Raw genomic sequence first — 57671 nt, forward strand, 5'->3', positions numbered from 1 at the left:
CATTTATTTGAAATATTCCAGGCGAAGGCTGTTTTGAGGCCGCGAAGTGTTCGCCACAGCACCTTCAGCGCCTGTGAGATCGAGCGCCGCGGGTGTACGCCACAACATTTCCAGCGCCTGCGAGATCGAGCGCCGCCCGCGCGGCGCTTCGCGGCTAAAGCCGCTCCTACATTTGTTTCGGGCCAATTATGCCTGCGGGATTTGCGCGCGAACGCCTCGGCGTATGTCTCGATATCGCGTCGTACCAACAGGGCGGTCGCGTGCGCCTGGCACAGGATGGACTGGCCCGAAACAAACGTAGGAGCGGCTTTAGCCGCGAAGCGCCGCGCGGGCGGCGCTCGATCTCACAGGCACTGAATGTGTTGTGGCGGACACCTCCCAACCCCACCAGTATCTATAAACAGGCCCATTGCCCAACCTGAACCCAACTACCCCCCTACCGCCTAACCAACCCAGCCAACCTCCGCGAAACCGCCGGAATCCTCAACCCCATCAACACAACCCCAATAAACGCATAAACCGCCCACTCCCGCAGATCCGAACGCACGATCCACAAGAAATGCAGCAACCCCAACCCCAACACCGCGTACACCACCCTGTGCAGCTTCTTCCACCGCGCGCCAAGCCGCCGCTGGCTATACCGGTTCGAGGTAACCGCCAACGCCAACAACCCAAGAAACCCCAGCGCCCCGACAATAATGTAAGGCCGCTTGCGCAGCTCCACCGCCAACTGTCCCCAATCCAGCCCGAGAATAAAGAACAGGTAACAGAGAATGTGCAGCACGATATACGCAAACACCCATAACCCCAGCTGCCGCCGCACCACGATCCAACCCGACCACCCCGTCAGCTTCTGCAGCGGTGTCATGCTCAAGGTCACCAGCAGGAAGTTCAGCGCGCCAAGCCCCAACCGGTCCATCATGATCTTGCCCGGGTCAGGCCCCAGCAACCCCGTTGCCGCTTCGTACAACCACCAGGCAGGAAACAGGCAGCCCACGATAAAGATCGCCAGACGAAACCAGGGATAGCGCATCAGTAGTTCTTCCGCAGGTCGAGCCCGGCATAGAGCGAGGCTACTTCGTCGGCATAGCCATTGAACATTTGCGTCTCCCGCACATTGGGACTGAATAGCCCGCTAGGCAGCCGCCGCTCCCGCGCCTGGCTCCAGCGCGGGTGATCGACAGTGGGGTTCACATTGGCGTAGAACCCATATTCATCGGGTGCCAGGCCCTGCCAGGTAGTCCCGGGCTGCTCGGCCACCAGGCTGATGCGCACGATCGACTTGATGCTCTTGAAGCCATACTTCCACGGCACCACCAGCCGCAGCGGTGCACCGTTCTGGTTGGGCAACTCGCGGCCATACATGCCTACCGCAAGCATCGCCAAGGGGTGCATCGCTTCGTCCAGCCGCAGCCCTTCTCTATAAGGCCAGTCGATCAGCGCAAAGCCCGAGCGTTGGCCAGGCATATGCTCCGGGTCTTTCAGCGTTTCAAAACGCACGTAACGGGCCTTCGAAGTTGGCTCGACCTGCTTCAGCACCTGAGCCAATGGGAACCCCAGCCACGGGATGACCATCGACCAGGCCTCTACACAACGCAGCCGGTATATGCGCTCTTCAAGCTGGTAGGGTTTGACGAAGTCTTCCAGGGCATAGCGCCCAGGCTTGCCGACTTCACCATCCACCACAACCGACCAAGGTTCGGTTTTCAGGCTGTCGCCATTGGCCGCCGGGTCACCCTTGTCGGGGCCGAACTCATAGAAGTTGTTGTAGAGGGTAGCGTCCTTGAACGGCGTGATCGCCTCCCCTTTGGCGGTGACTGCCTGCCACTGCGTGGCGCCGAGCTTTTCCGTGAACCAGCCAGGCGCCTTGCCCGGCTCGACATCGGCATAACGGCTGGCCTCGGCCGCGCGACCAACACTGGGCAATGCGCCCAGGGCCAGACCGGCCAACGAGCCACCCAACAACGTACGACGGGACAGGTAAATGCCTTCGGGGGTGATCTCCGATGCCTTGCACTCGGACGACCTGGGAAGCTTGATGAGCATGAGCGGCTCCATAGCACTGGGTAACGGACGTACCAGTAAGACTATGGAGCCGGCAGGTTATTCCAGCATTAAGCGTTTTTTACGCTTTACGGCGGCGCGACTTGAGCAGGAACTGGATAGGCCCCGAAGCCGCGTAGGCGAGGAAGATCAGCAGCAGGATACGCGGCGGGTCGCTGAACACCACGGCAAACACCAGCACCACGGCAAGAATGGCCACAAATGGCACACGGCCCTTGAGGTCCAGCTCCTTGAAGCTGTTGTACTTGATGTTACTGACCATCAGCATGCCTGCAGCCGCCACCAACAGCGCCACCAGGAACGACAGCTTGGAGCCCTGAATACCGTAGTCGCTGAACGCCCACACGGTGCCAGCCACAACACCCGCGGCAGCCGGGCTGGCCAGGCCGATGAAGTAGCGCTTGTCGGCGGTGCCGACCTGGGTATTGAAGCGTGCCAGGCGCAGCGCAGCGCCGGCAACATAGATGAAGGCGACCATCCAGCCAACCTTGCCCATGTCACCCAACGCCCAGCCGAAGGCCAGCAACGCCGGGGCCACACCGAAGGCGACCATGTCCGACAGCGAGTCGTACTCGGCGCCGAACGCGCTCTGGGTGTTGGTCATGCGCGCGACACGGCCGTCGAGGCCGTCAAGCACCATGGCCACGAAGATGGCAATGGCGGCAAACGCGAAATACTTGCTCGCTTCACGCGGGTCACCAGCGCTCAGGGCGCTCTGTGCGCTCATCGAGCTGATAATGGAATAAAAGCCGGCAAACAGGTTGGCGGTAGTAAACAGGTTGGGCAGCAGGTAGATGCCGCGGTGGCGCACTTTGCGACCTTCGGCGTCATGGCCTTCTTCAACGTGCTCATCGACCGGTAGCAGGCTTTCGGCGTCGGAGGGCTTGTTCGGCTCTTCGGGACGTTCGCTCATGGAGGGTACCTTGCAACAGGGTGGAAAATGTTCGACACGGGCCCGCGAAACAGGTTCTGACGGCAGGCCACTGGTCTGCTTTATACCAGATGCTGACTGCCAGAACGAAAAAACGCGGCCGAAGCCGCGTTTTTCATGTTGCGATGCTACTTAGTTCTTGGCTTTGTCGACGATCTTGTTCGCCGAAATCCAAGGCATCATCGAGCGCAGTTGCTCACCGATGATTTCGATGCCGTGCGAAGCGTTGTTACGACGCTTGGCGGTCATCGATGGGTAGTTGGTGGCGCCTTCGGAGATGAACATCTTCGCGTACTCGCCGTCCTGGATGCGCTTGAGTGCGTTGCGCATGGCCTTGCGGGATTCTTCGTTGATGACTTCTGGGCCGGTGACGTACTCACCGTACTCTGCGTTGTTGGAGATCGAGTAGTTCATGTTGGCGATACCGCCTTCGTACATGAGGTCAACGATCAACTTCAGCTCGTGCAGGCATTCGAAGTAGGCCATTTCCGGCGCGTAGCCAGCTTCAACCAGGGTTTCGAAACCGGCTTTGACCAGCTCTACGGTACCGCCGCACAGAACAGCCTGCTCACCGAACAGGTCGGTTTCGGTCTCGTCCTTGAAGGTGGTTTCGATGATGCCGGTACGGCCACCACCCACGCCAGCGGCGTAGGACAGGGCGACGTTCTTGGCGTTGCCCGAAGCGTCCTGGTAGATAGCGATCAGGTCAGGAATACCACCGCCCTTGACGAACTCGGAGCGCACGGTGTGGCCTGGCGCTTTCGGCGCGATCATGATCACGTCCAGGTCGGCGCGCGGCACAACCTGGTTGTAGTGGATCGAGAAACCATGGGAGAAGGCCAGGGTAGCGCCCTTCTTGATGTTCGGCTCGATTTCGTTCTTGTACAGCGTGCCCTGGAATTCGTCCGGGGTCAGGATCATCACCAGGTCAGCCGCAGCGACAGCGGTAGCAACATCGGCAACTTTCAGGCCGTGGGCTTCAGCCTTGGCAACGGTAGCCGAACCTTTACGCAGACCGACGGTAACGTCTACACCGGAGTCCTTCAGGTTGCACGCCTGAGCGTGGCCCTGGGAGCCGTAACCGATGATGGCGACTTTCTTGCCCTGGATGATGGAAAGGTCGCAGTCTTTATCGTAGAAAACTTTCATGAAAATACCCCTGGTTATATCTCGGCCCCCTGCGGAGCCATCGCTAATTTTTAAATTCAGATGCTGAGCACTTTGTCGCCACGGGCAATGCCGGTAACGCCGCTGCGCACGGTTTCGAGAATCGATGCGGTGCCGATGGCCTGGATGAAGCTGTCCAGTTTGTCGCTGGTACCGCTCAGCTGTACGGTGTACACGCTGGCGGTGACGTCGACGATCTGGCCACGGAAGATATCCGTGGTGCGCTTGATCTCGGCGCGCTGGGCACCGGTGGCCTTGACCTTGACCAGCATCAGTTCGCGCTCGATGTGGGCGCTTTCCGACAGGTCGACGAGCTTGACCACTTCGACCAGCTTGTTCAGGTTCTTGGTGATCTGCTCGATCACTTCGTCATGGCCAACGGTGGTCAGCGTCAGACGCGACAGTGTCGGGTCTTCGGTCGGCGCCACGGTCAGGCTTTCAATGTTGTAGTTGCGCTGGGAGAACAGGCCGACCACACGGGACAAAGCACCGGGTTCGTTTTCCAGCAGCAGGGAAATGATATGCCGCATATCAGGTACGCTCCGTCTTGCTCAGCCACATGTCACGCATCGAGCCATCCTTGATCTGCATCGGATAGACGTGCTCACTGCGGTCAACCGCGATGTCGATGAATACCAGGCGGTCCTTCATCGCAAACGCTTCTTCCAGCATCGGCTTGAGGTCCTTCAGGCTGGTGATGCGGATACCCACATGGCCATAGGCCTCGGCCAGCTTGATGAAGTCAGGCAGCGACTCGACATACGAGTGCGAGTGACGACCGTTGTAGGCCATGTCCTGCCATTGGCGGACCATGCCCAACACCCCGTTGTTCAGGTTGACGATCTTCACCGGCAGGCCGTACTGCATGCAGGTGGACAGCTCCTGGATGTTCATCTGGATGCTGCCTTCGCCGGTCACGCAGGCCACGTCCTGGTCCGGGAAGTTGAGCTTGATGCCCATCGCCGCCGGGAAGCCGAAGCCCATGGTGCCCAGGCCACCGGAGTTGATCCAGCGGTTCGGCTTGTTGAAACGGTAGTACTGCGCCGCGAACATCTGGTGCTGACCTACGTCGGAGGTGACGAAGGCATCGCCTTTGGTCACTTCGCACAGGGTCTCGATGACTTTTTGCGGCTTGATGACATTGCCGTCGCCCTTGTCGTAAGGGAACAGCTCACCATTGCCACGCCACTCGTCGATCTGTTTCCACCAGGTATCCAGCGCGGCCTTGTCGGGCTGCTCGCCGATTTCCTTGAGGATGCCGAGCATTTCGCTGAGCACGCTGTCGACCGGGCCAACGATAGGCACATCGGCCTTGATCATCTTCGAGATCGACGCCGGGTCGATATCGACATGGATGATCTTGGCATTCGGGCAGAACTTGGCCGGGCCGTTGACCACGCGGTCGTCGAAACGCGCACCGACGGCGAAGATCACGTCGGCATTGTGCATGGCCATGTTGGCGGTGTAGCTGCCGTGCATGCCGAGCATGCCGAGGAACTGGCGATCAGTACCCGGGAAGCCGCCCAACCCCATGAGGGTGTTGGTGACAGGCAGGTTGAGCGACTTGGCGATTTCGGTCAGCGCTTCGGAGCCACCGCCCAGGATCACACCGCCACCGGCGTAGACGATTGGGCGCTTGGCAGCCAGCAGCATCTCGGCCGCCTTGCGGATCTGGCCGGAGTGGCCACGGACCGCCGGGCTGTACGAGCGCAGCTTGACCTTTTTCGGGTAGACGTATTCGAACTTTTCAGCCGGGTTGGTCATGTCTTTTGGAATGTCGACCACGACTGGACCTGGGCGACCGGATTGCGCCAGGTAGAACGCCTTTTTCAGAATTTCAGGGATCTCGGTCGGGTGCTTGATCATGAAGCTGTGCTTCACGATCGGCCGCGAGATACCGATCATGTCGGTTTCCTGGAAGGCATCGGTACCTACCATGGTGCTAGGCACCTGGCCGGACAGGATGACCATCGGAATCGAGTCCATGTAGGCGGTGGCAATACCGGTGATGGCATTGGTCGCACCCGGGCCGGAGGTTACCAGCACCACACCGGCTTTGCCGGTGGCGCGGGCGTAGCCGTCCGCCATATGGGTTGCCGCCTGTTCGTGACGAACCAGGATGTGTTCCACTTCCGGTTCTTTGAACAGCGCGTCGTAAACATGCAAGAGAGCACCACCAGGGTACCCGTAGATGTGCTTAACGCCTTCGTCACGCAAGAAGCGGACGACCATCTCAGCGCCAGATAAAAGCTCCACGTTGTTCACCTCTAAAACGCCAGAATACCGCCCCTTCAGGACGGGTCTTAATAGGTTTACTGCCAAGCAGAGCATGAGCGAACGTCAGCACTGACTGAGCAAGTATTGGGAGCGCCCCAGAGTGTTGCGGGGTTTTCCCACCCAGCGCGAGGTAACGCGTTGCGGGGTGTAACAGGTCGGCGCGGGTGTGCGCCTCATGATCTGCTTAGCGGGTCTGCTTCTGGCAGTCCCTCTAAAGCGGAAGTTGGATTCTTGTGATTCGGCGCGCACAAGTCAAGAAAAATTATTGCCAATTTTTCCCCGAGATGAATTCTTGCAACCACTAAAAATCGCTTCAGCAGCAGAATTAATAAGATTTCCATAAAAAAGGGCCACAATCTGCGGCCCTTGACGAAAAAACTGAAGAAATCAGGCAGAAGGAGCGATCAATTGGTCAAAAGCTGCCAACAGTCGGCGCAGCTCACGACTTTGCTCGGGCCGGTCGGCAAACACCGTTTCGGCCATGACCAGAATGCTGGAGGCATTTGGCAGCGGCTGGCCGAGCTCGATAATGATCTTCATGCGTTGCAGGAAGATCCACTGCAGCCATTGCTCAAAACGCAAGGTATCGACGGCGAAGGGCACCGTACTGGCCAGCGCCTCATCGCTCGGTGGCTCGTCCTCCCACCAGCCTTGCACCTGCAACTCACGCTCGATCAGCAGCAGGTGGTCGGCGATGTCCAGAATACGTTGCTCGATCATCAGGAACTGACCCGCGCTTTTTGCCTGGCCAAGGCGGCGCCAGCGCTATCGCCCTGCTTTTCACGGGCCTGTGCGATGGTGTTCCACAGTTCGGCCTGCAGGCTGGGGCGGCCGTTGGCGTAGGTCAGGGCGCGACGCGCCAGCTGCTCGGCCTGGGGGGCATCGCCTTGCGACAAACGCACCTGGGCCAGGCGGTAGAGCACCTGCGGTTCGCGCGGGGCAATGCGCTGGGCACGCTCCAGGCTGGAAGCAGCGCCGTTGAAATCGCCACTGCCCTGCTGGGTGGTGGCGGTGGTCAGCAGTGCCAGTACTGGGCCGTCCAGCTGTTCGTCAGCCGCCAGGCCACCTGCAGCCGTGTTGCTGCGCGGAATTCCGGTGGGGGCACTGGTGCTTTGCGGGGCGTTGTTCATCGCCGCGATATCGAACGGTTCGTCGGCGATCGGGTTGGGGTTGGTGGTCATGGGCGCCGACGTGGCCGGCCCGGTAGTGATCGGCCCCGGCGTGATCGGCGCGGTGCTGATCGGCGCCGCGCCATTGGCCGCCGGGAAGGTCTGGATGCCCGAAGCGCCTGCGCCCTGCGGGATCATCACGGTGACGCCGGAATCCTCAGGCAGTTTTTGCGCTTGCGCGGTGCCAGCGTTGTAACCACCCGCCGGGCGGTTGGCAGACACGCGTTCGCTGTTCGACACGCGGGTGCTCGAATCGACCACCGGAATATTGCCGCGCGGGACGCTGGAGCACCCTTGGAGCACAGCCAGCGCCGTCACGGCAGGAAACAGCCACTTGTTCACGTCACACCTCATCAATGCAGCCTGCGCTTAATTCATCCAGCCCTTGACCCAGTCCATGACCGATTCAGCTGGATTCTGCTCGCCGCCACAGGTTGCGCCGGCGGGCGGTTCGCTGCCGCGAATATACGGCATCTGTACCGCTCCCGGACAGCTGCCGTCAGACCCTTGGCCGCTGTAGGGGTCGATCCAGGCTTGTACCACGTTGTCCGGTTGCGGCATGTCCAGCGGCAGCGGGTCGGCCTTCTTCATGAAACTGGTCCATACCTGCAGGGCACCGGTGGCGCCGGTGAACGGTGTTTTACCGTTATCGTCGCGGCCCATCCACACCACCGCCAGCAAATCCTGGCTGAAACCAGAGAACCAGCTGTCGCGCGAGTCGTTGCTGGTACCGGTCTTGCCCGCCAGGGTCAACGAGCGCGGCAAGGTGTTGTACACCGAGCGGCCGGTCCCTTCGCGCATCACTCGCTGCATGGCGTTCTGCACCAGGTAGATGGCACCCGGGTCGAAGGTTTGCTGGATCTGGAACGGGTAGCGCTTGAGCGGTTCACCCTCTGCGGTGAGCACGCTGCGAATACCGCGCATCGGCGTGTTGAAGCCACCATTGGCAATGGTCTGGTACATGGTCGCGACCTGCATCGGCGACATGCCGCCAGCCCCCAGCAGCATGGCCGGGAAGGCTGGCCAGTCGACATTCACCCCCAGCCGGCCGATGGTCTTGATCACGTTCGGCACCCCCACTTCCAGGCCGATCTTGGCAGTCGACAGGTTGTAGGAATTGGCCAGCCCCTGGTACAGGTAGATCGTGCCGTGCGGGCGGCGGTCATAGTTTTGTGGGCGCCAGACCTGGCCGTCGCCACCTTTGACCGAGAACGGCTCATCCTGCACCCAGCTGGTCAGGGTGTACTTGCTTGGCTGCTCCAGCGCGGTCAGGTAAACGGCCGGCTTGACCAGCGAGCCGATCGGCCGCGAGGCATCGATGGCGCGGTTGAAGCCGGCGAAACCCGCCTGGCGGCTGCCGATCAGGGCCTGTACCTCACCGGTTTCCGGGTTGGTGACGACCATCGCCGATTCGACCTCGTCCGCCCCTTTGCGCCCGGCCAGGCGCTTGAACGTCTCGCTCATCGAGGCTTCGGCTTTCATCTGCAGGATCGGGTCGAAGCTGGTAAAGATACGCAAGCCTTCCTCGGTCAAGTCTTCATCGCGGTAGTCCTGGCGCAACTGCCGCTTGACCAGGTCGAGGAAGGCCGGGAAGGAGCTGTCGGCCAGGCTGCCACGTTTGGTCACGCCCAGCGGCATCTTCTTCGCTGCATCGACCTCCTCCTGGCTGGCCACGCCTTGCTCGGCCACCAGGTCGAGCACCAGGTTGCGCCGGGCCAGCGCACGTTCAGGGTAGCGCCGCGGGTTGTAGTAGGACGGGCCCTTGACCATGCCCACCAACAAGGCGATCTGGTGCAGCTTCAACTCCGACAGCGGCTGGCTGAAGAAGAACTGGCTGGCCAGGCCGAAGCCGTGCACGGCACGCTGGCCGTCCTGCCCGACAAAGACCTCGTTGAGGTAGGCCTCGAGGATTTCGCGCTTGTCGTAATGCAGTTCGAGCAGCACCGCCATCATCGCTTCGGTCACTTTGCGGCTGAGGCTGCGCTCGCTGCTGAGGTAGAAGTTCTTCACCAACTGCTGGGTCAGGGTACTGCCACCCTGGCGCATCGAGCCGGATGAAGTATTCACCCACATGGCCCGGGCGATGGACTTGGGCGACACGCCATGGTGGCTGTAGAAGTCGCGGTCTTCCGTGGCAACCAGGGTCTCGAGCAGGTATTTCGGCACCTGGTCGATCTTGATCAGAATGCGGTCTTCAAGGTTTTTCGGGTAGATACCGCCGATCATCAGCGGCTCCAGGCGCACCACGTCAAGCGCCTTGCCATTGGCCCCGGAAAGGCCGGCCACGTAATCGCCGGAGAACCGTACGCGCACGAACTGCGCTGGCTCCATGCCCTCGTAGAACTGGAAGCCACGGGTGTTGAGGTCGACGGTATTGCCGTTGACGGCGGCCGCCCCCGGGCCATTGGCCGCGCTTTCACGCCGGTAGCCAAGCGCGTCGAGCTCGGTGAGGAAGTCGTTCTTGCTCAGTTTCTGGCCGGTGAACAGCTCCAACGGCCGTGCATACACCTTGGCCGGGATGGTCCAGCGCTTGCCAGAGAACTTCTCCTGGACAACGGCATCGAGGTAAACCGCGAAGCCGGCGACGATCACCAGGCCTACCAGGCTGAGCTTCAAAGCCCAGCCCAGCCAGGCGCGGGAGCGGCCGGTCGGGCGTTTTTGAGGGGTACGGGGAGTTCGGGTTCGGGTCATGACGGCGGATTATACGCACTTTGGGAAGACTGGGCAGGCGGCCCGGCGGTAGGCAGGGACGGCACCATTGACCATAATGATGCATTCGAATTCCCTGCCCCCGGAAGGATTTGCCGTGAGCCAAGCTCTTATCACTGCGTTGCAGAACCCCGCCCTGTACCCCCACCCCGTGGACGGGTTCCAGCTCATCGAGACGCATATCTCCTGGGTGCTGCTGACGGGCGAGTACGCCTACAAGATCAAGAAGCCGATGAATTTCGGCTTTCTCGACTTCACTGGCCTGGACCAGCGCCAGCATTTCTGTAACGAAGAATTGCGCCTGAACCAGCGCCTGACCGACGGCCTGTACCTGGACGTTCTGCCGATCACCGGTAGCGCCGACGCGCCACAGCTCGCCGGCGAAGGCCAGGCCATCGAATATGCACTGAAGATGCGCCAGTTCCCCCAAGGGCAGATGCTCAGCACCCTGCAGGCCAATGGCGAACTGAACGCCACGCACATCGACCAGATGGCCCGGCAGATCGCCGAATTCCATCTGCAGGCCCCGCGTGTACCGGTCGAGCACCCACTGGGCACGCCGGAGGCCGTCATGGCGCCGGTGGAGCAGAACTTCGAGCAGATACGCCCGTTCCTCAGCGACAAGGCCGACCTGCAACAGCTAGACGCCCTGCAAGCCTGGGCACGCAGCAGTTTCGAGCGGCTGCATGGCCTGCTGGAAAAGCGCAAGGCCAATGGCTTTATTCGCGAATGCCACGGTGACATTCACCTGGGCAACGCCACGCTGATCGATGGCCGGGTGGTGATCTTCGACTGCATCGAATTCAACGAACCGTTCCGCCTGACCGACGTCTACGCCGACACCGGCTTCCTGGCGATGGACTTGGAAGACCGCGGCCTCAAGTGCCTGGCCCGGCGCTTCATCAGCCAGTACCTGGAACTGACCGGCGACTACGAAGGCCTGGAGCTGCTCAACTTCTACAAGGCCTACCGCGCACTGGTACGGGCCAAGGTCGCGCTGTTCAGCATGCCGGCCAATGCCGATGGCGTGCAGCGTGCCACCACCCTGCGCACCTACCGCAACTACGCCAACCTGGCAGAAAGCTACAGCGCCATCCCTTCGCGCCTGCTGGCCATCACCCACGGCGTATCGGCAGTGGGCAAAAGCCATGTGGCCATGCGCATGGTCGAGGCGCTGGGCGCAGTGCGCGTGCGTTCGGACGTAGAGCGCAAGCGCTTGTACGGCGAACAGCAGCAGGCTGAGGCCACCCAGCTCAGCACCGGCATCTATGCCGAGGAGGCCAGCACTGCAACTTACCGGCGCCTGCACGAAGTCGCCGCGACCGTGCTGCGGGCAGGGTTCCCGGTGGTGCTGGATGCCACCTACCTCAAACGCGAACAGCGCCAGGCTGCGGCCGAGGTAGCCAGCCAGACTGGCGTGCCGTTCCTGATTCTGGACTGCCACGCGCCGGACGCGGTGATCGCCAGCTGGCTGGAGCAGCGCCAGGCCGAGAACAGCGACCCGTCGGATGCCACCCTGGAGGTGGTCAAGGCGCAGCAGGCCAGCCGAGAGGCGCTGGATACGCAGGAGCTGGCGCAGAGCACCCACGTTGACACCCAGACGGCTGGCAGCATGGACCAGGTGATCGAGCAGATTCGCCAGCGTCTGCCTGGCTTGTAAGCTAGTCGATTTTCCTGCGCCGGCCCTTCGCGGGCTTGCCCGCTCCCACAGGTAAACCACAGCCCTTGAAGGCTGCGCCGAACCTGTGGCAGCGGGCAAGCCCGCGAAGAGGCCGGCACAGGGCATCTCATCGCCCCGGTGGCAAAAAGCCGCGTATTCCCCAACCCCCGCTACACTCCTCTCTGACCTGCTCGCGATTTATCTCCCCATGACCCGTTCAGCCATCGCAAGGAGGCTCGATGAACGATGAATTGCAGCATCTGAAAAACCTTGGCAAGACCTCTGCGCAGTGGCTGCATGCGGCCGGCATTCACAGTGCATCGGATCTGCGCCGCCTGGGTGCCGTGGGTGCATACCAGGCCGTGAAGACACGAGGGTTTCGCGCATCGAAGGTGCTGTTGTATGCCATTGAAGGCGCCCTGCTGGATATGCACTGGAACGATTTGCCCCTCGAACGCAAGGAAGCCCTCAACCAACAACTGGATGCGAAAACCCCCGCGCAAAAAAATCCAAAATAAGCGCGACAAGAGGATTGACGTCTAAATGAGAATTGTTATGATTATCACAACTGGTCGCGAGACTGGTTGGATAAGCTAAGAGCCCCTGGTTCGGACTCTCAGATTATCTCCTCATCAGGCTAATCACGGTTATTGACCCGGCAATTTGCCGGGTCTTTTTTTGCCCGGGGTTTCATGTCTTATCGTTTCAGTTGGGTGCAATAATCCTGCTCTGGCATCGCCGCCGTGTACCACACGTAATCGGCCTCACCCGCTTCAACCTTCTCGCCCACCTCGGCCAGCATCAGCACTTTGCTCGCACCCGGTGCGCCCAGGTCACTCAAATGCAACGGCACGCCCAGGTCCTTGCGCACGTGATAGGCCCCGGCAAACAGCAGTGCCGGTTGCGGCGCCGCCAGCAAGCGCTTGGCCATGCGCCGGTCACGCTGCTGCTGCACGGCCAGCATCGCCGGTAGCTGGCTTTCCGGCAGCATCCCGCAATGCCCGGCGCGCACCTGCTGCAGCAACCTCGCCCTGACGGTCGCCGCATTGGTTTTCTCGCCCGCCAATGGCGGCGGCTGCCGGTAGGCCTGGCGCATTTCACCTGGGGAAAGGTTGCCGGCCAGTAGGGGTATCTGCTGTTGCAGGGCTGCACGCACGATCGGCCCGTACAACTGCCAGTCCCAGCCCTCCTCCCACGCCAGTGCCTTGGGCAAGTCTGCCGGCAAAGGTTGCCCTTTGAGCCTGTCCACCAGCGGCTGCTGTTCAGGTTGCAGCATCTCCAGCAATAAGCTGCCCTGGGCACGCTGGCTCTGCAGGGCGCGCAGCAACCACACTTGCAGTGCGTGGTGGTCGGGGTTGTCATGTTTTTCACCGACCAGCACTCGCGGTGCGGTAGCCAGGCGCTGCACCAGTTGGTCCGGGCTGATTACCTGCCCGCTGCCGAGATCGACCACCTGCCCAAGCTGGGCATGCGTGCGCCCTTCGGTGCTCTGCCAGGCAGGCAACGGTGGCAGGCTGGCCTGGCAGCCGCCCAATACCAGTAACATGCACAGCGAAAAACCGGACAACAGCGGGTATCGCATTGGCAGTAGCTCCTTGGTAGCGGCCGCTCACGACAGCGATCGGGCCAGCTTCAACGGGTGATGATCAGCGGGTGGCCACGCTCAGGATGTGCCTGCACCAGCACGTCGATCCCGTACACGGCCTTCAACGCTGCCGGCGTCAGCACCTGTTCAGGCGAGGCAAAGGCATGGCAACGCCCCTGCTCCAGCAACAAGATCCGGTCACAGTAGCGCGCCGCCAGGTTCAGGTCATGCAAGATCACCAGCACCGCAGCGCCGCGGTCGGCAAAGCGGCGCACCGCCTCCAGGGTAGTGTGCTGGTGCAGCGGGTCGAGCATCGAGGTGGGCTCATCGAGCAACAAGGTAGTGCCCTGTTCCCCCGGCCACAACTGTGCCAGCACACGGGCAAGGTGCACGCGTTGCCGCTCGCCGCCGGACAACGCCAGGTAACTGCGCCCCACCAGGTGCCAGGCATCCGCCGCCTGCAACGCCGCTTCGACAATTTCGGCGTCGCGGCGCTGCCCGGTGCCGTGCGGCATGCGGCCCATGGCCACCACTTCCTCGACGCTGAACGAAAACCCCAGGCTCGACACCTGAGGCAATACGGCCAGGCGCCGGGCCCGCTCCTGTCCAGGCCAATCACCGAGGGCGCGCCCCTGCAACGTCACCCGCCCACGGCCTGGCACCAGCTCGCCACACATCACGCCCAACAGGCTGCTCTTCCCCGCGCCGTTGGGGCCGAGCACGCCCACCACCTGGCCAGGGGGCAATTGCAGATCAATGTCATGCAGCACCTCGTGGCTGCCCCGCCGCAAGTGCAGGCCCTCGGCATGCAACATCAGCTGCGCCCTCGCACCAGCAGGAACAGAAAGAACGGCGCCCCCACAAAGGCCGTGACAATGCCGATCGGCAACTCGGCGGGCGCCAGCAGCAGCCGTGCCGCGAGGTCGGCAAACAGCATCAGCACACCGCCAGCCAGCAGCGAGGCTGGCAACAACACCCGGTGATCCGGCCCGGCCAGCAAGCGCACCAGGTGCGGCACCACCAGGCCGATGAAGCCGATCAGGCCGGCAGCCGCAACAGCTGCACCCACCCCAAGCGCCGTGCAGAACACCAGTTCGCGCTTGAGCCGTTCCACATCAACGCCCAGGTGGCGGGCCTCGGACTCCCCCAAAAGCAAGGCATTCAGCGCTTTGGCCCGCCGTGGCAGCCACAGTGCCACACCCGCCGCCACCAGCAACAACGGCCATAGCCGGTCGTAGCTGGCACCGTTGAGGCTGCCCAGGTTCCAGAAGGTCAATGTACGCAACGTGGCGTCATCGGCCAGGTAAGAGAACAACCCCACCACCGCGCCGCCCAGTGCCGTCATCGCGACCCCGGCCAGCAGCATGGTGGCCACGCTGGTCTGCCCATCGCGGCGGCCCAGGCGGTAGACCAGCGCCGTCACGCCAAGCCCCCCGACAAAGGCACAGAACGACAGCAAATACGGTGCAAAGGCCTCTGGCAGGCCGCCGAACCAGGCCCCGCCGACAATAGCGAGCGCCGCGCCCACAGCCGCCCCGGCGGCCACCCCGACCAAACCCGGATCGGCCAGCGGATTACGGAACAACCCCTGCATGGCGACCCCGGACAACGCCAGCACCGCGCCCACTGCCAGCCCAAGCAAGGTGCGCGGCAGGCGGATCTGGCCAAGGATCATTTCGGCCTGTTGCAAGCCGTCGGCGGTAATGGGCAGGCCCATCAACCGCAGGCCCGCACGCAGGGTATCGAACAGCGGCAGGCTGACCGGCCCCAGCGCCAGCGACAGCCACACCGCCAGCAGGCACAGCAGGCTCAGGCAAATGAACAATGTACGTGGCCGGACCCGCTGGTTCATTGTACGAAGCTGGCCTTGGCTGCCGGGTAGAAGGTAGCAGCCAGCGATTGCAAGGTCGCCGGCAGGCGCGGCCCAAGCCCACCGACCAGCAGTGTGGGGTCAAGCGACAACAGGCGTTGCTCACGCACGGCACGCGAAGCCGCCAGCGCCGGGTTTTCTTTCAACAAAGCCTGCAGCGCCAGCTCATCGGCCAGCGCCCGATCGGAAAACACGATCACATCCGGGTCCAGGGCAGCCAATGCTTCGTTCGAGAAATGCTTGTAGCCCTGATGCTCTGCCAGGTTGCGCCCGCCGGCCTGGCCCAGCAGCCAGTCACCGGCGGTGCCCTGCCCGGCGATCAGCGGCTTGGCCCCAGCGTGCCCTACCAGCAGCAACACCCCCGGTGCCTTGTGCTGCGCCTGGGCCCGCTGGACCTTGGCGTGCAAGGTTTGCAGTTGCTGATGGTAACCCGCGGCCAGCGTTGTGGCCTGCGGTTCTGCGCCCAGCAGTTGCCCCAACTGCTTGAGGTTGCTGTCTACCGCCGCCAGCTCGGCCTTGCCGGAAAACAGCTCGACACGCACACCGGCCTTGCGGATTTGCGCCAGTACCGGCGGCGGGCCCATTTCTTCGGTACCCACCAGCACATCCGGGCGCAGGCTGAGCACGCCCTCGGCCGACAACTGGCGCTGGTACCCCACGCTGGGCAGCGACTTCAACGAAGCTGGGTGCTGACTGGTCGTGTCCACCCCCACCAGCCGCGCTTCACCACCCAACGCGCATATCCACTCGCTCAGCGCGCCGCCGGCGCTGACCCAGCGTTGCGGCAGGTCTGCCGCCAGGGCCTGGCTAGAGAGCACAAGGCTTGCACACAAGGCGAGCAAAGCGGCGGGACGACGCATCATCGGGTTCCTTCTGAAGGCGAGCTGCACGCCTTGTGGCGAGCGGCGGAACTGCGCACCATGGACGGCAGAACGCAGCGAATGCGGGCAATTTGATAATTATTCGCATTGACGCGTCAAGCCATCATCTGTTTCACGAGTCGTACTGCCATGCATTTTCTCTGCACATCACCCAGCCTGGCCGAGGGCCAGACACGCGCTTTCAGCGTAGACGGCCTGCAACTGTTCGGCGTGCGCCGCCAGGGCCAGGTCTACCTGTACCGCAACCGCTGCCCGCACAAGGGCATCCCGTTGAACTGGGCACAGGACCGCTTTCTCGATGACAGCGCGAGCCTGATCCAGTGCGGGCATCACGGCGCCCTGTTCCTGATCGAGAGCGGCGAATGCGTGGCCGGCCCCTGTGACGGTGAGCAGTTGCAGGCCCTGGGCTGCCATGAAGACACCCAGGGCGTATGGCTCAAGGGCTGAGCAGCACCGGTAAGCGGCGGTCGATGACGATGCCCTGCGGGTCCAGGCGCGTGCCGTATGCCAGCACCTCCACCCCGCCCGCCACGGCAGCACGCAACGCCTGGGCGTAGGCAGCATCGATCTCCTCGGCAGGGCGCACCGCATCGATGCCGGTCAGGTTGACGCAATACAGTTGCACCGCCCGCACGCCTTGGCTGGCCAGCTTTGCCAGCTCGCGCAGGTGCTTGGCCCCGCGCTGGGTCACCGCATCGGGAAACGCCGCAACCGGGCTGTCGGGGTAGCCCAGGGTCACGCTCTTGACCTCGACGTAGGCCGGGGCACCGTCGAACTCCAGGCGGAAGTCGATGCGGCTGCCCTCCTCGCCATACGCCACCTCACGTCTGAGTGCCGTGAACCCGGCCAGCTCGGCGATCGTACCGGCGCGCAGCGCCTCTTCAACCAGGGCATTGGCCCGCCCGGTATTCACGCACGCCAACCGGCCCTGCGGGGTTTCGCTGATTTCCCAGGTGCCCGGCAGTTTGCGCTTGGGGTCGTTGGAGCGGCTGAACCACACCTGCCCGCCTTCACGCATGCAATTGAGCATGGAGCCAGTATTCGGGCAGTGGATGGTCAACTGCTCGCCGTTGGCCAGTTCGATATCGGCCAGGAACCGTTTGTAGCGGCGCAGCAGGCGGCCGTGTTCGAGTGCAGGTGAAAAAAGCATCAGCCTTGCCAGCTCCGCAAGCCACGGGCAATGCGATGCACCGCCTCCTCCAGGCGCGGCAGGCTTTGCGTATAGGCAAAGCGCACATGGTGCCCGGCCAGGTGGCGACCGAAGTCCAGGCCCGGGGTGAAGGCCACGTGTTCGGTCTCCAGGAAATGCCGGCAGAAGGCAAACGCATCACCGCCATAAGCGCTGATGTCGGCATATAGATAGAACGCCCCCTGAGGCTCAACGGCAATGCGCAAACCCAGCTCGCGCAGCGCCGGCAACAGGTAGTCCCGGCGGCGGGCAAATTCGGCGCGACGCTGTTCGAAGATGGCCAGGGTTTCGGGCTGGAAGCACGCCAGCGCAGCATGCTGTGCCATGCTCGGCGCACTGATGTACAGGTTCTGCGCCAGTTTCTCCAGGTCGGCCACGGCCTGCGGTGGCGCCACCAGCCAGCCAAGGCGCCAGCCGGTCATACCGAAATACTTGGAAAAACTATTCAGGACAAACGCCGAGTCATCCACTTCCAGCACGCTGGGCGCATCCATGCCGTAGGTCAGCCCGTGGTAAATCTCGTCGACTACCAAGTGGCCGTGCCGTTCACGGGTGGCCTTGGCCAGGCTGGCCAGTTCGGTACGGCCCAGCACCGTGCCGGTCGGGTTGGCCGGCGAGGCGACCAGGGCGCCAACGGTATCCTGGTCCCAGTAGCGCTGCACCAGGTCGGCGGTCAACTGGTAGTTCACCTCCGGGCCGACCGGTACCAGTTGCGCCCCACCTTCTACCAGGCGCAGGAAGTGGCGGTTACACGGGTAGCCCGGGTCAGCCAGCAGCCAGTGCTTGCCGGGGTCGACCAGCAGGCTGCTGGCCAGTAACAGGGCGCCCGAACCGCCCGGGGTAATGAGAATGCGCTGCGGGTCGATGTTCAGGCCATAACGCTGGGCATAGAACCCGGCGATCGCTTCGCGCAGCGCCGGCAGGCCGCGTGCGGCGGTATAGCGGGTGTGGCCGGCGGCCAGCGCGGCCTGGCCCGCAGCCACAATCGGTGCTGCGGTGGTGAAGTCCGGCTCGCCGATTTCCAGGTGGATCACGTCGTGGCCGGCCGCTTGCAGCTCGTTGGCCCGCGCCAGCAGTGCCATGACATGGAAAGGTTCGATGGCGCGGCTGCGCGCGCTGTAGGGGTGGGCCATGACCTTCTCTCAATAGCGGCTAAACTGAAGATTCTACCTGCGTAAGTAATCGAACGTACCGCTCAGGTCGGTGTCTGTTAGCAGGATCGGGCGGGCTAGCGCACCCCCGATCTATCTGGTAAGTTCGGCGGCTCGCAGTCGCAGGGCCGGCGGTCGCCGGAGATGGAGCATCCTGCGCATTGGATCAGATGAGTGAGAGGCGGTCTATTCATGTCCACCGTAGAAAAGCAAAAAACCGGTCAGACCATGTACGGTGTCGAGCCTTACGTAGAGTCCAAGGGCGAAGAGTACATGGGTGAGCCCATGAAGCAGCATTTCAACAAGCTTCTCAACGCCTGGAAGCAAGAGCTGATGACCAGTGTGGACCGCACTGTGGATCACATGAAGGACGAGGCAGCCAACTTCCCCGACCCGGCCGACCGTGCCAGCCAGGAAGAAGAATTCGCCCTTGAGCTGCGCAACCGCGACCGCGAGCGCAAGCTGATCAAGAAAATCGACAAGACCCTCGACAAGATCAAGGCCGACGAATACGGCTGGTGCGAGTCGTGCGGCATCGAGATCGGCCTGCGCCGTCTGGAAGCCCGCCCTACCGCCGACCTGTGCTTCGACTGCAAGGAAATCGCCGAGAAAAAGGAAAAAACGGTCGGCAAAGGCTGATCTTTCTTCCAACCGAACGGGGCGCATCATGCGCCCCGTTGCATTTATATACCCAGCCAGACCATGACCAACTCCAGCTACATCGGGCGCTTTGCCCCCACCCCCAGCGGTTTCCTGCACTTTGGCTCACTGGTGGCTGCACTCGCCTCCTGGCTGGATGCCCGCGCGGTCGACGGCCGCTGGCTGCTGCGCGTAGAAGACACCGACCCGCCCCGGGAAATGCCCGGCGCCCGTGACGCCATCTTGCAAACCCTCGAACGCTACGGCCTGCACTGGGACGGCGAAGTGGTGTTTCAAAGCCAGCGCCACGACGCCTATGCCGCGGTGGTCGACCGCCTGTTCAACATGGGCCTGGCCTATGCCTGCACCTGCTCGCGCAAGCAACTGGAGGCCTATGGCGGCATCTACCCAGGCCTGTGCCGTAACGCCGGGCATGCGCGCGAGGGCGCGGCGATCCGCTTGCGGGTGCCAGAGCTGACCTACCGTTTCAGCGACCGCGTACAGGGTGCTTACCAGCAGCACCTGGGCCGCGACGTGGGCGATTTCGTGATACAGCGCCGCGATGGCCTGTATGCCTACCAGCTGGCCGTTGTACTGGACGACGCCTGGCAAGGTGTCACCGACATCGTGCGCGGTGCCGACCTGCTCGACAACACCCCGCGCCAGCTGTACCTGCAAGAGCTGCTGGGCTTTTCGCAACCGCGCTATCTGCACATACCGCTGATCGTGCAGCCGGACGGCCATAAGCTGGGCAAGTCATACCGTTCGCCGCCGTTGCAGGCCGAGCAGGCGACGCCGCTGTTGTTGCGGGCGTTGCGGGCGCTGGGGCAAGCGACTGACCCGCAGTTGCTGCTGGCAACGCCGGCTGAAGTACTGGCCGTGGCGCGCCAGCAGTGGCGGCCCGAAGCGATTGCGCGGCGCACGACGGTGCCAGAGGCTGATCTGCGCTGAGGCCTTGCTGGCCTTGTCGCAGGCAAGCCAGCTGCCACAGGGATCGCAGCAGGGCTGGCAGGTGTTTGTCAGAAGATATGCAGCGCTTGTGGTAATCCTGTGGGAGCTGGCTTGCCTGCGATAGGGCACGAACAGGCCACCTTTCTCTCGAAACAAAAGCCCAACAAATTCAAACCCTTGGCTAACCTCAGCGATTCCCGCTAGCATCCGCCCAATCATTTGCGCCAATAATAAGTTCAAACCCGCAGCGCCCAACCATCGAGGCCAGCATGTACATCTATCGTTTGGTCCTGCTTCTGGTCGTGGGGATCTACCTGTTCTCCCCGGCCATCATGGACTGGTGGATCGAACCGACCGGAGCCTGGTACCGCCCGTACCTGCTCTGGCTGATCCTGATCGTCGTCACCTTCATCCTGCAGAGCCAACGAGATGCCGATGAGCTTTAGCCTGACCCAGATGATCCTGATCAGCGCCGGGTACCTCATGGTGCTGTTCGGCGTAGCCTGGGTCAGTGAGCGCGGGCTGATCCCGCGCGCCATCATTCGCCACCCCCTCACCTACACCCTGTCCCTGGGCGTATACGCCAGTGCCTGGGCGTTCTACGGGTCGGTGGGCCTGGCCTACCAGTACGGCTACGGCTTCCTTGCCTGTTACCTGGGGGTGTCCGGTGCATTCCTGCTGGCGCCGGTGCTGCTGTACCCAATCCTGAAGATCACCCGCACTTACCAGCTGTCGTCGTTGGCCGACCTGCTGGCGTTCCGCTTCCGCAGCACCTGGGCAGGCGCGTTGACCACCCTCATCATGCTGATTGGCGTACTGCCGTTGCTGGCGTTGCAGATACAGGCGGTGGCCGACTCGATCAGCATCCTTACCGGTGAGCCGGTCAAGGCCCGGGTGGCCTTCGCGTTCTGTGCGCTGATCATCCTGTTCACCATCTTCTTCGGCTCACGGCATATCGCCACGCGCGAAAAGCATGAAGGGCTGGTGTTCGCCATCGCCTTCGAGTCGGTGATCAAGCTGCTGGCACTGGGCGGCATCGGCCTGTACGCCCTGTATGGCGTGTTTGGCGGCCCGCACGAGCTGGAAGTGTGGCTGCTGCAGAACCAGACCGCCCTGGCTGCCCTGCACACCCCGTTGCAGGAAGGCCCGTGGCGCACCCTGCTGCTGGTGTTCTTCGCCTCGGCCATCGTCATGCCGCACATGTACCACATGGCCTTCACCGAAAACCTCAACCCACGCTCGCTGGTCAGCGCCAGTTGGGGCCTGCCGCTGTTCCTGCTGCTGATGAGCCTGGCCGTGCCGCTGGTACTCTGGGCCGGGCTGCGCCTGGGCGCCAGTACCAACCCCGAGTACTTCACCCTGGGCCTGGGCATTGCCGCCAACAACCAGGCACTGGCCCTGCTGGCCTATATAGGCGGCCTATCGGCGGCCAGCGGCCTGATCATCGTCACCACCCTGGCGCTGTCGGGCATGGCCCTCAACCACCTGGTGCTGCCGCTATACCAGCCCCCGGCCGAGGGCAACATCTACCGCTGGCTGAAATGGACCCGCCGCGCACTGATCGTCGCCATCATCACCGCCGGCTTCATGTTCTACCTGACCCAGAACAACCACCAGAGCCTGGCCAACCTGGGCATCGTGGCGTTCGTGGCCACGCTGCAGTTCCTGCCCGGCGTGCTGTCCGTGCTGTACTGGCCGACCGCCAACCGCCGCGGCTTCATCGCCGGGCTGCTGGCCGGCACGCTGGTGTGGATGGTGACCATGCTGCTGCCGCTGCTGGGCAACCTGCAGGGCTTCTACATCCCGCTGCTGGACATGATCTACGTGCTGGACGATACCAGCTGGCACATGGCGGCCATCGCCTCGCTGGCGGCCAACGTGCTGCTGTTCACCCTGATTTCGCTGTTCACCAACGCCAGCACCGAAGAAGTCAGCGCCGCAGAAGCCTGCGCGGTGGACAACGTGCGCCGCCCACAGCGCCGCGAACTGCACGCAGCCTCGCCCCAGGAATTCGCGACCCAACTGGCCAAGCCGCTGGGCGCCAAAGCCGCGCAAAAGGAAGTGGAGCAGGCCCTGCGTGACCTTTACCTGCCGTTCGACGAACGCCGGCCATACGCCTTGCGCCGCCTGCGTGACCGTATCGAGGCCAACCTCTCGGGCCTGATGGGCCCGAGCGTGGCCCAGGACATGGTCGAGACCTTCCTGCCGTACAAGTCCGGTAACGAGAACTACGTCACCGAGGACATCCACTTCATTGAAAGCCGCCTGGAAGACTACCACTCGCGCCTGACCGGCCTGGCCGCCGAGCTCGATGCCCTGCGCCGCTACCACCGCCAGACCTTGCAGGAGCTGCCCATGGGCGTCTGCTCGCTGGCCAAGGACCAGGAAATCCTCATGTGGAACAAGGCCATGGAAGAGCTCACCGGCATTGCCGCCAAGCACGTGGTCGGCTCACGCCTGGTGACCATCGCCGAGCCCTGGCGCGGGCTGCTGCAGGGCTTCATCAACGTGCCCGACGAGCACCTGCACAAACAACGCCTGGCACTGGATGGCCAGCCACGTTGGCTGAACCTGCACAAGGCGGCCATCGATGAACCACTGGCCCCCGGTAACAGCGGCCTGGTACTGCTGGTCGAGGACCTGACCGAAACCCAGGCCCTGGAAGACAAGCTGGTGCATTCCGAGCGCCTGGCCAGCATCGGCCGGCTGGCCGCCGGCGTGGCCCACGAAATCGGTAACCCGATCACCGGCATCGCCTGCCTGGCGCAGAACCTGCGCGAGGAGCGTGAGGGCGATGGCGAAATCACCGAGCTGTCCAGCCAGATCCTCGACCAGACCAAACGCGTGTCACGCATCGTCCAGTCGTTGATGAGTTTTGCCCATGCCGGTGGCAGCCACCAGAACAGCGAGGAACCGGTGTGCCTGGCCGAAGTGGCGCAGGACGCCATTGGTCTGCTGGCGTTGAACCGGCGTAATTTCGAAGTACAGTTCTTCAACCTCTGCGACCCTGAGCATTGGGTAGAAGGCGACCCGCAGCGCCTGGCCCAAGTGCTGATCAACCTGCTCTCCAATGCCCGCGACGCCTCGCCGCCCGGCAGCGCAGTGCGCGTGCGCAGCGAGGTGAGCGAGCACACCGTCGACCTGATCGTCGAAGACGAGGGCAGCGGCATTCCGAAGAACATCCAGGACCGTCTGTTCGAGCCGTTCTTCACCACCAAGGACCCCGGCGAGGGAACCGGACTGGGCCTCGCTCTGGTCTATTCCATCGTGGAAGAGCATTATGGGCAAATCACCATCGACAGCCCGGCCGACATCGAACGGCAACGTGGCACCCGGATCCGCGTGACCCTGCCCCGGCATGTCGTAGCGACGTCCCCTGAAATTCGAGACCGTCGAGAGAATTGAATCAATGCCGCATATTCTGATCGTCGAAGACGAAACCATCATCCGCTCGGCCTTGCGTCGTCTGCTCGAGCGGAACCAGTACCAGGTCAGCGAAGCCGGCTCGGTGCAGGAAGCCCAGGAACGCTTCAGCATTGCCACTTTCGACCTGATCGTCAGTGACCTGCGCCTGCCAGGTGCACCCGGCACCGAGCTGATCAAGCTCGGCCAAGGCACCCCGGTGCTGATCATGACCAGCTACGCCAGCCTGCGCTCAGCCGTGGACTCGATGAAGATGGGCGCGGTGGACTACATCGCCAAGCCCTTCGACCACGACGAAATGCTGCAAGCGGTGGCGCGCATCCTGCGCGACCGGCAGAACGCCCCAACTGCAGCACCGGCCGCCGAGCCCCGCGCCAGCACCGGCAAGGCAGCCCCTGCCGACAAAGCAGCCCCGGCAGCGGCCAATGGCGACATCGGTATCATTGGCTCGTGCCCGCCCATGCAGGACATGTACAGCAAGATCCGCAAGGTGGCCCCAACCGATTCCAATGTGCTGATCCAGGGCGAATCGGGTACCGGTAAAGAGCTGGTGGCGCGCGCCCTGCACAACCTGTCGCGGCGGGCCAAGGCGCCGATGATTTCGGTGAACTGCGCGGCCATCCCCGAAACCCTGATCGAGTCCGAACTGTTCGGCCACGAGAAAGGCGCGTTCACCGGCGCAAGTGCCGGGCGTGCCGGCCTGGTGGAGGCCGCCGACGGTGGTACGCTCTTCCTCGATGAAATCGGCGAACTGCCCCTGGAAGCCCAGGCCCGCCTGCTGCGCGTGCTGCAGGAAGGGGAAATTCGCCGGGTCGGTTCGGTGCAGTCGCAAAAGGTCGATGTGCGCCTGATCGCCGCGACCCACCGCGACCTGAAGAACCTGGCCAAGGCCGGCCAGTTCCGCGAAGACTTGTACTACCGCCTGCACGTGATCGCCCTGAAACTGCCCGCGCTGCGCGAGCGCGGCAGCGACGTCAATGAAATCGCCAGTGCTTTCCTGGCCCGCCAGCGTGCGCGCATCGGCCGTGATGACCTGCACTTCTCTGCTGAAGCCGAACAGGCCATTCGTCACTACAGTTGGCCGGGCAACGTACGTGAGCTGGAAAACGCCGTGGAGCGCGCGGTCATCCTCAGCGAGAGCGCAGAAATTTCTGCCGACCTGCTGGGTATCGACATCGAGCTGAGCGACCTGGAAGAAGACGATATTCTCGACAACGCCCTGGCGGTGGCCAGCGCGGCCACTGCCAGCCACGAGCCGACCGAGGACTTGTCCCTGGAAGACTACTTCCAGCACTTCGTGCTCGAGCACCAGGACCACATGACCGAGACCGAACTGGCCCGCAAACTCGGCGTCAGCCGCAAGTGCCTATGGGAACGCCGCCAACGCCTGGGCATTCCGCGGCGCAAGAGCAACGCGACCAGCGATAACTGACCTGCCTGGGTGGGAGGTTCCTCCTGCCCCTTCTCTACCAGCCTCACCGGCCTGTTCGCGGGCTCGCCCGCTCCTACAAGCACAGCGCAACCTGGCAGCCACGGTGACCCTGTGGGAGCGGGCAAGCCCGCGAAACGGCCAGCCACCACCCCAGGTAACACATCCGCTGCCGTAAAAATCTGTTACCCACCCTCTGCGCCGTAACAGTCACCGAGGCGTACGGTAACGAAATCTCCACATTTCGGGCCTGCCACAAACCTGCAGAATCCACCAACCCCTTGATTTTACTGGCTTTTCAAAAGTTGGCACGGCACCTGCTATATCTTTGGTACAAGAACAATAACAAGCACTGCAACTCATAATAAGAACAAGACGAAACGGCTCACGCACAATAAAAACAAGACGGCGGAGGCGCAGCTAACTGATTCTTTTGGAGAGGATGCGTGTTTGGGGCTTGCCCCACGACCAGGCAGAGAACAACAAAAACTGCACTAAAAAGCAGCGCCTGAACTGGTTGGATCAACAGATCAACGTGACATCAGCGGCCAAAGCAATCCGTTTGCTCTTTACCCCCAGTTTGGGGGTCGTCCACAAGCTTCAGGGTTTGTGGGCAGGGCACTCAACAAAAACAAAAAGCCCGGCAAAAAAATAATAAGAGCACGCAACGACACTTCTTGGGGAGCTTAGGCTCCCCTTGTCGTTTCTACGATTCCCGCAGGCCTCCTGCTACCCGCCTACACCATTCCCTGAGTAAATGCTAGAATCCCCGCCCATCATGCGGCCATTCTCCTATTCTTGGCCGAACATTCCTTCAAACAGTGCATCCCATGCTGAAGAAGCTGTTCCAGTCGTTCCGCCCGCCCGTACCGGGCCAGCACCACAGGCGCACCACGCCTGAGGTGATCAACAAGAGCCAGCACTCGTTGCAGCGCCACCAGTTCAGCCGCCACGCGGTGAACATTGTCGAGCGCTTGCAGGCTGCCGGTTACCAGGCATACCTGGTCGGTGGCTGCGTCCGCGACCTGATGCTGGGCATTACGCCGAAAGACTTCGACGTTGCCACCAGTGCCACCCCTGAACAGGTCCGTGCCGAGTTCCGTAATGCGCGCATCATTGGCCGCCGCTTCAAGCTGGTCCATGTGCATTTCGGCCGTGAAATCATCGAAGTCGCTACCTTCCGTGCTCCGCATTCGGAAGATGACCAGAATGACAGCCACCGTTCGTCGCATAACGCCAGTGGTCGCATCCTGCGTGACAACGTATACGGCACCCTGGAAGAAGACGCGCAGCGCCGCGACTTCACCATCAACGCCCTGTACTACGACCCGGTCAGCGAGCGCATTCTCGATTACGCCAACGGCGTACACGATGTTCGCAACCGCCTGCTGCGGCTGATCGGCGACCCCACGCACCGCTACCAGGAAGACCCCGTGCGCATGCTGCGCGCAGTGCGCTTCGCGGCCAAGCTGGACTTCGGTATCGAGAAGCACACCTTCAAGCCGATCCGCGAACTGGCGCCACTGCTGCGCGAAATCCCGCCAGCGCGGTTGTTCGAAGAGTGCCTGAAGCTGTTCCTGTCGGGCCAAGGTGCCATCGCCTTTGAAATGCTGGTCGACCTGGAGCTGTTCGAGCCGCTGTTCCCGGCCAGTGCGCACGCGCTGGAAGAGCGCCCGACCTATACCCACACGCTCATCAGCCAGGCACTGAACAACACCGACCTGCGGGTGAAGCAGGGCAAACCGGTTACGCCGGCGTTCCTGTTCGCCGCGCTGCTGTGGCCTGCCCTGCCAGCCCGCGTGCTGCATTTGCAAAGCCAGGGCGTACCACCGATTCCGGCCATGAATGGCGCAGCCCACGACCTGATCGCCGAGCAATGCGCCCGCATCGCCATCCCCAAGCGCTTCACCCTGCCAATCCGGGAAATCTGGGACATGCAGGAGCGCCTGCCACGCCGCAGCGGCAAGCGCGCCGACATGCTGCTGGACAACCCGCGCTTCCGTGCCGGTTACGACTTCCTGCTGCTGCGTGAAAGCGCAGGCGAAGAAACCGACGACCTGGGGCAATGGTGGACCGATTACCAGGACGCCAACGACAGCGAGCGCCGCGAGATGATCCGCGACCTGGGCAACCGTGACGAAGGCAGCACTGCCGGCCCGCGTAAACGCAAGCGCAGCGGCAGCAAACGCAAGCGCGCAGGCGACGAGGCGTTCGAGTGACGACGCGCGCCTACGTCGGCCTGGGCAGCAACCTGGCTGCACCGGCCGAGCAGTTGCGCAGCGCGTTGCAGGCGCTGGACCAGGTCGCGGCCACGCGGCTTGTAGCAGCCTCTGCCTTCTACACCAGCGATTCGCTGTTGCCCGGGCAGCCACGTTATACCAACGCCGTCGCGGCGCTGGACACCCAGCTGGCACCGCTGGCCTTGCTCGATGCCCTGCAAGCCATCGAGAACGACCAGGGCCGGGTGCGCGCGGAGCGCTGGGGCCCACGCACGCTGGACCTGGACATCCTGTTGTTCGGCGACCAGGTGCTCGACGAGCCCCGCTTGAAGGTGCCGCATTACCACATGCATGCCCGCCCCTTCGTGCTGTACCCGCTGGCCGAGCTGGTACCGGGCGACTTCCGCCTGGCCGATGGCCGCGCCCTGGCACAGCTGCTCGAGGACTGCCCATTCGTCGGCCTGGAGCGCTTGTAAACCGGGTGCTCCAGCCCGTTGCACCGGCCCGATAACGCCAGTAACACCCTGATCGTAACAATGCGGTAACAGGGTGATTGACTTCCCCCACCTCGCTCACGACTATAGGCGTCCCGTGTGGCAACTGACTGCCGCATACCCGTATTTAGGCCCGGACGGACCTGTGCCCGAACATCACGCGCGATGATGTGCCGCTCCGGAAGATGACTACACGCGTTGAATGCAGTCGTTTTTTACAGCGCCTGAACGAGGAATTTCCTACATGCCTGAAGTAACCCTGACCACCCTGCATGGCCTCAAGGCCAAGGGTGAAAAAATCACCATGCTGACCTGCTATGACGCGACCTTCGCCAAAGTCGCCAGCCAGGCCGGTGTTGAAGTGTTGCTGGTGGGCGACTCGCTGGGGATGGTCCTGCAGGGCCACGACAGTACCTTGCCGGTCACCACGGCCGACATGGCCTACCATACCGCCAGCGTCAAACGTGGCAATGACGGCGCGCTGATCCTGGTAGACCTGCCATTCATGGCCCACGCCACCCCGGAACAGGCGTTTGCCAACAGCGCCACGCTGATGCAGGCAGGCGCCCACATGATCAAGATCGAGGGTGCCGCCTGGCTGGCAGAAACCATCCGCCTGCTGGCTGAGCGTGGCGTACCGGTGTGCGCGCACCTGGGCCTGACCCCGCAGACCGTCAACGTACTGGGCGGCTATAAAGTGCAAGGCCGCCAGGAAGCCCAGGCCCGGCAGATGCGCGCTGATGCCATTGCCCTGGAACAGGCCGGTGCAGCCATGCTGCTGCTGGAGTGCGTACCCAGCGAACTGGCCGCGGAAATCACCAACGCGGTCGGTATTCCGGTGATTGGCATCGGCGCCGGCAGTGCCACCGATGGCCAGGTACTGGTGCTGCACGACATGCTTGGCCTGTCGTTGAGCGGCCGGGTGCCCAAGTTCGTGAAGAACTTCATGCAGGGCCAACCGGATATCCACAGCGCCCTCGCCGCTTACGTCGCGGCCGTCAAGCAAGTCAGTTTCCCAGGCAGCGAACACGGGTTCAGTGCATGAATACAGTCAAGACCGTCCGCGAACTGCGCGCAGCAGTAGCCCGTGCCCGCGGTGAGGGCAAGCGCATCGGTTTCGTGCCGACCATGGGCAACCTGCACAGCGGCCACGCGGCTCTGGTCACCAAGGCCGCGCAGCGTGCCGATTTCGTGGTCGCCAGCATCTTCGTCAACCCGCTGCAGTTCGGTGCCAACGAAGACCTGGACAACTACCCGCGCACCTTGGCAGCCGACCAGGAGCGCCTGTTGCAGGCTGGCTGCAACCTCCTGTTCGCACCCAGCGTGGCAGAGATGTACCCCGACGGCATGAGCGTGCAAACCCGGGTCAGTGTTCCCCAGCTTTCCGAAGGCTTGTGCGGCGCCAGCCGGCCAGGGCATTTCGAAGGTGTGGCCACCGTGGTCACCAAGCTGTTCAACATGGTCCAGCCAGACCTTGCGGTGTTCGGTGAAAAGGACTTCCAGCAACTGGCAGTGATCCGCGCCATGGTCCGCGACCTGAACATGCCGATCCAGATCATTGGCGAGCCTACCGTGCGGGCCGACGATGGCCTGGCGCTGTCGTCGCGTAATGGTTACCTCACGCCCGAGCAACGGGCCACCGCGCCTGCGCTGTACCGCACGCTGCAGCATATCGCTTCGGCCATTGGCCGCGGGCAGCGCGACTTTGCCGCGCTGGTTGCCGAAGGGCAGGCGCAGCTGGTTGCCGCGGGTTTGCGTCCAGATTACCTGGAAGTGCGCCATGCCGTGAGCCTGCGCCCGGCAGTGATCGATGATCGCGACCTTGTGGTGATTGCGGCGGCTTACCTGGGTACCACCCGGTTGATCGACAATCTGTACCTGCATGTGGAAGAAAAGACCGCATAAAGGCCTTGGGGCTGCTTTGCAGCCCCCTCAAAATCCCCGTCCCATAGCCATTCCCAGCGCGTGGCCTTTGCCTATAATGATGCAGCCTGAACCCGGCAATGACTGCCGTGTCAAAGGCCTCACCACGCATTAAGGGAACCCCGCGCAATGGCGTATTACCGTACACCCCACGATGTGACGGCGCTGCCCGCCTGGCAGGCGCTTCAGCAACACCGCGACGCCATGCAGAGCTTCAGCATGCGCGACGCCTTCGCCGCCGATGCCCAACGCTTCGACCAGTTTTCCCTTAGCGCTTGCGGCCTGTTTCTCGATTACTCGAAAAACCTGATCACCGAGCAAACCCGCGATCTATTGGTCAACCTGGCCAACGAAGTGGGCCTGCAGGACGCTATCAAGTCGATGTTCAGTGGCGAAATCATCAACGCCTCCGAAGGCCGCCCGGTCCTGCACACCGCATTGCGCCGGCCGGTTGGCGACAAACTCAGCGTCAACGGCGTGAACGTCATGCCGGAGGTGCACAAGGTACTCAACCAGATCACCGAACTGGTTGGCCGCATCCATGATGGCCTGTGGCGTGGCTACAGCGAAAAGCCGATCACCGACGTGGTCAACATTGGTATCGGCGGCTCGTTCCTCGGCCCGGAGCTGGTTTCCGAAGCCCTGCTGCCCTACGCGCAGCGCGGTGTACGCTGCCACTACCTGGCCAATATCGACGGCAGCGAGTTCCACGAACTGTCGGCCAAGCTGCGCGCCGAAACGACCCTGTTCATTGTTTCGTCGAAGTCGTTCAACACCCTCGAAACCCTGAAAAACGCCATGGCCGCACGTACCTGGTACCTGGCCCAGGGCGGTTCGGAGGCCGAGCTGTACCGCCACTTCATTGCGGTTTCCAGCAACAAGGCTGCCGCGGTGGCCTTCGGTATCCGCGAAGAGAACATCTTCCCGATGTGGGACTGGGTGGGGGGGCGCTACTCGCTGTGGTCGGCCATCGGCCTGCCGATCGCCCTGGCCATCGGCATGGCCAACTTCAAGGAGCTGTTGTCCGGCGCCTACACCATGGACCAGCATTTCCAGACCGCGCCGTTCGACAAGAACATGCCAGTACTGCTGGCCCTGCTGGGCGTGTGGTACGGCAACTTCTGGGGCGCCAGCAGCCATGCGATCCTGCCGTACGACCACTACCTGCGCAACATCACCAAGCACCTGCAGCAACTGGACATGGAGTCCAACGGCAAGAGTGTGCTGCAGGACGGCACCCCGGTTAAAACCGAAACCGGCCCGGTGATCTGGGGTGGCGTCGGCTGTAATGGCCAGCACGCCTACCATCAGTTGCTGCACCAAGGCACCCAGCTGATTCCGGCCGACTTCATCGTGCCGGTCGTGAGCTTCAACCCGGTTGCCGACCATCACCAGTGGCTGTACGCCAACTGCCTGTCGCAAAGCCAGGCCTTGATGCTGGGTAAAACCCGCGAAGAAGCCGAAGCCGAGCTGCGTGGCAAAGGCCTGAACGAAGCAGACATCGAAAAGCTGGCCCCGCACAAGGTGATCCCGGGCAACCGCCCGAGCAACACCCTGGTGGTAGAGCGCATCAGCCCACGCCGTTTGGGGGCGCTGGTGGCCATGTATGAACACAAGGTGTTCGTGCAAAGCGTGGTATGGGGCATCAACGCCTTCGACCAGTGGGGCGTGGAGTTGGGCAAGGAGCTGGGCAAGGGCGTGTACCAGCGCCTGGTCGGCAGCCTGGACGACAGCGCCGAAGATGGTTCGACCCAAGGCTTGATCAACTACTTCCGTGGCCGTCATCGCGGGTGATCTCAAGCCTGTAACGGCTTCTTCGCGGGCACGCCCGCTCCCACAGATACTGCGCCTCACTTGCGGGAGGCGCTATTCCTGTGGGAGCGGGCATGCCCGCGAAGAGGCCGGCACAGTTTGAACACCTCTCCCAGCTACACTGTCCTATCGAATAGCCGTTGCAGTCCATCGCCCCTTACAAGAGCAGGACCACCGCCATGTTCGATATCCGCAACTATCCCCAGGCTCTGGCCGTCACCCAGTCCGCCGCCCTCACCCCTGACGACTACCAGCGCCTGTACCGCCAGTCGGTAGAAGACCCCGACGCCTTCTGGGCCGAGCAAGCCAAGCGCCTGGACTGGATCAAGCCATGGTCAAGCGTGCAGCAGTGCGACCTGCGTTCCGGCGAGGCCCGCTGGTTCGACGGCGCACAGCTCAACGTCAGTTACAACTGCATCGACCGCCACCTGGCCCAGCGCGCTGAGCAGACGGCCTTGCTGTGGGAGGGCGACGACCCGAAAGATGCCAAAGCCATCAGCTACCGCGAACTGCACCGCGAAGTCTGCCGCCTGGCCAACGCCCTGAAGGCGCGCGGGGTGAAGAAAGGCGACCGCGTGTGCATCTACATGCCGATGATCCCCGAAGCAGCGTACGCCATGCTGGCCTGCACCCGCATCGGCGCGATCCATTCGGTGGTGTTCGGTGGTTTCTCGCCGGACGCCCTGCGTGATCGTCTTCTCGATGCCGACTGCCGTACGGTGATTACCGCCGATGAAGGCGTGCGCGGCGGTAAGCGTATCCCGTTGAAGCAGAACGTCGACAAAGCCCTGGCCAGTTGCCCCGCCGTCAGCAGCGTCTTCGTGGTCCGCCGTACCGCAGGCGAGGTGGACTGGGCAGAGGGCCGCGACCTCTGGTACCACGAGGCAACCGAACACGCCGGCGACGACTGCGCCCCCGAGCCCATGGCAGCCGAAGACCCGCTGTTCATCCTCTACACCTCCGGCAGCACCGGCAAACCCAAAGGCGTGCTGCACACCACCGCCGGCTACCTGTTGCAGGCGACCCTGACCTTCAAGGTGGTGTTCGATTACCGCGACGGCGAAGTGTTCTGGTGCACCGCGGATGTGGGCTGGGTGACCGGGCACAGCTACATCGTCTATGGCCCATTGGCCAACGGTGCCATCTCGCTGATGTTCGAAGGGGTACCGAACTACCCGGACACCTCGCGCTTCTGGCAGGTGGTGGACAAGCACCAGGTCAATATTTTCTACACCGCGCCGACCGCGCTGCGGGCACTGATGCGCGAGGGCTCGGGCCCACTGCAGGGCACCTCGCGCAAAAGCCTGCGCCTGCTGGGCAGTGTCGGCGAGCCGATCAACCCGGAAGCCTGGGAGTGGTACTTCGAAGAGGTCGGGCAAAAGCGCTGCCCCATTGTCGACACCTGGTGGCAGACCGAAACCGGCGGCATCATGTTGACCCCCCTGCCCGGCTCTACCACGTTCAAACCGGGCTGTGCCACCCAGCCCATGTTCGGCGTACAGCCCGCCCTGCTGGATGAAAAGGGCGAGGTGATCGACGGGCCGGGTGCCGGCCTGTTGGTGATCAAGGCCAGCTGGCCCGGGCAAATCCGCAGTGTCTATGGTGACCACCAACGCATGGTCGACACGTACTTCAAACCCATGCCCGGTTACTACTTCACCGGCGATGGCGCCCGCCGCGACGCCGACGGCGACTACTGGATCACCGGGCGCATTGACGACGTGATCAATGTGTCAGGGCACCGTATCGGCACGGCCGAAGTGGAAAGCGCACTGGTGTTGCATGACCGCGTCGCTGAGGCCGCCGTGGTCGGCTACCCGCATGACCTAAAGGGCCAGGGCGTGTACGCCTTCGTCACGGCCATGAATGGCGTTACACCGGACGAAGCGCTCAAGGCCGAGCTACTCGCCATGGTCAGCAAGGAAATCGGCAGTTTCGCCAAGCCCGAATTGATCCAGTGGGCCCCGGCACTGCCCAAGACCCGCTCCGGCAAGATCATGCGGCGTATACTGCGCAAGATCGCCTGCAATGAGCTGGACAACCTGGGCGATACTTCGACGCTGGCCGACCCCGCCGTGGTGCAGGACCTGATCGACAAACGCCTCAACCAATAACCGGCGGCCGCTGCTGATGGCCGCCCTGTATCGCAGGTCGCCATGGAAGCCCTACGCCGCCGTATTGAAACCCAGGTCATGAGCCTTACCGGGCTGGCCCTCGGCCAGCTCGACCTGGAGTCCCCCAAGGGTGACCCAGGGCTCTTCGGCCCGCACAGTGTCAGTTGGCAGGTGCATGGCGATTTTCCGAGCATGCTGGTGGGCGGCATCAGCGCACTGATGCTGCAGCTGTTGCATCCGCTGGCCCTGGCCGGCGTGTGGGACCACTCCAACTTCCGCGAGGACTTGCTCGGCCGCCTGCGGCGCACCAGCCAGTTCATCTCCGGCACAACCTTCGGCGCGACCGGTGATGCCGAGTGGCTGATCGACAAAGTGCGCACCATCCACCTGCAAGTGACCGGCACCGCACCGGATGGCCGGCCCTACGCGGCCAGCGACCCAGCCTTGCTGACCTGGGTGCATGTGGCAGAGGTCAGCAGCTTTCTGGCCGCCCACTTGCGCTACCGTAACCCGCACCTGCCGCGCAGCGAGCAAGATGCCTACTACAACGAAATCGCCTTGATCGCCGAGCGCCTCGGCGCCCGTGACGTACCACGCTCGTGCCAGCAGGTGGAGGCCTACCTGCAAGCCATGCGCCCGCAACTGCACTGTGATGCGCGCAGCCACGAGGTCATGCGGATTCTGCTCGACGCCCCTGCCCCCAGCCGCCTGGCTCAACCGGTGGGCAAACTGATGCTGCACGCCGGCATCGACCTGCTGCCTGGCTGGGGCCAGAGCCTGCTTGGCCTGCAGCACCGGCCCTGGCAGCAGCGCCTGATCCGCCTGGGCCTCAAACCCACGGCAGCGCTGCTGCGCTGGGCAATGCGCGACGGCTCCGCGCACCGCGCCAGGCGGCGCATGGGCATCGAGTGAGGGCAACAGGTCGCGCCTGCGGAACTGATTTAACGTGCCATACTCCAAGCACTCCTGCTCAGACCGACGAAGCGACACATGTACAAAGGATTGACTCGCGCCGCTGGCGCCAGCGTGGCCCTGGTAGCCCTCTACAGCCTGCTTGGGTTCCTGATTCTTCCCGGCGTGGCGCTGCGTATCGCCAATCAGCAATTGGCCAAGTACGCAACCGTGCCCGCGCACCTTGAACGCATCGAACTCAACCCCTTCAGCCTCGAGCTGACCCTGTGGGGCCTGCAGCTGGGCGAGCCTGGCAAGGAGCAGGTCGGGTTTGACCGGTTGTACGCCAACCTGTCGCTCGACAGCCTGTGGAGCAAGGCCCTGCACCTGGAAGCGGTCGAGCTCGACAAGCCCCGCCACCAGGTCCTGTTCGCCAAAGACGGCACACTCAACCTGACGACGTTGTTCAAGCTGCCGCCGAGCGAAGCCAAGCCCGACGAGCCACCCAGCGAACCCTTCCCGTTGCGTATCGGCAGCATCAAGCTCAAGCAAGGCTTGCTGCACTTCCAGGACATGCGCCCGAGCGAACCCATCGAGTTCCTCTACGACAACATGAACCTGGAGCTGAAGAACCTCAGCACCTTGCCTGACGACAACGCCGACATGACCCTGGTGGCCAACGGCCCCAACGGCGGGCGCATCGACTGGAACGGTACCCTCAGCCTGTCGCCGATCGCCTCGCAAGGCACGCTGAAAGTCACCGACGCCAAGATGAAGCTGTTCTGGCCCTACGTGCGCGATGCCGTGCCCCTGGTGCTGCAGGACGGGCTGGTCAGCCTTCAGACCCAGTACAAGCTCAACCTCGCCAAGCAGACCGAGCTGCTGCTGGACAACGCCACGCTGCGCGTGGCCCCGTTCGCCATCAACGCGCCAGACGGCCGCCCGTTGGCGCGCCTGGCCAACCTGGAGGTGAGCGAGACGACCGTCGACCTGGTCAAGCAACAGGTGAGTGTGGGCAAGCTGCGCAGCGACAAGCTGGAAACCTGGGCTGCACTGGAAAAGGACGGCCAGCTCGACTGGCAGAAGCTGTTCGCCAGCCAACCGGCCAAAGCCACGCCGAAAGAAAAGGCCGAACCGGCTGCCGCCGGCCCTGCGCCTGAGCCGCAATCGGCCAACGAACCGGCCAAGCCTTGGCAGGTATTGCTCAAGGACGTGCAACTGCGCAACTACCTGGTGCACCTGGCAGATCGCAGCCAGAAAGAACCGGTAGCGCTCGATGTCGGCCCGCTGAATGTCGACCTGCAAGGCTTCGACAGCCTCAACCAGTCCCCCTTCACCCTCAAGCTCGATACCGGCGTAGGCAAGCAAGGCAAGCTGCAGGCCGCCGGCCAGGTGAACCTGGCGCCCATCCAGGCCAAGCTCGACGTCAGCACCCGCGACATCGACCTGCGCGTGGCCCAGGCCTACGTCAGCCCGTTCATCCTGCTGGAACTGCGCAGCGGCATGCTCGACAGTGACCTCAAGGTCGACCTGAAGAACACCGCGCCACTGGCCTTCACGGTCACCGGCAAGGCCCAGGTCAGCCAACTGCATACGTTGGACACCATCAAGAGCCGGGACTTTGTGAAATGGCAACAGGTCAACGTAGACGGCTTGTCGTATGTGCACGGTGATGCCCTGTCGATCGACAAGGTGACCCTGCAGGAGCCCTACGCGCGCTTCATCATCAACGAAGACCGCACGACCAACGTCAATGACCTGTTGATCCCGCAACCGGCCGGCGCCAAGCCAAGCAGCCCGGCCACAACGGCCCCCGCCAGCAGCAGCAAGCCGCTGGGCATTCATATTGGCCAGGTCGACATCAAGAACGGCTCGGCCAACTTTGCCGACCTGTCCCTTACCCCCAACTTCGCCACCGCCGTGCAGCAACTCAACGGGCAGATCGGCACCATCGACAACCGCAAGCCGGTGCCTGCCAAGGTTGACGTGAAAGGCAAGGTCGACCGCTACGCCCCGGTTACCATCAAGGGCGCCCTCAACCCGTTCAACCCGCTGGCCAGCCTGGACATCGCCACCAGCTTCAAGCGCGTCGAGCTGACCACCTTGACGCCCTACTCCGGCAAATTCGCCGGTTACCGCATCCGCAAAGGCCGGCTCAACCTCGACTTGCACTACCTGATCACCAATGGCCAGCTCAAAGCCGAGAACAAGGTGGTGGTGGAGCAACTGCAGTTAGGTGAGAAAGTCGACAGCCCGGATGCGGTCGACCTGCCGATCCGCCTGGCGGTGGCGTTGTTGAAGGACACTCAAGGCAAGATCTCGATCGAGCTGCCGGTGTCGGGCGACCTCAACAACCCGCAGTTCAGCGTTATGCCGATCGTCTGGCAAACCCTGCGCAACCTGGTGCTGCGGGCAGCCCAGGCGCCCTTCAAGTTCATCGGTGGGCTGATCACTGGCGGCGGTTCGCAAGACCTGGGTAACGTCGCCTTCGCCCCCGGTTCCAGTACCCTCAGTGGCGATGCCCAGGCGGCGCTGGACAAGCTGGCTTCCGCGCTTAAAGAACGCCCGGAATTGCGCCTGGAAATCGAGGGCACCAGCGCCCAGGCCAGCGATGGCCCACTGATTGCCCAGCAACGCCTGGAACGTGAGTATCAGGCCACCTGGTACAAGATATTGCAGCGCCGCGGCGACAAGGTGCCTGCCAATGCCTCTATGCTGGTGGTCGACGACAGCGACAAACCCGCGATGCTCGAAGGCATCTACCGTGCGCGCCTGAAGCAACAACCGCCGGCCGAATGGGAGCAACTAAGCCGTGACGAACGCACGGCCAAGTTGCGCGATGCGGTGATCAAGTCGTGGGCGGAGAGTACTGCATTGTTGCGCACGCTGGGTCAGGAGCGGGCCAGCAGCATCAAGGATTACCTGGTCGACAAAGGCAAGCTGGAAGATGACCGGGTGTATTTCATCGACACCAGCCTGGGGCAGCCCGAGAAAGACGGCCGGGTGGTCACGCCGATGCATCTGGATGCCGAGTAGGCGCAAGCGGCACCAATGAAAAGCCCCGGCATAGGCCGGGGCTTTTCATTTTTGAAGGTGGCCAAATCCGTTTGGCCAACGGGACATCCCTTATTCGGCTTTCAGGCCGTCAGCCGAAACGGCCTGTACGCCTTTGATCTTCTTGGCAATGCTGACTGCCATTTCTTTCTGGGACTCAGTCACTTTCATGTCAGACGACAGCGAAACCACGCCTTTGTTGGTTTCTACCTTGATGTCGCTGCCCGGTACGCCTTTCTCGGTCATCAGGTCAGCTTTGACCTTGGTGGTGATCCAGGTATCGGAGGTAGCTTCCTTGGCTTTGGTCACCTCACCGGCCGCCAGCATCATCGGGGCCTGGGTGGTCTGTTGGGCAAAAGCCGCATTAGCCATGGTCAGGGTCAGAGCGGTAGCAGTAGCGGCAGCAATGGCGAACTTCTTCATGTGGGTCACTCCTGTTTTTCGAAAGGTCTGCGCCGTGTGTCCTGGCGTCAGGTATGAAGGTAGTTGCATGCGCTGTGCCAGGTTTTGATTTTCTATTAAAACCTTATAAATCAGTACTTTAGCGATTAAGCGAAACGGCAGTAATCATGCATTTTGCAATCTGCACCTGCAACCTGCATGCAAGATGCAAGTCCGCAAAAGGTTCCCGCCCCGGTCAAAAAAAAAGAGCCCCGAAGGGCTCTTCCATTGCTGCGTAGCGGTCGCTTAAACGCCCGAGGCCTTGGCCGCGGCTACGTCCTTGATCGACAGCTTGATACGGCCGCGGTTGTCCACGTCCAGCACCAGTACTTCAACTTCCTGGCCTTCCTTCAGGATGTCGGTGACTTTCTCGACGCGCGCATCGCTCAGCATGGAGATGTGCACCAGGCCGTCTTTGCCAGGCAGGATATTGACGAAGGCGCCGAAGTCGACGATACGCTCGACCTTGCCGACGTAGATCTTGCCGATCTCGGCCTCGGCGGTGATGCCCAGGATGCGCTGCTTGGCAGCATCTGCCGCTTCCTTGGTTTCGCCGAAGATCTTGATCGAGCCGTCGTCTTCGATGTCGATCGAAGCCTTGGTCTCTTCGCAGATGGCGCGAATGGTGGCACCGCCTTTACCGATCACGTCACGGATCTTGTCGGTGTCGATCTTCATCGAGATCATGGTAGGCGCGTTGGCCGACAGCTCGGTACGCGACTGGCCAATGACCTGGTTCATCTGGCCGAGGATGTTCAAGCGCGCTTCCAGGGCTTGGCCTAGGGCGATTTCCATGATCTCTTCGGTGATGCCGTTGATCTTGATGTCCATCTGCAGCGCGGTGACGCCTTTGGCGGTACCGGCTACCTTGAAGTCCATGTCGCCCAGGTGGTCTTCGTCACCGAGGATGTCGGTCAGGACCGCGAACTTGTCGCCTTCCTTCACCAGGCCCATGGCGATACCGGCCACTGGCGCCTTCATCGGCACACCGGCGTCCATCAGCGCCAGCGAAGCACCGCAGACCGAAGCCATGGAGCTGGAACCGTTGGATTCGGTGATTTCCGAGACCACGCGGATGGTGTACGGGAACACGTCGGCGGCAGGCAGCATGGCCTGGACCGAACGACGGGCCAGACGGCCGTGGCCGATTTCACGACGGCCAGCGCCGCCCATGCGGCCACACTCACCTACCGAGAACGGTGGGAAGTTGTAGTGCAGCATGAAGGGGTCTTTCTTCTCGCCTTCGAGGGTGTCCAGCAGCTGGGCGTCACGGGCAGTACCCAAGGTCGCAACCACCAGGGCCTGGGTTTCACCGCGAGTGAACAGCGCCGAACCGTGGGTTTTCGGCAGCACGCCCACTTCGATGTTCAGCGGGCGAACGGTCTTGGTGTCGCGGCCGTCGATACGTGGCTTGCCGTTGACGATGTTTTCGCGAACGGTGCGGTATTCGATTTCGCCGAAGATGTCTTTTACTTCAGCAGCCGAAGGCTGGCCTTCTTCACCGGAGAACTTGGCCACCGCCTGGTCACGCAGCTCGCCCAGGCGCGCATAGCGGTCGGCCTTGACGGTGATGGTGTAGCCTTGCGAAACCGCTTCGCCGAACTCGGCACGGATAGCGTTGAACAGCTCGGTGTTGGCCACCGCAGGTTTCCAGTCCCAGGTTGGCTTGCCCGCTTCGGCAGCCAGCTCTTTCACCGCCTGGATCACGGCCTGGAACTCGTCATGGGCGAACAGTACCGCGCCCAGCATCTGGTCTTCGGTCAGCTCTTGGGCTTCCGATTCAACCATCAGAACGGCGTCGGAGGTACCGGCAACGACCATGTCCAGGCTGGAGGCAGCCAGTTGCTCGTAAGTCGGGTTCAGCAGGTAGCCGGTGCTTTCGTGGAAGGCCACGCGCGCGGCGCCGATCGGGCCTTCGAACGGAATACCGGAAATGGCCAGGGCAGCCGAGGTACCGATCATCGCAGCGATGTCCGGGTCAGTCTTCTTGCTGGTGGAAACCACGGTGCAGACGACCTGCACTTCGTTCATGAAGCCTTCCGGGAACAGCGGGCGGATCGGACGGTCGATCAGGCGCGAGGTCAGCGTCTCTTTCTCGGAAGGACGGCCTTCACGCTTGAAGAAGCCACCTGGGATCTTGCCGGCGGCGTAGGTCTTTTCCTGGTAGTGAACCGACAGCGGGAAGAAGCCCTTGCCTGGATCAGCCTGTTTGGCGCCTACCACAGTCACCAGCACGGTGACGTCGTTATCGACGGTAACCAGCACGGCGCCGGTTGCCTGACGGGCAATACGGCCCGTTTCGAGAGTGACGGTCGATTGACCGAACTGGAAAGTCTTGATTACCGGGTTCACGGTTTCCTACCTTTTTCAGTGGCTCTTGGGGGAACTGGTTTCTTGCGAATTCTTGGGCAGAACGGGGAATCGGCCCCATTGACCGTCCAGATACAACACGAGGCTGGGAGCCTGGCCGCTGCGCGGTAAACCGCTCAGCTCAACCAGGCTGCCAACCTCGGAGATACGCGTGGCGTGCCCGACGACCCTGCTGCGAAACAGCAAAGCCGAAGCCTGCGACACGCCATGCACACCACTGACCAGGCCGCTATTAGCGACGCAGGCCCAGGCGACCGATCAGGGCGCTGTAACGAGTGGTGTCTTTGCCCTTCAGGTAGTCCAGCAGCTTACGACGCTGGTTAACCATACGGATCAGACCACGACGGGAGTGGTGGTCTTTATCGTTGGCCTTGAAGTGGCCTTGCAGCTTGTTGATGTTGTGGGTCAGCAGAGCAACCTGCACTTCCGGGCTACCGGTATCGCCGGCGGCTTGCTGATATTCGGCAACGATCTTAGCTTTTTCTTCAACGCTGAGGGCCATTTGGCTTCTCCTGATAACGGATCCCGCACGCGGGGTCCAATAGGCCAGGGACAAATCCCTGTATTAATAAAAAAGGTGTGACCGTGCCTACTGACAGCCACCCTTGCAGCCGTGGGGTTCGGCAATTGCCTGGCCCCGCGGTTTCGGTCATTCCGACCGAATAAGCCGACGTGGCGCAATGCGCCCGTCTTCGCTCACTTCACCGATACCGATGAAGCGCGCATTATGATCCTGTACCCGGACCATGCCAAATTGTGGCGCGTCCGGCGCGCGTACCGCCTGCCCATGCAGCCAGTAGAACGCACTGTGTTCGGACAGGCTGACCATTGGCCAGTCCTGCAGGCCGCTGTCCGAGGGCATCAGGAAGCGGTCCAGCGCTTCGTTGCCGCCTTCGGCATGAGCCTGTTCGAGCGCTTCGAGGGTCACCGTCTGTGCCAGCGCGAAGGGCCCGGCCTGGGTCCTGCGCAGCTCGGCAACATAGGCGCCGCAGCCCAAAGCCTCACCGATATCCTCCACCAGGGTGCGGATATAGGTGCCTTTGCTGCAACCTACGCTCAACCGTGCACGGGTGCCTTCGCACTCGAGCAACTCCAAGCGGCCAATAGTAACAGAACGCGCCTCGCGCTCCACTACCTCTCCTGCACGTGCCAGCTTGTACAGCGGCTGGCCATCACGCTTGAGTGCCGAGTACATCGGCGGTATCTGGCTGATAGGGCCGCGAAAACGCGGCAGCACTGCCTCGATATCGGCGCGACCAACGGTCACCTCGCGGGTCTGCAGAACCTCACCTTCGGCATCGCCGGTGTTGGTAGTCTGCCCCAGCTGCATGACCGTTTCGTAGCCCTTGTCGGAATCGAGCAAGTACTGCGAAAACTTGGTCGCCTCGCCAAAGCACAACGGCAGCACGCCGGTTGCCAGCGGGTCGAGGCTACCGGTGTGGCCGGCCTTTTCCGCATTCAGCAGCCAGCGTACTTTCTGCAGGGCGGCATTGGAGGTGAAGCCCAGCGGCTTGTCCAGCAGGATGATGCCGCTGACGTTGCGGCGGATACGTTTGACCTGGGCCACCGCTTACTCCTTGGTGTCCGGCTCGTCGGCTTCCTTGTGCATGCGGTCTTCGGCCACTGCACGCTCGATCAGCGCCGACAGGTGCACACCGCGGCTGACACTTTCATCGAAGTGGAAGTGCAGTTGCGGCACGCTGCGCAGTTGCATCGAACGCCCCAGGTGCAGGCGCAGGAAGCTGGCAGCGCTGTTGAGTGCCTTGAGCGACTGCTGCACCGCGTCCGGGGTTTCTTCGCCCATGACGGTGATGAACACCTTGGCATGGCCCAGGTCGCGGCTGACGTCCACGGCGGTGATGGTCACCAGGCCGACACGCGGGTCTTTGACTTCGCGACGGATCAGCTCGGCCAGCTCGCGCTGCATCTGATCGCCAATACGTTGGGTACGGCTATATTCTTTGGCCATTCTTGCTACCTGTAACTTAAAGCGGCAAACGCCCGGGCAGACCTGAGCCTGACCGGGCGCTACCTGAAGAGGTACCGCAAGCCGCCCTGCAAAGGGCGCTTGCGGCTCGCTCGCCCTTAAAGGGTACGAGCCACCTGGACTTTCTCGAAGACTTCGATCTTGTCGCCGACCTTGACGTCGTTGTAGCTCTTGACGCCAATACCGCACTCCATGCCCGAACGCACTTCGGAGGCGTCGTCCTTGAAGCGACGCAGCGATTCCAGCTCGCCTTCGAAGATCACAACGTCGTCGCGCAGTACGCGGATCGGACGGTTGCGGTACACGGTACCCTCGATGACCATACAGCCAGCGATGGCGCCGAATTTCGGCGAACGGAACACGTCACGCACTTCGGCAACACCCAGGATGTTCTCGCGAACATCGCTGCCGAGCATGCCGGTCAGGGCCTTCTTGACGTCTTCGATGATGTCGTAGATCACGTTGTAGTAACGCATATCCAGACCTTCCTGCTCGACGATCTTGCGCGCACCGGCATCGGCACGCACGTTGAAGCCGAACAGTACAGCGTTCGAAGCCAGCGCCAGGTTGGCATCGCTCTCGGTGATACCACCGACGCCACCACCAATCACGCGCACTTGCACTTCGTCGTTGCCCAGGCCGCCAAGCGAACCCTGCAGCGCCTCGAGAGAACCACGTACATCGGTCTTGAGCACGATGTTGAGGGTTTTCTTCTCTTCCTGACCCATGGTCTCGAAGATGTTTTCCAGCTTGCCGGCGTGAGCGCGGGCCAGCTTGACCTCGCGGTACTTGCCTTGACGGAACATGGCAACTTCGCGGGCTTTCTTCTCGTCGGCAACCACGGACAGCTCGTCACCGGCTTCCGGGGTACCGTCCAGGCCAAGGATCTCGACCGGGATCGACGGGCCGGCTTCTTTCACAGGCTTGCCGTTCTCGTCGAGCATGGCACGCACGCGGCCATAGTTGGAACCGCACAGCACCATGTCGCCCTGACGCAGCGTACCGTCCTGAACCAGGATGGTCGCGACCGGGCCGCGGCCCTTGTCCAGGCGCGATTCGACGACCACGCCACGACCAGGTGCAGTCGGCGTAGCGGTCAGTTCGAGGATCTCGGCCTGCAGCAGCACGGCTTCGAGCAGCTCGTCGACACCGGTACCCATCTTCGCCGATACCTTGACGAATGGCGTGTCACCACCCCAGTCCTCGGAGGTAACGCCTTCGACGGCCAGTTCGTTACGGATACGATCGAGGTCAGCACCCGGTTTGTCGATCTTGTTCACTGCAACCACCAGCGGAACGCCAGCTGCCTTGGCATGCTGAACCGCTTCGCGGGTTTGCGGCATTACGCCGTCGTCCGCCGCCACCACCAGGATGACGATGTCGGTCGCCTTGGCACCACGGGCACGCATCTGGGTGAACGCAGCGTGGCCCGGGGTATCGAGGAAGGTGACCATGCCGCGGTCGGTTTCCACGTGGTAGGCACCGATGTGCTGGGTAATGCCACCGGCTTCGCCAGCAGCAACCTTGGCACGACGGATGTAGTCGAGCAGCGAGGTCTTGCCATGGTCAACGTGACCCATGACGGTAACCACCGGCGCGCGGGACTCGGCCTGGCCTTCGAACTTCAGCGATTCGGCCAGGGAATCTTCCAGCGCGGTGTCGCTGATCAGCGTGACCTTGTGGCCCAGCTCTTCAGCGATCAGCTGAGCAGTTTCCTGGTCGAGCACCTGGTTGATGGTGACCGGGGTACCCATCTTGAACATGAACTTGACCACTTCAGCGGCCTTGACCGACATCTGCTGGGCCAGTTCGGAGACGGTGATGGTCTCGCCGATGGTCACGTCACGGATGACTGGACCGGTCGGGTTCTGGAAGCCGTGCTGGTTACGCTTCTTCAGCTTGCTCTTGCCACCACGACCACGACGGGCGCCGTCGCTCTCTTCATCGGTGGTACGCGGAGCGGCACGTGGCGTTGGAGCCTTTTCCTTCTCCTTGACCTTGACCTTGATCGACACGCGAGGGGCTTCGCCACGACGACGGTCGTCATCACGGGTACGGCTCTCGTTGCGACGGGTCTCGTCCTTCTTGCGCTCGGCAGCACGGGCTGCAGCGTCTTCGGAGGCTGGCGCGTCGGCGACGACCGGGGCCGGGGCAGCGGCAGGAGCCGGCTCTGGCTTGGCCGCAGGCGCCGGGGCTGCTGCTGCGGTATCGGCAGCCTGACGGCGAGCCTGTTCCTCGTTGCGCTGGCGAACTTCGGCCTCGACCTTGTCGCGCGCGGCGTTTTCGGCCGCACGGCGCTCTTCCAGCTCACGCTTCTGCTCAGCCTGGATTTCTTCCGGGCTGCGCTGCACGAAAACTTTCTTCTTGCGTACTTCTACGCTGATGCTCTTGCTACCGGCGACACGCAGGGTGCTGGTGGTTTTGCGCTGCAAGGTAATCTTGCGCGGCTCTTCCGCCTTGCTCTTGTGGCTGCTTTTCAAATGAGTCAGCAGGGTCTGCTTCTCATTGTCGGTCACTACCTGACCGGCGTCGGTGTGCGGCAGACCTGCCTCACGCATCTGCTGCAGCAGGCGCTCTACCGGTGCCTCGACCTCTTGGGCCAGTTCTTTCACCGTGACTTGCGTCATGCACTTCTCTCCTCAGGCCGCGCCTAATTACTCGAACCAGTGGGCTCGGGCGGCCATGATCAACTTGCCGGCACGCTCTTCGTCGATGCCGTCGATGTCGAGCAGATCGTCGATCGACTGCTCGGCCAGGTCTTCGCGGTTAACCACGCCGCGCACCGCCAGTTCAGCCGCCAGGTCCTTGTCCATGCCCTCGAGGGAGAGCAGGTCTTCGGCCGGGTGGGCGTCTGCCAGTTTTTCTTCGGTAGCGATGGCCTTGGTCAACAAACGGTCCTTGGCTCGAGCGCGGAGCTCATTGACGATATCTTCGTCAAAGCCATCGATGTTGAGCATTTCTTCCAACGGTACGTAGGCAATTTCTTCGAGGCTGGTGAAGCCTTCGTCGACCAGCACTTGGGCCAGCTCCTCGTCGACTTCCAGTTCATCGATGAAATTGCGCAGGATGTCACCGGTTTCGGCCTGTTGCTTGGCCTGGATGTCCTTCTCGGTCATCACGTTCAAGGTCCAGCCGGTCAACTGACTGGCAAGACGAACGTTCTGACCGCCACGGCCAATGGCCTGGGCCAGGTTGTCCTCGGCGACGGCGATGTCCATGGCATGGGCATCTTCATCAACGATGATCGCCGCGACTTCAGCCGGCGACATGGCGTTGATGACGAACTGCGCCGGGTTATCGTCCCACAGGACGATATCCACACGCTCACCACCCAGCTCCCCGGATACAGCTTGGACGCGCGAACCACGCATGCCGATACAGGCACCTTGCGGGTCGATACGCTTGTCCTTGGAGCGGACGGCGATCTTGGCTCGCGAACCCGGGTCACGGGAAGCAGCCATGACTTCGATCAGGCCCTCGGCAATTTCCGGCACTTCAATGCGGAAAAGCTCGATCAGCATCTGCGGCGCGGTGCGCGACAGGATCAGCTGAGGGCCACGGTTTTCAGTGCGAATTTCCTTCAGCAGCGCACGCAGGCGCACGCCAACACGGAAGGTTTCGCGGGGGATGATGTCTTCGCGGGCCAACAGGGCCTCGGCGTTGTTGCCCAGGTCAACGATAACGTTGTCGCGGGTAACCTTTTTTACGGTACCGGAGATGATTTCGCCAACGCGTTCGCGGTAGGCATCGACCACCTGGGCACGCTCGGCCTCGCGGACCTTCTGCACGATGACCTGCTTGGCGGTCTGGGCGGCGATGCGACCAAATTCGATGGACTCGATCTTCTCTTCGATCACGTCACCTACCTTGGCTTCAGGGTGGGTGTCCTTGATCTTGTCCAGCCAGGTCTCGATCGCCGGGTCGTCCAAATCGGCTTCATCGACCACGGTCCAGCGACGGAAGGTCTCGTAGCTACCGGTGTGGCGGTTGATTTCCACACGCAGATCGACTTCGTCTTCAAAACGTTTTTTGGTTGCAGTGGCCAGGGCCACCTCCAGCGCTTCGAAAATGACGCCGGGCGGTACACCTTTTTCGTTGGATACCGATTCAACAACCAGCAGTACTTCTTTGCTCATCGTACGCCTCGCCTTGCGCAAGCCATTGGGCCCGGATAGTCCGCCGGGCCCGGCACGTCTCAGTCAAAACTGGGAATAATATTGGCCTTGTCGATCGAATCGATCGGCAGAAGGAATTCCTGGTTGTCCACCTGGACCACCACGTCCTGCTCCTCCACACCGCGGAGAAGGCCCTGGAAGTTACGACGACCCTCGAAGGGTGAGCGCAGCTTGATCTTCACTTGTTCGCCGGCATGCGAGGCAAACTGTTCCAGAGTGAACAGTGGGCGATCCATGCCTGGAGAAGACACCTCGAGGGTGTATTCACTGCTGATTGGATCTTCCACATCGAGGATTGCGCTGGCCTGACGGCTGACTGCTTCGCAATCGTCCACCAGAATACCGCCTTCCTTGTCGATGTAGATGCGCAATACCGAATGCTTACCCTGGGAAACGAACTCGATCCCCCAGCATTGATAGCCCAGACCCTCGACAACCGGGGCCAACAAGGCCTGCAACTGTTCTAGCTTGCTCGACACCTGAACCCCCTCGTGCATGCTGTGCAAATAAAAAATGGGCAAAGCGCCCATCCCTGAAAGCGCCGTTGGACAACGACGCCGAAACTGTTCGGTTAGCAAAAAGCCCCTGAAAAGGGGCTCCGCTGAAGCTGGTTGCGGGGGCTGGATTTGAACCAACGACCTTCGGGTTATGAGCCCGACGAGCTACCAAGCTGCTCCACCCCGCGACAAAGCTGGGGCGAAAGTATAAGACCGAACCCTGCTGAGGGTCAAATCCAAACCTTCACCTGCAAGAAAGCCCGCTAAAGCGGGCTCTCAAGCTTCAATTGGTACCGAGAAGGGGACTCGAACCCCTACACCCTATGGGCACAACCACCTCAAGGTTGCGTGTCTACCAATTCCACCACCTCGGCAATACTACTTGAAACCCGTTACTTCTGCTCTTCTGCCGGAGGAGGTACATCACCCGTGTTAGGAGTGGCTTCGCTCTTCTGCTGCTGTTGGAGCACCGGTACATCATCATTGACTGCCGGTTTTTGCGGCTCTTTCACTTCTAGCACTGCTGGATCTGGAAGACCTGCTTGGCTAAGCTGGTGAGCTTGTTGCTTCGCGAAGTATCCTAACCCAAGTGCTGTCAAAAAGAAAGTGGCAGCGAGTATAGCAGTTAATTTACTTAGGAACGTTGCAGAGCCTTGGCTCCCGAACACGGTATTAGAAGCACCCGCGCCGAAAGATGCACCTGCTTCAGCACCTTTACCCTGTTGCAACAGTACCAGCACTACTAGCGAAAGCGCTGCCAACAGATGAAAAACAACGATGACTGTTTCCAGCATTTGTTCAGTTTCCTGCGGCGCGACAAATTGCACCGAATTCGTCTGCGTTCAGGGACGCTCCACCAATGAGCCCCCCATCGATATCCGGCATGCCGAACAGTTCGGCCGCATTGGCCGCCTTCACGCTGCCGCCGTAGAGCAACTGCACCTTCGCAGCCACTTCAGCATCTTCTGCCGCCAGCTGGCCGCGGATGGCGGCGTGCACATCCTGGGCCTGCTGTGGCGTGGCCGTAAGGCCAGTGCCGATGGCCCATACAGGCTCATAGGCAATTACTGCATTGGCAAAAGCCTTAACACCGAATGCTTCGATGATACTGCTTAGTTGACGCCCGACAACTTCGAGCGTTTTGCCTGCCTCGCGCTCTTCCAGGGTTTCCCCTATGCAAAGCACGGGCTTCAAACCTTTGGCCTGGGCCGCTGCAAACTTGCGATTCAGCACTTCGTCGGTTTCGCCAATGATCTGGCGACGCTCGGAATGGCCAATCAACACCAACTTGCAACCTGCTTCAACCAGCTGCTCGGGAGCAACTTCCCCGGTCAGCGCACCCTGTTCGGGTTGTACAGCAGAATTCTGTGCACCGACAGTAATTTCTTTACCTGCCAGGCCATCGATCACTTGATTGATGAACAAGGCCGGTGGAAATACTGCGACTTCCACTCCGCTCGGCAAGGCGAGATTGCTCAAGCCTTCGGTCAGCTCAGCGACGCTAGCGCGGGTACCGTGCATCTTCCAGTTACCAGCTACCATAGGGCGACGCATGCTTTACCTCGTCGGTCAAAGTGGGCGCAGATCTTACCCAACCAGATCTGCGCTGGCAAGCGCCTTCAGACACAAACTTCGCCAACCAGTTTGGCCAGGGCTTCGGCATGGCAACGCACCTGCGCTTCGTCCTCGCCTTCGACCATTACCCGCACCAGCGGCTCGGTGCCGGACTTGCGCAACAATACTCGCCCGCGCCCCGCCAGCGCCTCGGTGACCTTGGCGCTGGCTTCCTGCACGGCCGGGTGCTGCAGCGGGTCGACCTTGCTGCCGCCAAAGCGCACATTGATCAGCACCTGCGGGCATTTGCGCAGGGCCTGACGGGCCTGGGCCAGGCCCTCGCCGCGGCGCTTGAGCGCCATCAGCACCTGCAACGCGGCAATGATCGCGTCACCGGTAGTGGTGTAGTTGCAGCACACCACGTGGCCCGAGTTTTCGCCGCCCACCAGCCACTCACGCTCCAGCAGCTCGGCCATCACATAACGGTCACCGACCTTGGCCCGCACGAAGGGGATATCCAGGTCCTTGAGCGCCAGCTCCAGGCCCAGGTTGCTCATCAGCGTACCCACTACCCCGCCCTGGAGCTTGCCACGCTCCTGCAGGTCGCGGGCAATGATGAACAGCAACTCGTCGCCATCGACGATCGCCCCGGTGTGGTCGACCATCAGTACGCGGTCGCCGTCACCGTCGAAGGCGATACCAAGATCGGCATGCCCGACCAGCACCGCAGCCTGCAGCGATTCGATATGGGTCGAGCCGCAGTTTTCGTTGATGTTCAACCCGTCGGGCTGGGCATGCAGCACAGTGACATCGGCACCCAGCTCACGGAACACGCTTGGCGCAACCTTGTAGGTGGCACCATGGGCGCAATCGACCACCAGCTTGAGGCCTTCAAAACTGGTGCTGCTCGGTACGCTGCTCTTGCAGAACTCGATATAGCGGCCAGCAGCATCGTTGATACGCGACACCTTGCCCAGCTTGCTCGACTCGACCACGGTCATCGGCTGATCGAGCAGTTCCTCGATCATCAGTTCGACGTCGTCCGGCAGCTTGGTGCCCTGGCCCGAGAAGAACTTGATGCCGTTGTCGTCATGCGGGTTGTGCGAGGCGCTGATGACAATACCGGCTTCGGCGTGGAAGGTACGCGTGAGGTAGGCGATGGCCGGTGTTGGCATCGGCCCCAGCAGCATCACATCAGCCCCTGCCGCCGACAGGCCGGCTTCGAGGGCAGACTCGAACATGTAGCCGGAGATACGCGTGTCCTTGCCCACCAGCACCCGGCAGTGGCCGAGCTTGCGGAAGGCCATGCCGGCCGCCCAACCCAGCTTCAGCATGAAGTCCGGGGTGATCGGGTATTCGCCGACGCGGCCACGAATGCCGTCGGTACCAAAGTATTTTCTGCTCATAGGGACTCCAATGTTCTTATTCGGCGCCTTGTACCGCAGCGATCATGCGCACCACATCGACCGTTTCGGCCACGTCGTGGACACGCAGGATGCTCGCGCCCTTGGTCATGGCCAGGGCCGCCAGTGCCAGGCTGCCGTACAGGCGCTCGTCGACCGGACGTTCCAGCGTCAGGCCGATCATGCTCTTTCGCGAGACCCCCACCAGGAGTGGGCGCCCAAGACGATGGAGCGTTTCCATGTGCTTGAACAGGCTCAGGTTGTGCGCCAGCGTTTTGGCGAAACCGAAGCCCGGGTCAAGAATGATGCGGTGTTCATCAATACCGGCCGATGCGCAGGCCGCCATGCGCTGCTGCAGATACCGGGCAACATCGGCAGTCACGTTGTCGTAGTGCGGGTCGTCCTGCATGTTGCCCGGCTCGCCACGCATGTGCATCAGGCACACCGGCAGGCCGGTGGCGGCAGCGGCATCCAGGGCGCCGTCGCGCTCCAGGCCACGCACGTCGTTGATCAACCCGGCGCCCAGGCGCGCAGACTCACGCATGACGGCCGGGGTTGAGGTATCGACGGAGATGACCACATCCAGGCGACTGTTGATCGCCTCGACCATGGGCGCCACACGCTCGAGCTCCTCGGTGACCGAAACGGCGCGAGCCCCAGGCCGGGTGGACTCACCACCGATGTCGATCAACGTGGCGCCGGCGGCAACCATCGCTTCGGCATGGCGCAAGGCCTCGTCGCGCTGGTTGAAGCGCCCGCCATCGGAAAAGGAATCGGGGGTGATATTGAGGATACCCATGACATGGGTACGTGACAAATCAAGAACCCGGTTGCCGCAAGGCAACCGGGTCGGGTACTGCACTGAGCTCATAGATGCCCTTAGTGTTGAGCTGCCGGGCCGCCAATCGGCGATTCCGGACGATCGTTCTGGGCAGCAGGCGTGCCCGAATCCGTATCATCGTCCCAGTCACGCGGCTCGCGTGGCGTACGCCCAGCCATGATGTCGTCGATCTGATCGGCATCAATGGTCTCATACTTCATCAGTGCTTCGGTCATTGCTTCGAGCTTGTCGCGGTTTTCAACCAGCAACTGCTTGGCCGTCGCGTAGCACTGGTCAATGATGCTGCGCACCTCGGAGTCGATCAGCTTGGCGGTTTCGCCGGAAACGCTGGCGTGCTGGCTGGCAGCGCTGCGCCCCAGGAACACCTCGCCTTCTTCTTCGGCATACATCAACGGACCGAGTTTTTCGGACAGGCCCCACTTGGTCACCATGTTCCGTGCGATCTGGCTGGCACGCATGATGTCGTTGGAAGCGCCCGTGGTAACCCCGTCGAAGCCCAAGGTCATCTCTTCGGCAATACGACCGCCGTACAGCGAGCAGATCTGGCTGATCAAGGCACGCTTGGACAGGCTGTAACGGTCCTCTTCCGGCAGGAACATGGTCACACCCAGGGCACGGCCACGCGGGATGATCGAAACCTTGTAGACTGGATCGTGCTCAGGCACCAGCCGGCCGACGATGGCGTGGCCCGCCTCGTGATAGGCAGTGTTACGTTTTTCTTTCTCGGACATGACCATGGTCTTGCGCTCGGCGCCCATCATGATCTTGTCCTTGGCCAGCTCGAACTCCTTCATTTCCACCAGGCGCTTGTTGGAGCGGGCGGCAAACAGCGAAGCTTCGTTGACCAGGTTGGCAAGGTCAGCACCGGAGAAGCCCGGCGTACCCCGCGCGATGACGGCCGGGTTGACGTTCTCGCTGACCGGCACCTTGCGCATGTGCACCTTCAGGATCTGCTCGCGGCCGCGGATGTCCGGCAGGCCGACCACCACCTGGCGGTCGAAACGGCCGGGGCGCAGCAGCGCCGGGTCGAGTACGTCCGGGCGGTTGGTGGCGGCGATGACGATGATGCCATCGTTCATCTCGAAGCCGTCCATTTCCACCAGCAGCTGGTTCAGGGTTTGCTCACGCTCGTCGTGACCACCGCCCATGCCGGCACCACGGTGGCGGCCCACGGCGTCGATCTCGTCGATGAAGATGATGCACGGGGCATGCTTCTTGGCCTGTTCGAACATGTCGCGCACACGGCTGGCACCGACACCGACGAACATTTCAACGAAGTCCGAACCGGAAATGGTGAAGAACGGGACTTTTGCCTCACCGGCAATGGCCTTGGCCAGCAGGGTTTTACCGGTACCGGGCGGGCCCACCATCAGCACGCCACGCGGGATACGGCCGCCCAGGCGCTGGAACTTGCCCGGGTCACGCAGGAACTCCACCAGCTCGCCAACTTCTTCCTTGGCCTCGTCGCAACCGGCAACGTCGGCCAGGGTCGTCTTGACCTGGTCTTCGGACAGCAGGCGCGCCTTGCTCTTGCCAAAGCTCATCGGCCCGCCTTTACCGCCGGCACCGCCCTGCATCTGGCGCATGAAGAACATGAACACGGCGATGATCACCAGGATCGGGAAGCTTGCGACCAACAGCTGCGTCCAGATGCTCTGCTGCTCAGGCTGCTTGCCTTCGACCACTACGTGGTTGTCGACGAGGTCGCCGATCAGGCCGTTATCGGTGATGGCCGGGCGCACAGTCTTGAAGCTGTCGCCATCGGAGCGCTTGCCGGTAATGATGTAGCCGTCGACCGTCACACGCTCGACCTTGCCATCCTTGACCTGCTGGATGAAGTCGGAGTAGTTGAGGGTCTGCGGCTCGTTAGGGCTGGAGAAGTTGTTCATCACTGTCACCAGGACAGCTGCGATGATCAACCACAGGATCAGATTCTTTGCCATGTCGTTCAATTCGCTACCCTCTGAGGCCGGCGCACGACGCAGCCGTGCCTCGCATGATATTCATCGCCCTAACTTACTACATTACCTACGCAGCCGCAGGCACCGTCTGTAACCCTTTGTGAAAGCTAGACTACACGAAGTTCGGACGATCCTGACGCCGCGGCCGATTGGAAATAACTATCGGCCGCCGCGCTTCACGCCTTTCAAGCGCCTTTGAAACCTTTGCCCAACAGGTACTGTTCACGCGAGCGGTCCCGCGATGAAGAAGGCTTGCGCATCTGCACCTTGTCGAACTTGGTGCGCACGTCCTTCAGGTACATGTCGAAGCCTTCGCCCTGGAAAATCTTGATCAGGAAATCCCCGCCGGGCTTGAGCACGCGGGTTGCCAGGTCCAGGGCCAGCTCGCAGAGGAACATGGCACGTGGCATGTCCACTTCGGGCGTACCACTCATATTGGGGGCCATGTCGGAAATCACAAGGTCCACGTGCGAATCACCGACCGCGTCGAGGATTTGCTGGAGCACGGCGTCTTCGGTGAAATCGCCCTGGATAAAGGTAACGTCGGGGATCGAGTCCATTTCCAGGATATCCGAAGCGATCAGCCGGCCCTGGCCGCCAATCAGACGACTGGTCACCTGCGACCACCCGCCCGGGGCCGCACCCAGGTCGATTACGCTCATGCCGGGGCGGATCAGGCGGTCCTTTTCCTGGATCTCCAGCAGTTTGTAGCTCGCACGCGAGCGGTAGCCGTCCTTCTGTGCCTGTTTCACAAAAGGATCGTTGAAATGCTCTCGCAGCCAGTTTGCGCTGCTTTTGGAACGTTGTACCACGGGGCACCTCGATGATATGCGTCGTGATTGACTGGGCGGAGCCGGTGGCCCTCGGGTAAAATGCCGGTCAATTTTACAGAATCAGACGGAAAGGGTCAGATTATGCCGCTCAATAACGAGCAGAAGAAGCAATACAAGTCCATTGGTCATGACCTGAAGCCGGTCCTGATCGTTGCTGGCAATGGTTTGAATGAAGGCGTGGTCGCCGAGCTGGAACGCGCACTGGCCGATCATGAACTGATCAAGGTCGAGATTCGCTCGGAAGACCGCGAAGAACGCGCCGAGACCATCGCCGAGCTGTGCAAGGCCGGCCGCGCCGAACTGGTGCAGACCATCGGCAAGAAAGCCCTGATCTACCGCAAGAACCCACAACCGAACAAGCAGCTGTCCAACATTCACCGTTATAAGTAACGGCATGGGGCTGCTTTGCAGCCCTTCGCAGGCAAGCCAGCTCCCACAATTACGGCGCATACCTTGAGCTTGATGCGGTCGGTGTGGGAGCTGGCTTGCCTGCGATAGGCCGCAAAGCGGCCCCAGCGGTCTCGAGCCGCCTAGCGCTGGGCTTTGACCGGCACCGGCTGGGCTACCAGCACGATGCCGGAGAAGCCCAGCACCAAGAAGCAGAACATCTGCCAGCGCTCGCCAACGGAAATGCCGTAACGCAGGGTGTAGTACCCCACACACGCACCGAAGCCGAGCAACAGCATCTGGCCACGAAACTGCCGCCACCAGGCCGCCAGGCCTTCCACCCTTGCCAGCACAGCCAGCTGGGTCAACAAGCCAAGCAACGCCACGCCGATCAACCAGCGGTCGATCTGCCCGGCGATATCCTGCACCAGCAGCGGCGCCAGGCCACTGACCTTGAGCGCAGGCACCAGCCCCACATGGAACACCCACAGGCCACCGACCCAGAACACCTGGGCCAGTTGCCAGAGGATCCCCTCGAGGGATGGCGCCCGCAGGCGCCGGTCAGATGTGTTTGACTTCGACAATCTCGTACTCGACCGTACCGCTTGGGGTCTTCACCACCACGGTGTCACCTTCTTCCTTGCCAATGATGGCACGGGCGATCGGTGCGCTGTTCGACAGCTTGCCTTGTTTCACGTCAGCTTCATCTTCACCGACGATCTGGTAGGTCACCTCGTCATCGGTTTCGGTGTTGGCCAGCACCACGGTGGTGCCGAAAATCACCTTGCCGGTGTGAGCGATGGTGGTGACGTCGATCACCACCGAGTTCTGCAGGCGGCCTTCGATATCGCGGATACGCGCCTCGACCATGCCCTGCTCTTCACGCGCGGCATGGTATTCGGCGTTTTCCTTGAGGTCGCCCAGCTCACGCGCTTCACCAATGGCTTGGCTCAGGCGCGGGCGCTCGGTCTTGCTCAGGAAGGTCAGCTCCTCTTCCAGGGCGCGAGCGCCCTGGACGGTCATCGGGTATTTGGTAATGCTCATGCTTTGAGTCCTGCATGCAGATCCTGCAGGCGACGAACAGTCTTCTCGGGACCGAATTTCAACGCCTCGCAGATGGCTTCACCGGCCGCAATGGTCGTAGTGCAGTAAATCTTGTGCTGCAGCGCATTGCGACGAATCGAATAGGAGTCGGCGATCGACTGGCGGCCTTCGGTGGTGTTGATGATCAGCGACACTTCGTCGTTCTTGATCATGTCGACCACGTGCGGGCGGCCTTCGGTCACCTTGTTCACGCGGCGCACTTTCAGGCCAGCCGCCTCGATAACCTTGGCGGTGCCTGCAGTAGCAACCACTTCGAAGCCCAGGGCGATCAGGTCACGGGCAACGCCAGCCACTTGTGGCTTGTCGTCGTCACGCACGCTGATGAACGCGGTGCCACCAGTAGGCAGCACTTCGCTGGCACCCATCTGGGCCTTGGCGAAGGCTTCACCGAAGCTGTCACCAACACCCATGACCTCACCGGTCGATTTCATCTCAGGGCCGAGGATCGGGTCAACCCCTGGGAACTTGGCGAACGGGAAGACGGCTTCCTTGACGCTGTAGAAGTTCGGGATGATTTCCTGAGTGAAGCCCAGCTCTTTCAGGGTTTTGCCAGCCATGACGCGGGCCGCGATCATGGCCAGGGAAGTGCCGATGCACTTGGACACGAACGGCACGGTACGCGATGCACGCGGGTTGACTTCGATCACGTAGATCTTGTCGCCCTGCAGCGCCAGCTGCACGTTCATCAGGCCGACCACGCCCAACTCCAGGGCCATTTTCTTGACCTGTTCGCGCACTTCGTCCTGCACGCCCTTGCTCAGCGAGTAAGGTGGCAGCGAGCATGCCGAGTCACCGGAGTGAACGCCGGCCTGTTCGATGTGCTGCATGATCGCGCCGATGACCACGTCGGTACCGTCGCACACCGCATCCACGTCCATTTCGATGGCGCAGTTGAGGAAGTGGTCGAGCAGTACCGGGCTGTCGTTGGAAACCTGAACAGCCTCACGCAGGTAGCGCTTGAGCTCGTCCAGTTCGTAGACGATCTCCATGGCACGGCCACCCAGTACATAGGAGGGGCGCACGACCAGCGGGTAGCCGATGCTGCCGGCGGCACGAATGGCCTCTTCTTCGCTGCGCACGGTCGCGTTCGGCGGCTGCAGCAGGTTCAGGCGCTGGACCATCTGCTGGAAGCGCTCGCGGTCTTCGGCGCGGTCGATGGCATCCGGGCTGGTACCGATGATCGGCACACCGGCCTCTTCCAGGGCGCGCGCCAGTTTCAGCGGGGTCTGGCCGCCGTAGTGCACGATCACGCCTTTGGGCTTCTCGACGCGGCACACTTCCAGCACGTCTTCCAGGGTCAGCGGCTCGAAGTACAGGCGGTCGGAGGTGTCGTAGTCGGTGGAAACGGTTTCCGGGTTGCAGTTGACCATGATGGTCTCGTAACCGTCGTCACGCAGCGCCAGGGCCGCGTGTACGCAGCAGTAGTCGAACTCGATACCTTGGCCGATACGGTTCGGGCCACCGCCCAGGATCATGATCTTGTCACGGGTCGACGGGTTGGCCTCGCACTCTTCCTCATAGGTGGAGTACAGGTAGGCGGTGTCGGTGGCGAACTCGGCGGCACAGGTGTCGACGCGCTTGTACACCGGGAACACTTCCAGCTTGTGGCGGTGGCGGCGCAGGTTCTTGTCGGTAATACCCAACAGCTTGGCCAGGCGCTGGTCAGAGAAGCCCTTGCGCTTGAGGCGCAGCATGTAGTCCTTGTCGATGGCCGACAGGGCCAGGGTCTTGACCTTCTCTTCTTCTTTGATCAGGTCTTCCATCTGCACCAGGAACCACATGTCGATGCCGGTCAGATTGAAGATTTCTTCGCAGGTCATGCCCGAACGCATGGCGTCGGCGACATACCAGATACGCTCGGCACCCGGCACGGTCAGCTCGCGCTTGAGGATGCTGGCAGCTTCCGGGCTGGCCAGGTCGACTTTAGGGTCGAGGCCGCAAGCGCCGACTTCCAGGCCACGCAGGGCTTTCTGCAGGGACTCCTGGAAGGTACGGCCGATGGCCATGACTTCACCCACGGACTTCATCTGGGTGGTCAGGCGGGCGTCGGCCTTGGGGAATTTCTCGAAGGCGAAGCGCGGCAGCTTGGTGACCACGTAGTCGATCGACGGCTCGAAGGAGGCCGGGGTACGGCCGCCGGTGATGTCGTTCTGCAGCTCGTCGAGGGTGTAGCCGATGGCCAGCTTGGCGGCGATCTTGGCGATCGGGAAGCCGGTAGCCTTGGACGCCAGTGCCGAGGAACGCGAAACGCGCGGGTTCATCTCGATCACGACCATACGGCCGGTGTTCGGGCAGATACCGAACTGCACGTTGGAACCGCCGGTTTCCACACCAATTTCACGCAGCACCGCCAGCGAGGCGTTGCGCATGATCTGGTATTCCTTGTCGGTCAGGGTCTGCGCCGGAGCAACCGTGATCGAGTCACCGGTGTGCACGCCCATCGGGTCGAAGTTCTCGATGGAGCAGACGATGATGCAGTTGTCCTTTTTGTCGCGGACCACCTCCATCTCGTACTC

49 protein-coding genes and 2 tRNA genes (1 of these 51 running past the window's edge) are annotated in these 57671 nt (G+C 62.1%); 17 read left to right on the forward strand and 34 right to left on the reverse strand.

Annotated features, from left to right (window positions below):
• Nucleotides 1-436 precede the first annotated feature (436 nt).
• The 9 genes from msrQ to mrcB all read right to left on the reverse strand — a co-directional run bounded on the left by msrQ (nucleotide 437) and on the right by mrcB (nucleotide 10299).
• Nucleotides 437-1033 carry a protein-methionine-sulfoxide reductase heme-binding subunit MsrQ gene (gene msrQ, locus ACF8SD_RS03730; protein WP_173891084.1) on the reverse strand — a complete coding sequence of 199 codons (597 nt, stop codon included), beginning with the start codon at nucleotides 1031-1033 and terminating at the stop codon, nucleotides 437-439.
• The gene (gene msrP, locus ACF8SD_RS03735; protein WP_392483880.1) at nucleotides 1033-2046 is read right to left on the reverse strand and encodes a protein-methionine-sulfoxide reductase catalytic subunit MsrP; all 1014 of its coding nucleotides are present in this window, start codon (nucleotides 2044-2046) and stop codon (nucleotides 1033-1035) included. The genes msrQ and msrP overlap by 1 nt, the downstream gene beginning before the upstream one ends.
• 79 nt (nucleotides 2047-2125) lie before the next feature.
• On the reverse strand, nucleotides 2126-2977 hold the full coding sequence (gene pssA, locus ACF8SD_RS03740; protein ID WP_009685387.1) for a CDP-diacylglycerol--serine O-phosphatidyltransferase: 852 nt from the start codon (nucleotides 2975-2977) through the stop codon (nucleotides 2126-2128).
• 150 nt (nucleotides 2978-3127) lie between these two features.
• The gene (ilvC, locus tag ACF8SD_RS03745; protein ID WP_009685386.1) at nucleotides 3128-4144 is read right to left on the reverse strand and encodes a ketol-acid reductoisomerase; all 1017 of its coding nucleotides are present in this window, start codon (nucleotides 4142-4144) and stop codon (nucleotides 3128-3130) included.
• A 56-nt stretch (nucleotides 4145-4200) separates the two neighbouring features.
• Entirely contained in the window at nucleotides 4201-4692 is a 492-nt protein-coding gene (gene ilvN, locus ACF8SD_RS03750) for an acetolactate synthase small subunit (protein ID WP_003250040.1), read from the reverse strand.
• A gap of 1 nt (nucleotide 4693) precedes the next feature.
• Complete coding sequence (locus tag ACF8SD_RS03755) at nucleotides 4694-6418, reverse strand: acetolactate synthase 3 large subunit (protein WP_173891086.1); 1725 nt, start codon at nucleotides 6416-6418, stop codon at nucleotides 4694-4696.
• A gap of 408 nt (nucleotides 6419-6826) precedes the next feature.
• On the reverse strand, nucleotides 6827-7159 hold the full coding sequence (locus ACF8SD_RS03760) for a YqcC family protein (protein ID WP_009685384.1): 333 nt from the start codon (nucleotides 7157-7159) through the stop codon (nucleotides 6827-6829).
• Nucleotides 7159-7962, reverse strand: coding sequence for a tetratricopeptide repeat protein (locus tag ACF8SD_RS03765; protein ID WP_173891087.1), 804 nt, complete (start codon nucleotides 7960-7962; stop codon nucleotides 7159-7161). Before ACF8SD_RS03765 ends, ACF8SD_RS03760 begins: the two co-directional genes overlap by 1 nt.
• Before the next feature lie 15 nt (nucleotides 7963-7977).
• Nucleotides 7978-10299 carry a penicillin-binding protein 1B gene (gene mrcB, locus ACF8SD_RS03770; protein WP_009685382.1) on the reverse strand — a complete coding sequence of 774 codons (2322 nt, stop codon included), beginning with the start codon at nucleotides 10297-10299 and terminating at the stop codon, nucleotides 7978-7980.
• A 115-nt stretch (nucleotides 10300-10414) separates the two neighbouring features.
• Between mrcB and ACF8SD_RS03775 the strand changes: the two genes are divergently transcribed.
• Together ACF8SD_RS03775 and ACF8SD_RS03780 are read left to right on the forward strand one after the other, a co-directional pair.
• Nucleotides 10415-11977 carry a bifunctional aminoglycoside phosphotransferase/ATP-binding protein gene (locus ACF8SD_RS03775; RefSeq protein ID WP_173891089.1) on the forward strand — a complete coding sequence of 521 codons (1563 nt, stop codon included), beginning with the start codon at nucleotides 10415-10417 and terminating at the stop codon, nucleotides 11975-11977.
• Nucleotides 11978-12216: 239 nt separating this feature from the next.
• Complete coding sequence (locus tag ACF8SD_RS03780; protein WP_029886419.1) at nucleotides 12217-12495, forward strand: TfoX/Sxy family protein; 279 nt, start codon at nucleotides 12217-12219, stop codon at nucleotides 12493-12495.
• 179 nt (nucleotides 12496-12674) lie between these two features.
• Here ACF8SD_RS03780 and ACF8SD_RS03785 read toward each other — a convergent pair whose 3' ends face one another.
• The 4 genes from ACF8SD_RS03785 to ACF8SD_RS03800 are packed head-to-tail and all read right to left on the reverse strand — an operon-like array spanning nucleotide 12675 to nucleotide 16295.
• Nucleotides 12675-13559, reverse strand: a complete 885-nt coding sequence (locus ACF8SD_RS03785) for a ChaN family lipoprotein (protein WP_392483881.1) — start codon at nucleotides 13557-13559, stop codon at nucleotides 12675-12677.
• Between the two features lie 50 nt (nucleotides 13560-13609).
• Nucleotides 13610-14377, reverse strand: a complete 768-nt coding sequence (locus ACF8SD_RS03790) for a heme ABC transporter ATP-binding protein (protein WP_173891091.1) — start codon at nucleotides 14375-14377, stop codon at nucleotides 13610-13612.
• Nucleotides 14377-15360, reverse strand: coding sequence for a FecCD family ABC transporter permease (locus ACF8SD_RS03795; RefSeq protein ID WP_392483909.1), 984 nt, complete (start codon nucleotides 15358-15360; stop codon nucleotides 14377-14379). The genes ACF8SD_RS03790 and ACF8SD_RS03795 overlap by 1 nt, the downstream gene beginning before the upstream one ends.
• Nucleotides 15361-15410: 50 nt before the next feature.
• Complete coding sequence (locus ACF8SD_RS03800; RefSeq protein ID WP_392483882.1) at nucleotides 15411-16295, reverse strand: hemin ABC transporter substrate-binding protein; 885 nt, start codon at nucleotides 16293-16295, stop codon at nucleotides 15411-15413.
• A gap of 147 nt (nucleotides 16296-16442) precedes the next feature.
• Here ACF8SD_RS03800 and ACF8SD_RS03805 point away from each other — a divergent pair, with 147 nt between their 5' ends.
• Nucleotides 16443-16760 (forward strand): Rieske (2Fe-2S) protein, encoded by a 318-nt coding sequence (locus tag ACF8SD_RS03805; protein WP_054913425.1) that lies wholly within the window; start codon nucleotides 16443-16445, stop codon nucleotides 16758-16760.
• Here the strand turns inward: ACF8SD_RS03805 and sfsA are convergent.
• Nucleotides 16750-17463, reverse strand: a complete 714-nt coding sequence (gene sfsA, locus ACF8SD_RS03810) for a DNA/RNA nuclease SfsA (RefSeq protein WP_392483883.1) — start codon at nucleotides 17461-17463, stop codon at nucleotides 16750-16752. The two genes, ACF8SD_RS03805 and sfsA, sit on opposite strands and share 11 nt — an antisense overlap.
• On the reverse strand, nucleotides 17463-18635 hold the full coding sequence (locus ACF8SD_RS03815) for a pyridoxal phosphate-dependent aminotransferase (protein ID WP_173891094.1): 1173 nt from the start codon (nucleotides 18633-18635) through the stop codon (nucleotides 17463-17465). The genes sfsA and ACF8SD_RS03815 overlap by 1 nt, the downstream gene beginning before the upstream one ends.
• Nucleotides 18636-18845: 210 nt before the next feature.
• Between ACF8SD_RS03815 and dksA the strand changes: the two genes are divergently transcribed.
• The 13 genes from dksA to ACF8SD_RS03880 all read left to right on the forward strand — a co-directional run bounded on the left by dksA (nucleotide 18846) and on the right by ACF8SD_RS03880 (nucleotide 37584).
• Nucleotides 18846-19292 (forward strand): RNA polymerase-binding protein DksA, encoded by a 447-nt coding sequence (dksA, locus tag ACF8SD_RS03820; protein WP_392483884.1) that lies wholly within the window; start codon nucleotides 18846-18848, stop codon nucleotides 19290-19292.
• A 63-nt stretch (nucleotides 19293-19355) separates the two neighbouring features.
• Nucleotides 19356-20243: a tRNA glutamyl-Q(34) synthetase GluQRS gene (gene gluQRS / locus ACF8SD_RS03825; RefSeq protein ID WP_173891095.1), complete on the forward strand. Its 888-nt coding sequence runs from the start codon at nucleotides 19356-19358 to the stop codon at nucleotides 20241-20243.
• A 269-nt stretch (nucleotides 20244-20512) separates the two neighbouring features.
• A complete protein-coding gene (locus ACF8SD_RS03830; RefSeq protein ID WP_003250005.1) occupies nucleotides 20513-20689 on the forward strand; it encodes a hypothetical protein in 177 nt (58 codons plus the stop codon).
• Nucleotides 20673-23648 carry a sensor histidine kinase gene (locus ACF8SD_RS03835; RefSeq protein WP_173891096.1) on the forward strand — a complete coding sequence of 992 codons (2976 nt, stop codon included), beginning with the start codon at nucleotides 20673-20675 and terminating at the stop codon, nucleotides 23646-23648. The genes ACF8SD_RS03830 and ACF8SD_RS03835 overlap by 17 nt, the downstream gene beginning before the upstream one ends.
• 4 nt (nucleotides 23649-23652) lie before the next feature.
• Entirely contained in the window at nucleotides 23653-25098 is a 1446-nt protein-coding gene (locus tag ACF8SD_RS03840; RefSeq protein ID WP_173891097.1) for a sigma-54 dependent transcriptional regulator, read from the forward strand.
• Nucleotides 25099-25925: 827 nt separating this feature from the next.
• Entirely contained in the window at nucleotides 25926-27314 is a 1389-nt protein-coding gene (locus ACF8SD_RS03845) for a polynucleotide adenylyltransferase PcnB (protein ID WP_173891098.1), read from the forward strand.
• The gene (folK, locus tag ACF8SD_RS03850) at nucleotides 27311-27790 is read left to right on the forward strand and encodes a 2-amino-4-hydroxy-6-hydroxymethyldihydropteridine diphosphokinase (RefSeq protein WP_173891099.1); all 480 of its coding nucleotides are present in this window, start codon (nucleotides 27311-27313) and stop codon (nucleotides 27788-27790) included. The genes ACF8SD_RS03845 and folK overlap by 4 nt, the downstream gene beginning before the upstream one ends.
• Nucleotides 27791-28052: 262 nt before the next feature.
• A complete protein-coding gene (gene panB, locus ACF8SD_RS03855) occupies nucleotides 28053-28853 on the forward strand; it encodes a 3-methyl-2-oxobutanoate hydroxymethyltransferase (RefSeq protein ID WP_173891100.1) in 801 nt (266 codons plus the stop codon).
• Entirely contained in the window at nucleotides 28850-29713 is an 864-nt protein-coding gene (gene panC, locus ACF8SD_RS03860) for a pantoate--beta-alanine ligase (protein ID WP_173891101.1), read from the forward strand. Before panB ends, panC begins: the two co-directional genes overlap by 4 nt.
• Nucleotides 29714-29860: 147 nt before the next feature.
• Nucleotides 29861-31525 (forward strand): glucose-6-phosphate isomerase, encoded by a 1665-nt coding sequence (pgi, locus tag ACF8SD_RS03865; protein WP_161891945.1) that lies wholly within the window; start codon nucleotides 29861-29863, stop codon nucleotides 31523-31525.
• A gap of 197 nt (nucleotides 31526-31722) precedes the next feature.
• A complete protein-coding gene (acs, locus tag ACF8SD_RS03870; RefSeq protein WP_392483885.1) occupies nucleotides 31723-33657 on the forward strand; it encodes an acetate--CoA ligase in 1935 nt (644 codons plus the stop codon).
• Between the two features lie 42 nt (nucleotides 33658-33699).
• Complete coding sequence (locus tag ACF8SD_RS03875; RefSeq protein WP_392483886.1) at nucleotides 33700-34569, forward strand: oxygenase MpaB family protein; 870 nt, start codon at nucleotides 33700-33702, stop codon at nucleotides 34567-34569.
• Nucleotides 34570-34647: 78 nt separating this feature from the next.
• Nucleotides 34648-37584, forward strand: a complete 2937-nt coding sequence (locus ACF8SD_RS03880; protein WP_392483887.1) for a DUF748 domain-containing protein — start codon at nucleotides 34648-34650, stop codon at nucleotides 37582-37584.
• A gap of 90 nt (nucleotides 37585-37674) precedes the next feature.
• Here the strand turns inward: ACF8SD_RS03880 and ACF8SD_RS03885 are convergent, their stop codons facing one another.
• From ACF8SD_RS03885 to rlmE, 16 genes are all read right to left on the reverse strand, one after another.
• Nucleotides 37675-38025 (reverse strand): BON domain-containing protein, encoded by a 351-nt coding sequence (locus tag ACF8SD_RS03885; protein ID WP_009685355.1) that lies wholly within the window; start codon nucleotides 38023-38025, stop codon nucleotides 37675-37677.
• A gap of 264 nt (nucleotides 38026-38289) precedes the next feature.
• Nucleotides 38290-40395 (reverse strand): polyribonucleotide nucleotidyltransferase, encoded by a 2106-nt coding sequence (gene pnp, locus ACF8SD_RS03890; protein ID WP_009685354.1) that lies wholly within the window; start codon nucleotides 40393-40395, stop codon nucleotides 38290-38292.
• A 250-nt stretch (nucleotides 40396-40645) separates the two neighbouring features.
• Complete coding sequence (gene rpsO, locus ACF8SD_RS03895) at nucleotides 40646-40915, reverse strand: 30S ribosomal protein S15 (protein ID WP_009685353.1); 270 nt, start codon at nucleotides 40913-40915, stop codon at nucleotides 40646-40648.
• A gap of 147 nt (nucleotides 40916-41062) precedes the next feature.
• Nucleotides 41063-41980, reverse strand: coding sequence for a tRNA pseudouridine(55) synthase TruB (gene truB / locus ACF8SD_RS03900; protein WP_009685352.1), 918 nt, complete (start codon nucleotides 41978-41980; stop codon nucleotides 41063-41065).
• A gap of 3 nt (nucleotides 41981-41983) precedes the next feature.
• On the reverse strand, nucleotides 41984-42382 hold the full coding sequence (rbfA, locus tag ACF8SD_RS03905; protein WP_009685351.1) for a 30S ribosome-binding factor RbfA: 399 nt from the start codon (nucleotides 42380-42382) through the stop codon (nucleotides 41984-41986).
• A 116-nt stretch (nucleotides 42383-42498) separates the two neighbouring features.
• Nucleotides 42499-45027, reverse strand: a complete 2529-nt coding sequence (gene infB / locus ACF8SD_RS03910) for a translation initiation factor IF-2 (RefSeq protein WP_154211612.1) — start codon at nucleotides 45025-45027, stop codon at nucleotides 42499-42501.
• 27 nt (nucleotides 45028-45054) lie between these two features.
• Nucleotides 45055-46536 (reverse strand): transcription termination factor NusA, encoded by a 1482-nt coding sequence (gene nusA, locus ACF8SD_RS03915; protein ID WP_009685349.1) that lies wholly within the window; start codon nucleotides 46534-46536, stop codon nucleotides 45055-45057.
• A 59-nt stretch (nucleotides 46537-46595) separates the two neighbouring features.
• Entirely contained in the window at nucleotides 46596-47054 is a 459-nt protein-coding gene (gene rimP / locus ACF8SD_RS03920; protein WP_009685348.1) for a ribosome maturation factor RimP, read from the reverse strand.
• A gap of 129 nt (nucleotides 47055-47183) precedes the next feature.
• Nucleotides 47184-47260 (reverse strand) — tRNA-Met (locus ACF8SD_RS03925).
• Between the two features lie 100 nt (nucleotides 47261-47360).
• Nucleotides 47361-47446, reverse strand: a tRNA-Leu gene (locus ACF8SD_RS03930).
• 18 nt (nucleotides 47447-47464) lie between these two features.
• Nucleotides 47465-47866: a preprotein translocase subunit SecG gene (gene secG / locus ACF8SD_RS03935; RefSeq protein WP_009685347.1), complete on the reverse strand. Its 402-nt coding sequence runs from the start codon at nucleotides 47864-47866 to the stop codon at nucleotides 47465-47467.
• 4 nt (nucleotides 47867-47870) lie between these two features.
• Nucleotides 47871-48626 carry a triose-phosphate isomerase gene (gene tpiA, locus ACF8SD_RS03940; RefSeq protein WP_086977100.1) on the reverse strand — a complete coding sequence of 252 codons (756 nt, stop codon included), beginning with the start codon at nucleotides 48624-48626 and terminating at the stop codon, nucleotides 47871-47873.
• Between the two features lie 65 nt (nucleotides 48627-48691).
• A complete protein-coding gene (glmM, locus tag ACF8SD_RS03945) occupies nucleotides 48692-50032 on the reverse strand; it encodes a phosphoglucosamine mutase (protein ID WP_173891106.1) in 1341 nt (446 codons plus the stop codon).
• 16 nt (nucleotides 50033-50048) lie between these two features.
• Nucleotides 50049-50900, reverse strand: a complete 852-nt coding sequence (gene folP / locus ACF8SD_RS03950) for a dihydropteroate synthase (protein ID WP_173891107.1) — start codon at nucleotides 50898-50900, stop codon at nucleotides 50049-50051.
• An 8-nt stretch (nucleotides 50901-50908) separates the two neighbouring features.
• The gene (gene ftsH, locus ACF8SD_RS03955) at nucleotides 50909-52813 is read right to left on the reverse strand and encodes an ATP-dependent zinc metalloprotease FtsH (RefSeq protein ID WP_173891108.1); all 1905 of its coding nucleotides are present in this window, start codon (nucleotides 52811-52813) and stop codon (nucleotides 50909-50911) included.
• 203 nt (nucleotides 52814-53016) lie between these two features.
• Nucleotides 53017-53643 (reverse strand): 23S rRNA (uridine(2552)-2'-O)-methyltransferase RlmE, encoded by a 627-nt coding sequence (gene rlmE, locus ACF8SD_RS03960; RefSeq protein WP_009685342.1) that lies wholly within the window; start codon nucleotides 53641-53643, stop codon nucleotides 53017-53019.
• Nucleotides 53644-53745: 102 nt separating this feature from the next.
• Here rlmE and yhbY point away from each other — a divergent pair, with 102 nt between their 5' ends.
• Nucleotides 53746-54054, forward strand: a complete 309-nt coding sequence (gene yhbY, locus ACF8SD_RS03965; protein ID WP_173891109.1) for a ribosome assembly RNA-binding protein YhbY — start codon at nucleotides 53746-53748, stop codon at nucleotides 54052-54054.
• A gap of 140 nt (nucleotides 54055-54194) precedes the next feature.
• On the opposite strand, the gene ACF8SD_RS03970 is transcribed toward yhbY, so the two are convergent.
• The 3 genes in view from ACF8SD_RS03970 to carB are tightly spaced (each overlapping or abutting the next) and all read right to left on the reverse strand, a layout consistent with a single transcriptional unit that may run on beyond the window.
• Nucleotides 54195-54635, reverse strand: a complete 441-nt coding sequence (locus ACF8SD_RS03970; RefSeq protein WP_173891110.1) for an MFS transporter — start codon at nucleotides 54633-54635, stop codon at nucleotides 54195-54197.
• Nucleotides 54613-55095, reverse strand: a complete 483-nt coding sequence (gene greA / locus ACF8SD_RS03975) for a transcription elongation factor GreA (protein WP_081016656.1) — start codon at nucleotides 55093-55095, stop codon at nucleotides 54613-54615. Before greA ends, ACF8SD_RS03970 begins: the two co-directional genes overlap by 23 nt.
• Nucleotides 55092-57671, reverse strand: the 3' portion of a protein-coding gene (gene carB / locus ACF8SD_RS03980) for a carbamoyl-phosphate synthase large subunit (protein WP_029885745.1). It continues 642 nt past the right edge of the window; only the last 2580 of its 3222 coding nucleotides appear in the window; its start codon lies off the right edge, out of view; the stop codon is at nucleotides 55092-55094. The genes greA and carB overlap by 4 nt, the downstream gene beginning before the upstream one ends.

Origin of the sequence: Pseudomonas sp. CJQ_9 (assembly GCF_043106615.1) — a bacterium.
GTDB classification, from domain to species: Bacteria; Pseudomonadota; Gammaproteobacteria; order Pseudomonadales; family Pseudomonadaceae; genus Aquipseudomonas; species Aquipseudomonas juntendi.

What these genes read in the sequence shown, in the direction of transcription:
- msrQ (WP_173891084.1), bottom strand. Translation starts at nt 1,033, where the DNA reads ATGCGCTATCCCTGGTTTCGTCTGGCGATCTTTATCGTGGGCTGCCTG.
- msrP (WP_392483880.1), bottom strand. Translation starts at nt 2,046, where the DNA reads ATGCTCATCAAGCTTCCCAGGTCGTCCGAGTGCAAGGCATCGGAGATC.
- pssA (WP_009685387.1), bottom strand. Translation starts at nt 2,977, where the DNA reads ATGAGCGAACGTCCCGAAGAGCCGAACAAGCCCTCCGACGCCGAAAGC.
- ilvC (WP_009685386.1), bottom strand. Translation starts at nt 4,144, where the DNA reads ATGAAAGTTTTCTACGATAAAGACTGCGACCTTTCCATCATCCAGGGC.
- ilvN (WP_003250040.1), bottom strand. Translation starts at nt 4,692, where the DNA reads ATGCGGCATATCATTTCCCTGCTGCTGGAAAACGAACCCGGTGCTTTG.
- ACF8SD_RS03760 (WP_009685384.1), bottom strand. Translation starts at nt 7,159, where the DNA reads ATGATCGAGCAACGTATTCTGGACATCGCCGACCACCTGCTGCTGATC.
- ACF8SD_RS03765 (WP_173891087.1), bottom strand. Translation starts at nt 7,962, where the DNA reads ATGAGGTGTGACGTGAACAAGTGGCTGTTTCCTGCCGTGACGGCGCTG.
- mrcB (WP_009685382.1), bottom strand. Translation starts at nt 10,299, where the DNA reads ATGACCCGAACCCGAACTCCCCGTACCCCTCAAAAACGCCCGACCGGC.
- ACF8SD_RS03780 (WP_029886419.1), top strand. Translation starts at nt 12,217, where the DNA reads ATGAACGATGAATTGCAGCATCTGAAAAACCTTGGCAAGACCTCTGCG.
- ACF8SD_RS03785 (WP_392483881.1), bottom strand. Translation starts at nt 13,559, where the DNA reads ATGCGATACCCGCTGTTGTCCGGTTTTTCGCTGTGCATGTTACTGGTA.
- ACF8SD_RS03790 (WP_173891091.1), bottom strand. Translation starts at nt 14,377, where the DNA reads ATGTTGCATGCCGAGGGCCTGCACTTGCGGCGGGGCAGCCACGAGGTG.
- ACF8SD_RS03800 (WP_392483882.1), bottom strand. Translation starts at nt 16,295, where the DNA reads ATGATGCGTCGTCCCGCCGCTTTGCTCGCCTTGTGTGCAAGCCTTGTG.
- ACF8SD_RS03805 (WP_054913425.1), top strand. Translation starts at nt 16,443, where the DNA reads ATGCATTTTCTCTGCACATCACCCAGCCTGGCCGAGGGCCAGACACGC.
- sfsA (WP_392483883.1), bottom strand. Translation starts at nt 17,463, where the DNA reads ATGCTTTTTTCACCTGCACTCGAACACGGCCGCCTGCTGCGCCGCTAC.
- ACF8SD_RS03815 (WP_173891094.1), bottom strand. Translation starts at nt 18,635, where the DNA reads ATGGCCCACCCCTACAGCGCGCGCAGCCGCGCCATCGAACCTTTCCAT.
- dksA (WP_392483884.1), top strand. Translation starts at nt 18,846, where the DNA reads ATGTCCACCGTAGAAAAGCAAAAAACCGGTCAGACCATGTACGGTGTC.
- gluQRS (WP_173891095.1), top strand. Translation starts at nt 19,356, where the DNA reads ATGACCAACTCCAGCTACATCGGGCGCTTTGCCCCCACCCCCAGCGGT.
- ACF8SD_RS03830 (WP_003250005.1), top strand. Translation starts at nt 20,513, where the DNA reads ATGTACATCTATCGTTTGGTCCTGCTTCTGGTCGTGGGGATCTACCTG.
- ACF8SD_RS03835 (WP_173891096.1), top strand. Translation starts at nt 20,673, where the DNA reads ATGCCGATGAGCTTTAGCCTGACCCAGATGATCCTGATCAGCGCCGGG.
- ACF8SD_RS03840 (WP_173891097.1), top strand. Translation starts at nt 23,653, where the DNA reads ATGCCGCATATTCTGATCGTCGAAGACGAAACCATCATCCGCTCGGCC.
- ACF8SD_RS03845 (WP_173891098.1), top strand. Translation starts at nt 25,926, where the DNA reads ATGCTGAAGAAGCTGTTCCAGTCGTTCCGCCCGCCCGTACCGGGCCAG.
- panB (WP_173891100.1), top strand. Translation starts at nt 28,053, where the DNA reads ATGCCTGAAGTAACCCTGACCACCCTGCATGGCCTCAAGGCCAAGGGT.
- panC (WP_173891101.1), top strand. Translation starts at nt 28,850, where the DNA reads ATGAATACAGTCAAGACCGTCCGCGAACTGCGCGCAGCAGTAGCCCGT.
- pgi (WP_161891945.1), top strand. Translation starts at nt 29,861, where the DNA reads ATGGCGTATTACCGTACACCCCACGATGTGACGGCGCTGCCCGCCTGG.
- acs (WP_392483885.1), top strand. Translation starts at nt 31,723, where the DNA reads ATGTTCGATATCCGCAACTATCCCCAGGCTCTGGCCGTCACCCAGTCC.
- ACF8SD_RS03875 (WP_392483886.1), top strand. Translation starts at nt 33,700, where the DNA reads ATGGAAGCCCTACGCCGCCGTATTGAAACCCAGGTCATGAGCCTTACC.
- ACF8SD_RS03880 (WP_392483887.1), top strand. Translation starts at nt 34,648, where the DNA reads ATGTACAAAGGATTGACTCGCGCCGCTGGCGCCAGCGTGGCCCTGGTA.
- ACF8SD_RS03885 (WP_009685355.1), bottom strand. Translation starts at nt 38,025, where the DNA reads ATGAAGAAGTTCGCCATTGCTGCCGCTACTGCTACCGCTCTGACCCTG.
- rpsO (WP_009685353.1), bottom strand. Translation starts at nt 40,915, where the DNA reads ATGGCCCTCAGCGTTGAAGAAAAAGCTAAGATCGTTGCCGAATATCAG.
- rbfA (WP_009685351.1), bottom strand. Translation starts at nt 42,382, where the DNA reads ATGGCCAAAGAATATAGCCGTACCCAACGTATTGGCGATCAGATGCAG.
- infB (WP_154211612.1), bottom strand. Translation starts at nt 45,027, where the DNA reads ATGACGCAAGTCACGGTGAAAGAACTGGCCCAAGAGGTCGAGGCACCG.
- nusA (WP_009685349.1), bottom strand. Translation starts at nt 46,536, where the DNA reads ATGAGCAAAGAAGTACTGCTGGTTGTTGAATCGGTATCCAACGAAAAA.
- secG (WP_009685347.1), bottom strand. Translation starts at nt 47,866, where the DNA reads ATGCTGGAAACAGTCATCGTTGTTTTTCATCTGTTGGCAGCGCTTTCG.
- tpiA (WP_086977100.1), bottom strand. Translation starts at nt 48,626, where the DNA reads ATGCGTCGCCCTATGGTAGCTGGTAACTGGAAGATGCACGGTACCCGC.
- glmM (WP_173891106.1), bottom strand. Translation starts at nt 50,032, where the DNA reads ATGAGCAGAAAATACTTTGGTACCGACGGCATTCGTGGCCGCGTCGGC.
- folP (WP_173891107.1), bottom strand. Translation starts at nt 50,900, where the DNA reads ATGAGCTCAGTGCAGTACCCGACCCGGTTGCCTTGCGGCAACCGGGTT.
- ftsH (WP_173891108.1), bottom strand. Translation starts at nt 52,813, where the DNA reads ATGGCAAAGAATCTGATCCTGTGGTTGATCATCGCAGCTGTCCTGGTG.
- yhbY (WP_173891109.1), top strand. Translation starts at nt 53,746, where the DNA reads ATGCCGCTCAATAACGAGCAGAAGAAGCAATACAAGTCCATTGGTCAT.
- greA (WP_081016656.1), bottom strand. Translation starts at nt 55,095, where the DNA reads ATGAGCATTACCAAATACCCGATGACCGTCCAGGGCGCTCGCGCCCTG.